Raw genomic sequence first — 49,493 nt, forward strand, 5'->3', positions numbered from 1 at the left:
CGCGCCACGCCCTTATGATTGGCGCCCGGAATTGCCGTGCAAGCAATATGCAGGCGACATCAAGGCAAGCTGCAGGCGGTGCAATCAGATGACACGAAAATCGCTGCCGCTGCGCCTTGTGCTATAAAGCGGTCGTTAACGAGAGGGGCCCAGGCCGCGCGCCGGACCCCGAAGCAGACCCGAACGGCATAGCCGCGGGCGCAAACCCGGATTCACCCACACACATCCAGTCATGTCCAAAGCTCTGATCATTGCCGAGAAGCCATCCGTCGCGAACGATATCGCGCGCGCGCTGGGCGGATTCACCAAGCATGACGAGTACTACGAAAGCGACGACTACGTGCTTTCGTCGGCGGTCGGCCACCTGCTGGAGATCGCCGCGCCCGAAGAGTACGAGGTCAAGCGAGGCAAGTGGAGCTTCGCGCATCTACCGGTCATCCCGCCGCACTTCGACCTGAACCCGATCGCCAAGAGCGAGTCGCGGCTCAAGGTGCTCAACAAGCTGATGAAGCGCAAGGACGTCGACCGTCTGATCAACGCCTGCGACGCGGGGCGCGAGGGCGAGCTGATTTTCCGCCTGATCGCGCAGCACGCGAAGGCGAAGCAGCCGGTCCAGCGCCTCTGGCTCCAGTCGATGACGCCCGCCGCCATTCGCGACGGCTTCACGCACCTGCGCAGCGACTCCGATATGCAGCCGCTCGCCGATGCCGCGCGCTGCCGCTCGGAAGCCGACTGGCTCGTCGGCATCAACGGCACGCGGGCCATGACCGCGTTCAACAGCAAGGGCGGCGGCTTCTTCCTGACCACCGTCGGTCGCGTTCAGACGCCAACGTTGTCGATCGTCGTCGAACGCGAAGAGAAAATCCGCCGTTTCGTCCCGCGCGACTACTGGGAAGTGCGCGCCGAATTCGTCTGCGCCGCCGGTTTCTACGAAGGCCGCTGGTTCGACCCGAAATTCAAGCGCGATGAATTCGACCCGGAAAAGCGCGACTCGCGCCTCTGGAGCCTGCCGGCCGCCGAAACGATCGTGGCCGCCTGCCACGGCCGCGAAGGCACCGTCACCGAAGAATCGAAGCCTTCCACGCAACTCTCGCCCGCGCTCTTCGACCTGACGAGCCTGCAGCGCGAAGCCAACAGCCGCTTCGGCTTTTCGGCCAAGAACACGCTCGGCCTCGCCCAGGCGCTGTATGAAAAGCACAAGGTGCTCACCTACCCGCGTACCGATGCGCGCGCGCTGCCCGAGGACTACCTCGATACCGTCAAGCAGACGCTCGACATGCTCAAGGAGAGCAACAACTACCTGCCGCATGCCAAGCAGGTGCTCGACAAGGGCTGGGTGAAGCCGAACAAGCGCATCTTCGACAATTCGAAGATCAGCGACCACTTCGCCATCATCCCGACGCTGCAAGCGCCGAAATCGCTGTCCGAGCCGGAGCAGAAGCTCTACGACCTCGTCGTGAAGCGCTTCCTCGCCGTGTTCTTCCCGGCTGCCGAATATCGCGTCACGACCCGCATCACCGAAGTCGCAGGGCATCACTTCAAGACCGAGGGCAAGGTGCTGGTCGAGGCAGGCTGGCTGCAGGTGTATGGCCGCGACACGGGCGGCGACGACGCCAACCTCGTGCCGGTGCAGAAGAACGAGAAGGTCAAGACCGACAAGGTCGCCGCGCATCAACTGGTCACGAAGCCGCCCGCACGCTACAACGAAGCGACGCTGCTCTCGGCCATGGAAGGCGCGGGCAAGCTCGTCGAGGACGACGAACTGCGCGAGGCGATGGCCGCGAAGGGCCTGGGTACGCCGGCCACGCGCGCGGCGATCATCGAAGGTCTGCTCGGCGAAAAGTATCTCGTGCGCGAAGGGCGCGACCTGATCCCGACCGCGAAGGCCTTCCAGCTGATGACGCTTTTGCGCGGCCTCGACGTCAAGGAACTCACGGCGCCGGAACTCACGGGCGAGTGGGAATACAAGCTCTCGCAAATGGAGCGCGGCAAGCTGCAGCGCGACGCGTTCATGCAGGAAATCGCCCGCATGACGCAGACCATCGTGAAGCGCGCGAAGGAATACGACTCCGACACGATCCCGGGCGACTACGCGACGCTCGAAACGCCGTGTCCGAATTGCGGCGCTCAGGTGAAGGAAAACTATCGCCGCTTCGCCTGCACGAAGTGCGAGTTCTCGATTTCCAAGATTCCGGGCGGCCGTCAGTTCGAGATCCCCGAGGTCGAGGAACTGCTGCAGAACAAGACGATCGGCCCGCTTTCCGGCTTCCGCAGCAAGATGGGCCGTCCGTTCTCGGCGATCCTCAAGCTCTCGTTCGACGACGAAACGAAGAACTACAAGCTCGAATTCGACTTCGGCCAGGATCAGGGCGGCGAAGACGGCGAAGCGCCCGATTTCTCGGCGCAGGAAGCCGTGGGCGCGTGCCCGAAGTGCGGCGGACGCGTGTTCGAACACGGCATGAGTTACGTCTGCGAGCATTCGGTCGCGAGTCCGAAGACCTGCGACTTCCGTTCGGGCAAGGTGATCCTTCAGCAGGAAATCACACGCGAGCAGATGGCGAAGCTGCTCGCGGAGGGCCGCACGGATCTGCTGACGAACTTCAAGTCGTCGCGTACGGGCCGCAACTTCAAGGCGTTCCTCGTGAAGCAGAGCGACGGCAAGATCGGCTTCGAGTTCGAGAAGAAGGAACCCAGCGCGAAGACGGCGGCAAAGGGCGCAGCGAAGAAATCGACAGCCGCCGCCGAGGCGGCACCCGAGACGCAGGCGGCCAACGACGAAGAGCAGGACGTTGCGAAGCCCGCGCGCAAGACCGCGGCAGCGAAGTCGACGACAACGGCACGCAAGACTGCCGCGCGCAAGACGCCCACCCGCAAGACGGGCTCCTGATCGCGCGGCATGCGGCATGCAACGCCGGGCGCGCCGCACTGCCAACACAAGACAAAAGGCGCAACCTCTCACGAGGTTGCGCCTTTTTTATCGCCCGATGAGCGGAGATACCGGCTTTAAAGCGACGAAAGCGCCGAAGTACGCGTTCGCGCTGAAGAACGCACGGTTTTCGGCTCGCGCTCGCCATCGAGCAGGTCTGGCAGCGGCTCCGAACCGTCGAATGCATCCGACGACGCCGGATACTGCGCGCCGTGACGCGCCGCGGCCGACGTTGCGGACGCTGCCGCAGGATGCGCCTGCCCGTCCGTCGCCGGTTGCTCGCTGGCCTGGCCGTTCGGCGTCTGGCTGAAATGCTCGACCAGGTGATCGATGAACGTGCGCACCTTGGCCGGCAAATGGCGGCGGCTCGGGTAGGCGATGTTGATCTCGATCTGCGGCAGCCGATATTCGCTCAGGAGCCGCACGAAACGGCCGCGCGCCATGTCGCTGCCGATCAGATAGCTCGGCAGGACGGCGATGCCCATGCCGAGCAGCGCGAACTGGCGCAGCATCTCGGTGTTGTTGGCAACGATCACGTTGGTCGGGCGCACGCGGATTTCTCCTTCCGGCCCCGTAAAGACACGTTCGTCGCCCCAATATTCCGACGGCAACGACAGCGACGGGTGATCCATCAACTGCTCGGGGCGCGTGGGCGTGCCGTGCTTTTCCAGATACGCGGGCGTCGCGCAGACGGTCATGCGGCCGGTCGTGAGACGCCGCGTGACGATGCTCGCGCTGCGCATCTGCCGCGCGGCGACGATGCCGAGGTCGAAGCCCTCTTCGACGAGATCGACCTGGCGGTCGACGAGCGACACGTCGGGCACGACCTGCGGAAAGCGCTGCGTGTAGGTTTGCAGCACCGGCGCGAGATTGTGCAGTCCGAACACGACCGGCGCGACGATGCGCAACGTCCCGACGGGTTCGTGATTGCGCGCGACCACCATCTGCTCGACGTCTTCGAGTTCGTCGAGAATCTGGCGCGTGCGCTCGAGATAGACCTGACCCGATTCGGTCAGCGAGAGGCTGCGGGTCGTACGGTTAAGCAGCCGCGTGCCGAGCCGGCTTTCGAGGTCGGCGACGTGGCGCGTGACGACTGCGTTCGAGATATCCATCGCGGCGGCGGCCCGGGCAAAACTGCCAAGGTCGGCCACTTTGACGAACACTCGCATCGACTGCAGATGATCCATAAGACGACTCCTGCCCAATTACTGCTCGCTCCATCCACCTGGGCGAGCTGCGAATTCTCCTACGACTCGTGAGTTCGTGCAGAAGTTGCTCGAAAGTACGCACATTTCTTGTGGATTTCTTCGACTGTAACTAAAAATGTGTAACCAAATGGTTCATTGTTTCTTCACGCACAACAATTCCTGCACCGCGGCGAATTAGCTCCGCAAGCGCCGAACAGCTCCTGCATGGCCTGCAACAGTGCCTCCCGGCATCCTGGCGCCCCAAATACAAAGGCCGCCCGAAGGCGGCCCGGCAGTGAGTGAATGCTCACATATCAGGCGTCGAAGCGCGCCTCCAGCTTTTCGCGCGTGTGTTGCAGCGCTTCGGGCAAACCGTGGGCGAGCTTATTGAACAGCTCCGAGTGAAGATCCAGCTCGGCGCGCCAGGCATCGGCTTCGACCGAAATCACCTGGTCGAACTGGGCGGGCGTAAAGTCGAGGCCGCGCCAGTTGATGTCCTCATAGCGCGGCGAAATGCCGAACGCGTGCGTGCCGCCGCCCGCGTCGCCCTCGATGCGGCGCACCATCCACTCCAGCACCCGCATGTTCTCGCCGAAGCCCGGCCACGTGAACTTGCCGTCCGGCCCCTTGCGGAACCAGTTCACACAGAAAATGCGCGGCAAGGTCGCGCCCAGTTGCGTGAGCTTCGCCCCGACCTTGAGCCAGTGGCCGAAGTAGTCCGCCATGTTGTAGCCGCAGAACGGCAGCATCGCAAACGGATCGCGCCGCACCACGCCCTGCTGGCCCGCAGCCGCAGCCGTCGTCTCCGAGCCCATCGTCGCCGCCATGTAGACGCCTTCGGTCCAGTCGCGCGCCTCGGTCACGAGCGGCACCGTGGTCGAGCGCCGCCCGCCGAACACGAACGCGTCGATCGCGACGCCCTTCGGGTTCTCCCACTCGGAGTCGATCGACGGACACTGCGACGCCGCCGCCGTGAAACGCGCATTCGGATGCGCGGCCTTGCGGCCCGTCTCCTTCCCGATGGCAGGCGTCCAGTCGTTGCCTTGCCAGTCGATGAGGTGCGCGGGCGGCGTGTCGGTCATGCCTTCCCACCAGACGTCGCCGTCGTCGGTCAACGCGACGTTCGTGAAGATCACGTTCTCCTTGAGCGTCGCCATGGCGTTGAAGTTGGTCTTTTCGCTCGTGCCCGGCGCCACGCCGAAATAGCCCGCTTCCGGGTTGATCGCGTAAAGCCGGCCATCGGGACCGGGCTTGATCCAGGCGATATCGTCGCCGATCGTCGTGATTTCCCAGCCGTTCAGCGCCGGCGGCGGAATCAGCATCGCGAAATTGGTCTTGCCGCACGCGGACGGAAACGCCGCCGCGACGTGGTACTTGCGGCCCTCGGGCGAACGCACGCCGAGGATCAGCATGTGCTCGGCGAGCCAGCCTTCGTCGCGGCCCATCGTCGATGCGATGCGCAGCGCGAAACACTTCTTGCCGAGCAGCGCGTTGCCGCCATAGCCCGAGCCGTAGCTCCAGATCTCGCGCGTTTCGGGGAAATGGACGATGTACTTCGTGTCGTTGCACGGCCACGGCACGTCCTTCTGACCCGCCGCACCTGCCACAAGGGGCGCGCCAACCGAGTGCACGCACGGCACGAACGCGCCCTCTTCGCCCAGCACGTCGTACACGGCGCGGCCCATGCGCGTCATGATCCGCATGTTCACGACCACGTACGGGCTATCCGACAACTCCACACCGATGTGCGCGATGGGCGAGCCGAGCGGCCCCATCGAAAACGGCACGACGTACATCGTGCGGCCGCGCATCGAACCCTCGAACAGACCGTCGAGCGTCGCGTGCATTTCGGCCGGGGCGATCCAGTTGTTGGTCGGGCCGACATCTTCCTTGCGCGCCGTGCAGATGAAGGTGCGATCCTCGACGCGCGCGACATCGGACGGACTCGAGCACGCGAGATACGAGTTGGGCCGTTTCGCCGGATTGAGCTTGCGCATCGTACCGGCATCGACCATCTGCTGGCACAGGCGGTCGTACTCCTCCTGCGAGCCGTCGCACCAGACGATGCGCGCGGGCTGCGTGTGTGCCGCGATCTTCTGAACCCATTCCACCAGTTTTCGGTGGCGGACCCAGGCAGGCACCTGCAGTGCTGCCTCGGCGCTGAAATCGGTTTGATTCATCGAGCTATCTCCGTTTTTAGGGCTGTAAAAATGGATTTGGCCCTTTCGACGCTGCAAGCGAGAGGCGTAACTGCGACGAACAAAATGGCGGCAATCGATGCACCGCCGATTCGCGCAGTCGGGCAGATCGTCAAGGCCTTTTTAACCCGGGGTTCGAAACCGTCTGTAAAGCGGCTTGCATCGAAACCCGACAAGCTGTTAAAAATTGAAAATTCGCGGCAACGCAAACACCGGACTGCATCGCACCACGACAGCAACTGTGGTGCCTGCAACGACCGGGGGTAAAAACCCCCGGGAAACAAAACCGGTTATTCGCAAGCCGTCCCCGCCGCGATGGCTTTCTATTTTTATATTCATACCAGCCTGCCGCGCGCTGCATAGTGGGATAACCACCAGATGAACACCCTGTCGCCCTCAAACGGTGCGACACACAAGAACCCCGTGCCATGAAAATTGCCATCCTTGACGACTACCAGGACGCTGTCCGCAAGCTCGACTGCTTTCAACTGCTCGCCGATCATGAGGTCAAGGTTTTCAACAATACCGTGCGCGGACTCGGCCAACTGGCCAGCCGCCTTTCCGAAGTCGACGCCCTCGTACTGATCCGCGAGCGCACGCGCATTAGCTCGCAATTGCTCGACAAGCTTCCGCACCTGCGCATGATCAGCCAGACGGGTCGCGCCGGCGCGCACATCGATCTCGCGGCGTGCACCGAGCGCGGCATTGCCGTACTCGAAGGCACCGGATCTCCCGTTGCGCCCGCGGAACTCACCTGGGCGCTCATCATGGCCGCGCAGCGCCGGATTCCGCAGTACGTCGCGAACCTCAAGCAAGGCGCGTGGCAGCAGTCGGGACTGAAGACGTCGGCGATGCCGCAGAACTTCGGGCTCGGCCAGGTGCTGCGCGGACAGACGCTCGGCATCTGGAGCTACGGCAAGATCGGCCGGATCGTGGCGGGCTACGGCAAGGCATTCGGCATGCGCGTGGTCGTATGGGGCCGCGAGCATTCGATCGAAGCCGCGCGCGCCGATGGCTTCGAGATCGCCGCGAGCCGCGAAGCGCTGTTCGAAGAGAGCGACATCCTTTCGCTGCATCTGCGCCTGCACGAAGACACGCGCGGCGTCGTGAAACAGGAAGATCTGCTGCGCATGAAGCCGACGGCGCTCCTCGTCAACACGAGCCGCGCAGAACTGCTCGAAGAGAATGCGCTCCTCGGTGCGCTCTCGCACAACCGGCCAGGCATGGTGGCGATCGACGTGTTCGAGAGCGAGCCGATCCTGCAGGGCTACAGCCTGCTGCGCATGGAGAACGTGATCTGCACGCCGCATATCGGCTACGTGGAACGCGAGAGCTACGAGCTTTACTTCAGCACGGCGTTCCGCAATATCCTCGCGTTCGATGCCGGCGATATGTCGAGCGTCGCCAATCCGCAAGCGCTGCAAGGCGGTCGACGCAAGTAAGCGGCGGGTGGACGGCGCACATGCCGTCCACGTTTCAATCCACGAGTGGGCCGATTCGGTGCGAAAGCGCTAATGCGTGAATGCAGGTGAATGCGCATGATTGCGCCGCTTACGTGCGCGCCGCGGCTCCGAGCACTTCGGGCAGACGCACGAGGAAACGTTCGCCGTCGAAGCGGCCGAGGTCGTAGGCGTGCTGCATCTGACGCGGGCTCGTATAGTCCCAGCTCGAAATCGGCACCTTGGCCGATGGTTGCACGTACACACGCTGCTGCACGCCGTGCGACACGACGAACATCTGCGGACGCGGATAGAGACGCGTCACCATCACAAGCACGGTGCCGGGCGCGGCATCGAGCGCATCGACCGGTACGTTGTCGACCATCCCGCCATCGAGCACGGGCCGCCCATTGCGCCGCAGAACCGGCGTGAACGGCGGCGTGCATGACGATTGCAGTATCAGATCGGCGAGATCCTCGACGCTTTCGCATGCCTGAGCCGTGACGAACTCGGGGTGAAAGCCGAGCTTGCGGCCGAGCGTGGGGTGCAGCGTCTTACGGACGTACTTCTCGATGTTGTAGGCGATCAGCCCTGCGGCGACCGCGCTGCGCGCGCCGAGCCAGCGCGGCATGTGCGACACGCCGATGCGAATCTCCGGCGCGTTCTTGAGGTTGCTGAAATGCTCGCCGTAGATGTCGAGCAGCGCCTGGCGGTAGATGCGGTAATGCGGAAACACCGATTCGCCGCGCAGCAGGTTGCCCCAATAGGCATTGCGCGTGTTGTGGCGCAGCGCGTGTTCGTAGTAGCGCATGACCCAGTCGGCTTCGCGCGTGTAGAGCATGCACGCGGTGGCCGCGCCCGCCGAAATGCCCGCGATCACACGCGGACGGATGTTCAGCTCGGGTTGCACGACATCCCAGAAACCGGCCTGCCACCAGCAGCGGTTGCCGCCTCCGGCGAAAACTACCTGATCGAACATGCGGACTGGCTCCTTCTGCCTTCTATCGCGTGGATGCACGATCTTAGTCGAGCAGCGTGGAGGTGGAGGTGGTGTGAGCGTGCATCCGGCCGTTTTTGTTTTAGAGTTCCACTTCGTTAAATGGCGGATTGGGGCTTGTGGGCAGTATGCGTGCGGTGACGGGTGGAGACGACCGCGGTTCGGCGGCTTCTTATCGGGAGGGAGGGCCGGCTGTGGCGCGGGATTGCACCGATAACGCCCGGCTGGAGCAGTGCCCGACACCCTTCACAGGCCCCGCCGTGTGATTTTTGAGGGATTTTGCGAAAAGAGCTTGGCAAGACGGCGAAACTACTGCATAATTCCGCTTCTGTTGGGGCGTTAGCTCAGTTGGTAGAGCAGCGGACTCTTAATCCGTAGGTCGAGTGTTCGAGCCACTCACGCCCCACCAACAAATTCGAAGGGTTGCACGCGAAAGCGTCGCAACCCTTTTTCGTTTTTCCGCGTCATGTAACCGCTGTGTAACCGGATTTCGGCTGTCACAACGGCGCTACTCTAGATCGGCACCCGTGCGGCATTGGCTGCCGCAGCGCCAAGCCCACGTCGAGGTTCGGCTCAGCCATTGCCATCTGTACCATTCCACGAAAACGGTTGCGCTTGCCGACCGATACAGAAACTTGCGAAGCGCCACAACCGCTTACAGGTCAATGGATCGACGGATTGGGATAAATTTTGTGCACCAAAAACGTCGCCCGTCGCGCTCTCAGACACCCGCTTAACAAGCTGGACCGAACTATTTGTTGAAGCCGGGAATTTGTTTCGGAAGCCCGACGCGCATGAAGTAGCGCCCGAAAGCTTGGGAGAAATGTTCCAGGTAGGGGGACAAGAGCCGCCAGCGCTCGCCTGCCAGCGTTGCGCGTTTGGACAGGTAAGGGGCAGGCAGACTAAAAATCTGGCCAAAATCCACAACCAAGCAACCCCTGTTATTGGCTGGATCGCTCGGGCACGCCAGAAGATAAAGGCCTTCCTTGCGGCCCTTTCGAACTTCTTCCCATCGACCCCGGGCCTTAAACGATTCGTCCGCCGACTCAAATTCGTCCAGTGAATACGTGGGGCACAGGGCGACAAGCTCTGCTCGGCCGTTCTCGAGGTCGCAACTCTGAGTGACGATGATCAGATTCGCCTCAATGACTGGAATCGTCTCATTTGATCCATCACCGCCAGAGCCAAAGTCTTCGCCGAGTTGTGGGACCAGGCAACCTTGAATAAGGTCGCCTTGCGCCAGATCCGCTCCGTTGACACTGTCCCAAAACGGCGTAGACATCCCACTCACTCGTCGAAATTGAATTTCCGCGGCTTGAGTTTGCCAGCGTGCTTAATTGTTGCCTTCACTGCAAACACAGGCTGAGCAATAGGCGGTATGTAGGAGTCGTCTCCGCTCTGGCTTATGACCTCAAGCCGATCGTCACTGATACGCACGAGTTGCACGGCATTAAGAGTGACCGAGGTTGACACAGCGCTGGTACCGCGTGGGGTCTGATGAGGACCAAAAAGGCGTTCGCGGACGTCCTCGAAGAGGCTGCGTGCCTCAGGACCCGACGCAGATCCCGTCATCCTGATTGCCGAGCGGCGCTGTCTATGCTGCAGACGTGACCCCTTCGGCTCCCGTAAGGCGTAAGCGGTCGTCATTTGAAGAGCTTCCTGGTCTCGTTAGTAATGCAAGCTTCGAATACTTTGTTCTTAGCGTTGCGCAGTTGCTCGAATTTTTCCCACAGCTGATCGTTCTCAAACGGCATCCCAACCAACTTGTAGACGTCGATATCGAGAACCACCGATACAACCCCTGGGCGCGGGGGCGGGATGATAGTCTGATTTATTACACTTTCCGCGTCGAACTCGGGCAACGGAACATTTAGCTGCATGAAGTACGCCGAAAGCCCGCTATTGATGTCTGGTGAGAGCTGGGGGGCCGTACGCAGGTACATGCCGAAATCCTTCACGGGAAGTGGCATATCGATGCGATTGATGTAACGCAGTGCAAGCCGCGTTATACGACTGGGCTGCGCAATCGCTCGATAGATATCCCAAAGCCGCCGCGCTTCATCACGGAACACGGCCCAGTGCGGATATGGCTCCATCCGACTGAAAGCGAAACCGATGGTCCGACTTTGATATACCTGCAAACCATCGGTTGCCCGTGCCAAGTGTCCAATAGGCGTGGATGAAGCTGATGCAATCGGCACATTATCTGGGCCGATCATCAACTGGCCAGTCGCGGCTTGCAAAGCTTCGTACCGCGGGTAGCGCTCACCTTCGGCAGCACGCATCGCATCGAACGCTACGGGAGTAGCAACGGTCTCGACCTGAATGTCGAGAACGGCTTCCGTAATCGGCGCCTTTGCGTAATGCCAGTCCGCCATTTGGCGATTTTCCTTAGTTTACAACGGGGTTAGCGGCGATTCTTCGCGCGATTGTACACCGACGATATCAGATATCCAGGTTCTTCGGCCTCGCACATGCACAATATATCGGCAGCCCGCGACCAGGCTCGAGAGCCGGGTCATCTTGGTTCGACCGGGCGACGACACTCATTATTCCCACTCGGCGACGCCGTGATGACGCGAACACGTGCCCGAGTGGTGCTGGCTGAAACTGAATGTCCCATCGCCACACCTTGCGGTGGCGCCCACTGGTACAGCGCCAGTTCGCGCGTGCGCAGGCGAATGCACGACGTGTCCGTCGTGGTTTACGTAATGGCCGTGCTCTTGCAGCTGTGACTCGTCGGGGGAGGGAGGCTGGTAAGCGTTCGCGGTGCCGGCGAGCGCCAACAGGGCCACGAGACTGCCGCGTCGAATCGACGCTAATACGTGCGCGGCAACACGACCGCGACTCAAGCTGATCCCTGCCATCCCCGTCCTCGTTTTGGTTTTGGTTCTGTAGTGCCCGTTACGGGGCGCACCCAGTATAGCGAGCGTCGTGTCATCCCGGGTGGCGCTGATGGATGCGCAGATCATCCGTCACGCATTGAATGTTGTCCAAGCGCTGACCGACCGTTACTATCGGCCTCCGTCGCCGACAGAAACGACTTCGACAATTCCATTATCCAAACTATGTGAGGTCTTTCCTTATGGCAATTTGTACGGTTTGTCTAACCTTGCTGGCAAGGGAACCCAATCAGAGCACGACGGCATCCACGTACGAGTGCCAGAGATGCGGCCGCTTTACCCTGATCGGAACGGCAGTGGGCAAGGTGGGGCAGCTATCGGACCACCAGCGTGCGGTCCTAAGTCATCGCCTTCGCTGTCAACAAACGCCGGAACACCGGGGCCCGCAGATATTCGAGAGCGATCTCAACGCACTCGCGTTGAATGATCTTCTCCCTAACCCAGCTGAACAGATTGATCGTCTGGTCACCTGGGTCGGAAACAATCAGCCTACTGTATCGGAATTCATCTATACGACTACCGATGCAATGGCAGCTTGGGTTGGTACTGCAATCACATATAAAAATCCAAACTCTGGTCTCGGATGGATCTTGGCTCAGCAAGTAACAATGGCTCTGCTTGAAATTCAGCAAGATGGCCGCGGAAGCTTGGGTCTACGCCTGAAGCTGGATGGCTGGAATCGATACACGGCGAACAAACGAGCACAAACCGAAACATCAACAGCCTTCATGGCTATGCAGTTCGATCCTGCGCTAATGCGTATAGTCGAAGACCACTTCAAACCGGCAGTCGCTCGTGCAGGTTTTGAACTGAAGTTACTGACCGACAATCAGCCAGCTGGGCTCATCGATGACCAATTGCGGGTCGCACTGCGTACCGCTCGCTTCGTCGTCGCAGATCTAACGCACGCCAACAATGGCGCATATTGGGAAGCCGGCTTTGCGGAAGGACTGGGCAAGCCAGTCATCTATACCTGTCGTAAGGCGGAATGGGATGAGGTCGATGAAAGAGGACGCAAGAAGGTCCATTTTGATACCAACCATTTGGTCACCATTATTTGGTCCCCTGACGCTCTTGAAGACGCGGCAAATCGCCTGACTGCGACCATTCGCGCGACGTTGCCTGGGGAAGCTCGTCTCTCCGACTAGGCCCGTCTCAACGGGTAGAGATGATCCACGCCATTGCTGCTCCCCGTCTGCTGTAGTCTCACCTTGGACGCAACTCTCGAACATTGGCATCGCGCCGCAGACGTGGTTCCCAGTTGTTACGTTGGTGGTCGGCGTCGGCGCTTAGCGGCAACACGCAATTCACCCAGTTACGTGGCGATTGCGCCGCACGGTAGGAACGTCATATCGGCGCCTGCTGGTCGGCATGATGCCCGTCAGCCACGAGGGAGCGCCGTACGCTTCAAAGATTCGATCTGATCGCTCAGATCCGCGAACGATTGAAGAGATTCCAACAAGTTCGAGTCCACCTCGCCGTTCGATGCCAATTGTTTCGCAGCATCCCCCATCGCGGGAATGTGCATGCTAAGTTGAGCTTCCAATTGAACCGCCAGCTTCACATGCCCTTCGGTCGGTAGCTCGTGCAACGGAAAGCTTGCTAGGTGATCACGCGAACGCGTCAAGATTCTCTCAGCGTTTGCGGACTCGGTAAGAGGAAACTTCTTTGCTCGAAGACGTTCCTGGACATGAGTGCTAATAACGAGTGCGTACTCATAAATCGCGAACAGGCTCGCCGCAGCAACTCGGTCTCTCTCTGCTCGTTGCTCGCGTGCAAGCTTGCGAGCCGCTCCCCCTTGGTAGCCGGCGATAGCCCCGGCCGCCAGAATTGCCAATACTGATCCAACCGCCTGAAAGAAACTGAACCAATCGCCGCGATGCCAAGAATCCATGTTTAACACCTCTCATTATCTGTGTACCTTTTAATTCCTGCGGATTATGGGGTTGCTGTCCCACTCATAGTTCCTAACGCCTCACTGGCGCGCGCCGCGAGCTCGTAGAGAACCTCGCAAGCTGAGCTCACACGCACGAAGTAGTTCGTTCCATCGGGATTTCGCGGGTATCCACGGGGCGACGTTGACTCTTCAAGCAACCCTATATTCCGAAGCTTCAGTGCAAACGGGCCTATGTCATTGAAAAGATTCAATGGGCTCTCATCGTTTATCGCCGGAACCCGCGGCTGATACGAGATCGTTGGAGCCCTCCCCGTCCGCGTAATGGAAAGAGAGGGTTGGTAGCCGCCCTTAACTAAGATAGAGATCGGTCCACGCTGACCGATGCCGAGCTTCTGGTTATCCAACGCCTTTCTGTATTCGGAGTCGCCGTGAACGAAACCACCGATCCACGCCTGCAACGACGAAAAGTCGCGATCGTTTAGCGCTTCGGCGCCTTCAAACACCATTTCCTCAGTCTCGTCCGCGCTCCAGTTCTCGAGCACGATGCGGGCAGTCAAGAGGCCAATCACCATGGGGCCAATATCCTTGCTTGCTGAGAGCGCAACTCTGCGGTAAGCATCGAAGATCGTGCTCGTCCGTTCGTCGTCGTCCGCGATCGATTGAAGCATATCGTTCAAGTCTGCTGACGTTGTCAGCACATCTTGCTCATTGCGAACCTCGTCGAGGAAGGCAGCAAAGAATTTCTGCGCTCGATGCTCGCTCCACCGTCCAATCACGCTGTCTTTGACCATGTCAAAGAGCTTCTCTTTGGCCTTCCCCAGGGCAAAATCTGCTGCACTCGTCACGATTGCGGTCGTTGTGATTACCATGCTCGCTCCTTGATGCCGCCGGACACTATTCGTCCTGCAGCGCGTCTTCGTCGCTGTCTTCCGTCGAGCCCTCCATCCCGAACTGCTGCCGCGCGAACCCCATCGCCAAATCGATCCCAGTGCAGGTCATCGTGAGGCACACCGCGTTGGTGTTTAGCGTGCCAGCCGTCGTGCGCTGAAACATGGCAATCGGTGCCAGCGCTTGCTCGCGCATCTTGAGCAGCGTCGTCACGTTCTGGCAGATCGCCTTCACCTGCTTATAGTTGTCGTTGAACGCCCGCGCTGACTTCACGCGGCGAGAAAGGCCCTTGCCAGGTACACGCACTGCCCGCCAGCCCGCTTTCGAATGCGAGCAGATCACGGGCGTCGGCATGCACCGCCCGTTTCGCTCCCACCACTCGATCCGGATCTTGCCGGTGTGCGGCGGCTGGAGCAGATTCAGCAGTTCATCGAGTGCCGTCAGTGCACTGTCTATCTGCGCCACCTCGGCCGCGATCTTTCCGGCGATGCAGCTCGCATCCTCGGACAACGTCGACAAGTGCTCGATAGTCGGAGGGGTCCGTGTCTCAATAGGCTTAAGCATGGATCAGAGAGGTCTGTAGCGTATGCCGTATTCTCCAGCCACGCGCACATCCGGGCAATGCTGGCGCGTGGTACGTTACGAGGGGATAGCGCTCTTGAAGGGAGACCGCACGCTATGAATGTCTATTTCGACAACAACGTCCTGCATAAACTCGTGGACGCCGGCATTGATCCCGTTGCAGCGCTAGCCTGCAGCGAGTTCACCATTGCGGTGACTCCCGATCTTGCTACCGAGTACCAGCAAGGCATCCAAGGGGGCAGCGCTACGGCGGCCGAAAAGGAGTTGTGTCAACGTCTGCTCACCGCAGCAACCGAGCGCGGGATCTTCGGCTTTGCCGCTGCGGATGGATCGAGTGGCGGCTACTCCGGGTTCGATTATGGCGTCTTTGCGGATGACCGCATGATTCAGGCACTGCAATCGGTGAAGATCACGGAACGACCCGGCAAGGAAATCCCGAAGAATCGCACCGACGCCTTTCTGGTCGCATTGGCGCAGGGTGCGGTGGTCATTACGAACAACTTTAACGACAGCCACTTCAAGCGCGCGAAAGCGGCCGGCGCCCATGTCTACTCGTGGACTGAGATTATCAGCGGTCAGGCAGCGCCGTCGGACATTGCGCGACGGCTCAGCGCGCTGCTGCTCGGATCGGTCACGCCGGCTAACGCATCTGGTGCACAAGCTCAACCGGCTCGCCTAGATTGAGGGCGTCGTTAGCCACGGCCAATCCTCGGGCCACGTCGGAGCGGTCGGCGTAACTGGCACGATGCCGGAGCATCATGGTCCGCTGCTGCAAGCAGTTGACGGATAGCGAATTGCAATCAGGCTGGATCAATCCTGATGCCGCGACGCCGACAGCCTGTTGCCACACCTCGACCAAAGCTAACGGTTTTTCAGGCTGTCACCACCATGTGAAGCCCCCACCAACAGGAACCTCACACATCCCTCAACCCAAAATCAATCCGTACCATATTTCGGCGAATGCGGCCCATACAGCAGCCCACTCGGCGGCCCGGCGTGCAGCAAGCGGTAACTCGTCACCCCGGCAATATCGTGGCTCCGGTCCGTGAGCGAGTTGGCGATCTGCTTGATCGCCGCCGTCACCAGCATCCCGATCAAACCACCTCCCGAATTGTTATTCCCCTCGTTGCTGTTCGCGCTCGCCATGCCCTGCCACAGCACGGCGCCCGTCTTCAGGTCCACCAGCTTCGCAGACGCCGTAACGATAGTGGCGCTGTCGAGCACGCGGTACACCGTACCGTACTGGCTGACATTCGAGTACAACGCCGCGTCAGCGCCGAAGATTTCACGCAGTTTCGCGGGCGAGGTCGCCTGAATGTCATTTGGCGTCGTCAAGCCGTTCTCTTTGAACGTCTCGTCCATCACCGCCACCGGCACGACGTAATAGCCAGCCTCGGCGAGCGGCATGGTCATCTGCGAAAGCATGCCGTTCGTCGCGTTGACGTCCGACGTTTCGTTGGTCGGCGGCAGCACCAGGATCGAACGCGGCCGGCTGTTCTTGAATGCGGTGTAGTTGGTGTGCTTCACAGGTTGCGCGCAGGCAGCCAGCAACGCCAGCGTCGATACGGCAATCCAGAGCTTGATTGAAATGAACTTTGACATGATGGCTCGCTCAGGGCTGTTTCGGTGTCTTCATCAGGAAATCCATGTAGGTCGAGGACTCCGGGAAAAGCTCCTTTTCGGCCTCGAACTGCTGCATCGCCTGCGTGCCGTTGCCAACGCTCGCGTACAGCATGCCAAGCTGCGCATGAAATCCTGGTGGTGGTGTGTTGCCCTTGCCGCGAATCTCCTGAAGCGCCTTTTCAAGCGCATCGATCTGCTGCTGCGGTGCCTTTTCTCCCTTGAGATAGTCATACACCGCTGGCTGGTAGCCGGTCCACTGGTAAAGCGGGCGCGGGCCGTTTGCGCATCCCGAGAGAAGCATGGCTGCAGCCGTTATCGGCAAGCAGAGTCCCCGTATCGTGCGTTTGTAGTGCATCGTGATAACCCCGAATTTATTTATATGCGTGTGCGATCGAATCGCCAACAGGCCGAAGTGTTTCGGCAAACCTACTGAGCCGCTTTCAGTGCGCCCGCATCGACCTGATCGACAAGGTGGTTTACCGCTTCCTGAATAGCGAGGTCGAGTACCTTGCCGTTCAGCGTAGAGTCGTAACTCGCCGTGCTGCCAAAGCCGATGACCTCGCGGTTCGACAGGCTGAATTCGCTCGCGCCCTGGCTCGACGCGATGACTTCCGACGTCGTGATATCAACCACGTTCAGGCTCACCTTCGCGTAGGCGACCTGTTGCTTTCCGCGACCGAGAATGCCGAAAAGCTGCTGATCGCCCACTTCCTTGCGGCCGAACTCCGTCACGTCGCCGGTGATGACGTAATGCGCGCCCTTGATGGCCTGCGCCTTCTTCAGGAAGCCGGCTTCCTGGCGAATTTCGTCGAGGTTGTCGCGATCGAGGACGTTGAAGCGTCCGCTTTGCTGAAGCGCAGTGATCAGAATGGTCTTGGCCTGGCCGCCGAGGCGATCGATGCCATCGGAGAAGATTCCGCGCATATAGGCCGACCGGTTGTCGAACTTGCCCACCGCAATCCCGACCGGCTTGCCGACCGCAGGCCGCTGCGCGCTGGCGACCGGCGCTACCGGCAGCGTGCGCGACGACTCCGTCGCACATCCGGCCAGGGCCACGACAATGGCAGCGAGCACAACCCCGTATGGTTTCAGTAGAGTCATTATTTCTCCTTATGGGTGAAACAGTATTAGCTAATCTTTTGGCCGGATATCGACGTCTCATACGTCGTCTGACGCGAAGCAAACTCGCTCATCGATGCGTTTTCGTGATTGCGTGGTGGCGCATGCGAGTCGTGCATTCGATTGCACGTCAATCGGCGAGTACGTATGCATCGATACGCCCGTGCGACGGCTTCGTGATGTTTATCCGGTGCAGGCCGTTGGCCGTGCTGATGACATTCGGCGCATGCGCGCCGGATGGCGCAATCCGGGCCGATGCTGCGCCCGCGAACGCGAGCGCGGACGATGCGCCGGTTTCTTCCTGATTGGACCTGCCGTGAGCCATGGCCGTCCCGGCGACGGCCACAAACATTCCCCGCGGCTTGCTGGGCACAAGCCGGTAACACCCGTTATTCATTTTCTTGTACACCTGTGATGCCGGAAGAAACCCTGCCTGGTGCAAAGGTATTTCCAGTTCTTTTTCACATTGACGTCATGTCCTGGTGAAACGGCTGAACGTCGCATCCGTTCAAGCCGTGTGCGCCGCGAGCGAGGCTAACAAAATGCATGGAGGACAGCAATCGTTTCGAGGCTCACTTGTGGCGTATTTGACGATCCCCGATTTAATTTCCATTTGCAGTGCATAGGGGAAACTGCATCAACCCGCCGAATATGCGGTATGAATCGTGCGCGCATAGTTAATGCGGTTGTATTCGTCATCCTTCAGCGCCCTGCGGCGATCGACGCATCCAGTCCTCAAACATCGGCGAACCGGATCTGCAGCTGAAGTTTCGTGAAGTTTTTTACCTCCGTCCGTTGAATTTATATTTGCATTCCTGAGTTATTTTTCAATTGGCGTGCCCCGGACATTGTGCATCGGTTTTTACGTCGACCACGTGCGGCGAAAGGCAACGACCCGCCATGTCCGATCGTCGCTGGCACGACTCTTTCCCCGTTTCCCCATCCGGCCGCTTTCGCCCGGCCCCCAAAGCCCCACAAAATGTTCATTCGAACTTCAGTAGAATAGTGTCCGCTTCTCCACGAGCCTCCCAACCACAACCATGACCCGAGACCCCCGCCTGACCCTCAATGCGCGCCAGCAGGAACTGCTTGAATGGGTGCAGCGCGACGGCTTCGTCACCGTCGAGGATCTCGCGTCGCACTTCAACGTCACGCCGCAGACGATGCGCCGCGACGTGAACATGCTGGCCGACCTGAATCTGCTGCGCCGCTATCACGGCGGCGCGAGCCTGCCGACGAGTTCGGAAAACGTCTCGTACACCGCGCGCCAGTCGATGTTCCATGACGAAAAGCGGCGCATCGCGGCGCTCGCGGCCACGCACATCCCGGACCAGGCGTCGCTCTTCATCAACCTCGGCACGACCACCGAGGAAGTCGCGCGCGCGCTCCACCGCCATCGCGGTCTGCACGTGATCACCAATAACCTGAACGTCGCGAGCATGATGAGCGGCTACCAGGAGTGCGAGGTGATGATCACGGGCGGCGTCGTGCGTCCGTGGGACAAGGGGATCGTCGGCGAACTCACGATCGATTTCATTCGTCAGTTCAAAGTCGATTACGCGATCATCGGCACGTCGTCGATCGAGACGGACGGCACGCTGCGCGACTTCGATACGCGCGAAGTCCGCGTCGCGCAGGCGATCATCCAGCACGCGCGCACGGTCTATCTGGTCGCCGATCATTCGAAGTTCGGCCGGCCGGCGCTCGCCCGCCAGGGGCATCTGAACCAGGTCCACGCGCTCTTCACCGACAAGACGCCGCCCGCCGAAATGACCGAAACCATCACGGCGGCCGCCACCCAGGTCTACGTCGCCGACCAGCCAGCCCGGTAATCCGCCTGGCGGGCACCTTCCCTGCCCGTCGGCACGTCCGCCCGTCCGCCCGTCCGCCCGTCCGCCCGTCTGCCCGTCTGCCCGTCTGCCCGTCTGCCCGTCTGCCCGTCTGCCCGTCTGCCCGTCTGCCCGTCTGCCCGTCTGCCCGTCTGCCCGTCTGCCCGTCTGCCATCGCCGCGGCGGCGGCGGCGGCGGCGGCGGCGGCAATATCCCACACGCCTCTTCTCCGGCCTGCGCGCCGGGCGCGCCTGTTTCGTCAAGAAACGAGCTTTACTTTTTCGATTTCGCTCGCTAAAGTTCGAATTCGAAAATTTAAGGTTCGTTTAACCATTTTCAGGAACTGCGGGTGACTCGACAGAACCGGTACGATCTGCTCGTCGTCGGCGGCGGCATTAACGGCGCGGGCATTGCGCGCGACGCGGCTGGGCGCGGGCTGTCCGTGCTCCTTTGCGAGCAGGACGACCTCGCGTCGCACACGTCGTCGGCCAGCACCAAGCTGATTCACGGCGGGCTGCGCTATCTCGAGTACCGCGAGTTCGGGCTCGTGCGCAAGGCGCTGCTGGAGCGCGAGACGCTGCTGCGCGCAGCGCCGCACATCATGCGGCCGCTGCGTTTCGTGATGCCGCATATGCCGAATCTGCGCCCGGCGTGGCTGATCCGCATCGGCCTGTTCCTCTACGACCATCTCGCGAAACGCGAACTGCTGCCGGGCTCGCACGCGATCGACATGCGCCGCCACCCGGCGGGCGCGCCGCTCGCCGACTCGATCCGGCACGGTTTTGTCTACTCGGACGGCTGGGTCGACGACGCACGACTCGTCGTGCTGAACGCGCTCGATGCGAAAGAAAACGGCGCGACGATCCTCACGCATACGAAGCTCGTGTCCGCGCAGCGCCACAACGGTGAATGGCAGGCGCAACTGCAGCGCGCGGACGGTTCGACCGTCACCGTGTGCGCCCGCGCGATTGCGAACGCTGCGGGCCCGTGGGTCGGCAGCGTGCTGCATGGCGCGCTCGGCGCCGACGCGAATCACAGCGTGCGTCTCGTGAAGGGCAGCCACATCGTCACGAAGCGTCTGTTCGAACACGATCACGCGTACATTTTCCAGAATCCGGACAAGCGGATCATCTTTGCGATTCCGTACGAGCACGATTACACGCTAATCGGCACGACCGACGTCGCGTACCACGCCGATCCCGCTCATGTCGCAATCGACGGCGACGAAACGCGCTATCTGTGCGATTCGATCAACCGCTATTTCAAGCGCAAGATAACGCCCGCCGACGTGTGCTGGACCTACTCCGGCGTGCGCCCGCTGCTCGAAGAGGAAGGCGCGGACAATCCGTCCGCCGTCACGCGCGACTACCGTCTCGAGATGGATAACACCGACGCTGCGCCGCTTCTGTCTGTGTTCGGCGGCAAGATCACGACGTTTCGCAAGCTCGCGGAAGAAGCGTCCGACCTGCTGTGCCGTGCGCTGGGCTCGTCCGCCGGGGCGTGGACGGCCGGCAAGCCGCTGCCGGGCGGAGACATCGCCAACGCGAATTTCGAGTCGTTCGCCAATGCATTCGCGGCGCGCCATCCGTGGTTGCCCGCCGCGCTCGCGCGACGCTACGCGCACGCATACGGCACGCGTGCGGAACAGATGATCGGCGATGCCCAATCGCTTGCCGGACTGGGCGCGGAAATCGTCCCCGGAATCTACGAAAGAGAGCTGCGCTATCTGCGCGACGCCGAATGGGCGACGTGCGCGGAAGATGTCCTGTGGCGCCGCTCGAAGCTCGGCTTGCATGTCACACCGGGCTCGCTTGACGCAGTCACAGCCGGTCTCGACCGATGGTTCGCTACAGCACCCGCCACACCAGCGGCATCTGTCGAACATTGAGCGATTTGCAGCGCGATTTACAGCCTTACTTACAGCCTTATTAGCAGCAAAAAGCGCGTCTTTCACCGCGCCAGTCACAACGACCAATAAACCAATAGATGGAGATAAGCGACATGCCGGACCAGTACATCCTCGCGCTTGACCAGGGAACCACCAGCTCCCGGGCGATGCTGTTCGACCGCCAGGGCAATATCGTGTCGAGCGCCCAGAAGGAGTTCGAGCAGATCTATCCGCATCCGGGCTGGGTCGAGCACGATCCGCAGGAAATCTGGTCGTCGCAGGCGGGCGTCGCGGCGGAAGCCGTCACGCGCGCGGGCCTGAACGGCGCGTCGATTGCGGCGATCGGCATTACGAACCAGCGCGAAACGACGATCGTCTGGGATCGCGAAACCGGCCATCCGATCTACAACGCCATCGTCTGGCAGGACCATCGCACCGCCGATTTCTGCGACCAGTTGAAAGCGCAGGGCCTGGAAGCCATGGTGCGCGCAAAGACCGGCCTGCCGATCGATTCTTACTTCTCCGCCACGAAGATCCGCTGGATCCTCGACAACGTCGAAGGCGCGCGCGAGAAGGCACGTCAGGGCAAGCTCGCGTTCGGCACGGTCGATAGCTGGCTCGTCTGGAATTTCACGCGGCACGAGCTGCACGTGACGGATGTGACGAACGCATCGCGCACGATGCTCTTCAACATCCACACGCTCCAGTGGGACAACGAACTGCTCGAAGCGCTCGACATTCCGCGCAGCATGCTGCCCGAGGTGAAGGCGTCGTCGGAAATCTACGGCCACACGAAAACCACGGTGTTTGCGTCGAAGATTCCGCTCGCGGGCATCGCGGGCGATCAGCAGGCGGCGCTGTTCGGCCAGATGTGCACGACGTCCGGCATGGTGAAAAACACCTACGGCACCGGCTGCTTCCTGATGATGAACACGGGCGCAAAGCCGATCGAATCGAAGAACAACCTCGTGACGACGGTCGCCTGGCAGATCGGCAACGAGGTGAACTACGCGCTCGAAGGCAGCATCTTCATCGCGGGCGCGGTCGTGCAGTGGCTGCGCGACGGTCTTGGCGTGATCCGCAGCGCGCAGGAAATCGAGGCGCTCGCGGCGAGCGTGCCGCACAGCGACGGCGTGTACCTCGTGCCCGCCTTCGCCGGCCTCGGCGCGCCGCACTGGAAGGCCCACGCACGCGGCTCGCTGTTCGGCGTCACGCGCGGCACGACCTCCGCGCATCTTTCGCGCGCTGCGCTCGACTCGATCGCGTATCAATCGTCCGATGTGCTGCGGGCGATGGAGGCCGACTCGGGCATTCGCATCGGCGAGCTGCGTGTCGACGGCGGCGCAAGCGCGAACAACCTTCTGATGCAGTTCCAGGCCGATTTGCTCGGCGTCGATGTGGTGCGTCCGCAGATCACCGAGACCACGGCGCTCGGCGCCGCGTATCTCGCGGGTCTTGCCATCGGCTACTGGAGCAGCATCGGCGATCTGCAAAGCCAGTGGCAGCTCGACCGGCGCTTCTCGCGCACGAAACCGGCCGCGGAAGTCGACCAATGCCAGGCCGGCTGGCAGCGCGCCGTGCGCGCCGCGATTGCGTGGGCCGACGACTCGCACTGAGCCGCACGCCTGCCGAAGTCCCCCCCTGGTACCCCCACAATAGAACCACATGTTCCACACGGCGGTTCGCGTGCAGTGCACGCGGCTGCCGTGCGGGGCGGAGAGACAACCATGTCACCCTACATAGCGGAATTCATCGGCACGGCAATCGTCGTGCTGCTCGGCAACGGCGCAGTCGCCAACGTGCTTCTCGCCAAAACCAAAGGACGCGGTGCGGACCTCATCGTCATCGTGATGGGCTGGGCGATGGCCGTGTTCGTCGCGGTCTACGTGACGGCGTCGTTCAGCGGCGCGCACCTGAACCCGATCGTCACGATCAGTCTCGCGCTCGCCGGTAAGTTCGCATGGTCGAAGGTCGGCGGCTACATCGTGGCGCAGATGCTCGGCGGGATGGCCGGCGCGTTCCTCGTATGGCTCGCGTATCGCCAGCACTTCGCGAGCGAAGCCGACCCCGATCTCAAGCTCGCAGTGTTCTGCACGGCGCCCGCGATCCGCAACGTCACGCACAACGTGATTACCGAAGCGATCTGCACCTTCGTGCTGATTCTCGGCGTGCTGTATCTGGCCGCGCCGCAAGTCGGCCTCGGCGCACTCGACGCGTTGCCGGTCGGCCTGCTCGTGCTCGGCATCGGCATTTCGCTCGGCGGCCCGACGGGCTACGCGATGAGCCCCGCACGCGACCTGTCGCCGCGCCTCATGCATGCGCTGCTGCCGATCCCCGGCAAACGCGACAGCGACTGGCGTTACGCGTGGGTTCCGGTGATCGGACCGCTGCTCGGCGGCACGGCGGCGGCGCGTCTCTATCTGTATCTGCACGCGATGAGTTGATCGCGCAACGTTACGGCGAAGTTGCAGTGAAATAAGAAAAGCCCACGAATGAACTGCACCCCAAAAGTTGGATCCGCGTCCAACTTTTGGGGTGCAGTTCAGAACGGTTTACGTTCGTGGGCTTTTTTGTGTCGGTATTTATTTAGCTATCCAGAACAACAAATAACGACAGCATGCGGCGCGCACCAATCACGCGCCGCCAGCCGCGCCCTCACAAAAACGGCTTGCCGTCCACCTGCTCATAGACGACGTTGCCTTCGTCGTCCTCGAACCGTTCGAGGTAATTGCGCGCGCCACAAAGCGGGCAGCGAAAGAGCGGCCCCTGGCCTTCGTTCTTGATGACCACTTCGCTCTGTTCCCACGGGGTGCCGCACGACTGGTTGCGGCAGACAAAAGTTTCGGACATGCAGATTCTCCTGACGGTTACGGCCGCAAGACTACAGCATGCGCGACCTTGGCGACGAATTTCTTCGCTCGACTGTTCGCTTTTTGAGCACTTTTGCGCCGGACTGTTCCACCACGGCGCAATCCCGCCTGAACCGCATATCCCCGGCGCGCCCGCCATTGCGCCCGCCGCAAACGCGGCCCATGCGCTGTCCCAGGCGCGGGCCAGGCACGCCCCAAATGCGGCCCAAGCACGGCCCAAATGCGGCCCAGGCACGGCCCAAAGCGCGCGCGCCGATGCCGATTGCGGGCTGGCACGGTTCTGGCGTAATCGCCTCCCGGCAGATCGGCAAACCGCGCCTGGTCATATCGATACAGAGAACGTAGAGGAGCACACCCATGAATCATGCAGAGATGCAGTTCCTGAACAGGGAATTCCCTTACAAGAAACAATACGGCAATTTCATCGGCGGCAAGTGGGTCGCGCCGCTCGGCGGCGAGTACTTCGACGACATTTCGCCGATCACCGGTCATCCGTTCACGTCGATCCCGCGCTCGCGCGAAGCCGACGTCGAACTCGCGCTCGACGCCGCGCACGGCGCGAAAGAAGCGTGGGCCAAAACCTCGGCCACCGACCGTGCGAACGTCCTGATCCGCATCGCCGAGCGCATCGAGCAAAACCTGCACAAGCTCGCCGTCGCCGAAACGATCGACAACGGCAAGCCGCTGCGCGAAACGCTCGCTGCCGACATCCCGCTCGCCGCCGATCACTTCCGCTATTTCGCGGGCTGCGTGCGCGCGCAGGAAGGCGGCATCTCCGAGATCGATCACGATACGGTCGGCTATCACTTTCACGAGCCGCTCGGCGTGATCGGCCAGATCATTCCGTGGAATTTCCCGATCCTGATGGCTGCGTGGAAGCTCGCGCCCGCGCTCGCGGCCGGCAACTGCGTCGTGCTCAAGCCCGCCGAGCAAACCCCGGCGTCGATGCTCGTGCTGGTCGAGCTGATCCAGGATCTGCTGCCGCCGGGCGTGCTGAACGTCGTGAACGGCTTCGGACTCGAAGCAGGCAAGCCGCTCGCGTCGAGCCGCCGCATCGCGAAGATCGCCTTTACCGGCGAAACCACGACGGGCCGACTGATCATGCAGTACGCGAGCCAGAACATCATTCCGGTCACGCTGGAGCTGGGCGGCAAGAGCCCGAACATCTTCTTCGCCGATGTCGTCGAACACGACGACAGCTACTTCGACAAGGCGCTCGAAGGCTTCGCGATGTTCGCGCTCAATCAGGGCGAAGTGTGCACCTGCCCGTCGCGCGTGCTGATCGACGAGAAAATCTACGACCGCTTCATGGCGCGCGCGCTCAAGCGCGTCGCTGCGATCCAGCAGGGCCATCCGCTCGACACGAGGACGATGATCGGCGCACAGGCCTCGCAGGAGCAGCTCGAAAAGATCCTTTCGTACATCGATCTCGGCAAGCAGGAGGGCGCGCAGTGCCTGTTCGGCGGCGAGCGCAGCAAGCTGCCCGGCGAACTCGGCGACGGCTACTACGTGAAGCCCACGGTGTTCCGCGGCCACAACAAGATGCGCATCTTCCAGGAAGAGATCTTCGGGCCGGTCGTGTCGGTGACGACCTTCAAGACCGAAGAGGAAGCGCTCGAAATCGCCAACGACACGCTCTACGGCCTCGGCGCAGGCGTCTGGACGCGCGACGGCGCGCGCGCGTACCGCTTCGGCCGTGCCATTCAGGCCGGGCGCGTGTGGACCAACTGCTATCACGCATATCCCGCGCACGCGGCGTTCGGCGGATACAAGCAGTCCGGCATCGGGCGTGAGAATCACAAGATGATGCTCGATCACTATCAGCAGACGAAGAACCTGCTCGTCAGCTATAGCGATCAGCCGCTCGGGTTTTTCTGAGTGGGTTGGCGGTTTGGCGTGCGGCGGTGCATCCCCGATTCTTACGTCGCACGCCCTTTTTTTATCGATCAACCCACGCAAGGAGCGACCGGAAAATGGTGCTACGCGTCACGGCTACACCCGAGGCACTCGCGCTGATCGAGCGCCTCGCGAACGAACACGGGCCGCTCCTTTTTCACCAGTCCGGAGGGTGCTGCGACGGCAGCGCGCCGATGTGCTTTCCGGCCGGTGAATTCATGGTCGGCACAGCGGACGTGCAACTCGGCGAAATCGGCCGCATGCCTTTCTACATGACTGAGGCGCAATTTACGTACTGGCGGCATACGCAGCTCGTCATCGACGCCGTGCCCGGCAACGGCGGCATGTTCTCGCTCGAACGGCCCACGGGGCTGCGCTTTATCACGCGCTCGCGGCTCTTCGACGATGCGGAAAGCGCCTGGCTCGACGCCCATCCCGTGGCGCGCGTGCAAGCATGAGCCACGTCAGCGGCTTCGCTCGGGCGGCGCGGACAAAGGTGCCGAAGCAGCGGCAGCCAAGGTTGCAGCGGCGTCGGCGTGGCCGGACGCGTCTTCGCTATCGTCTTTGAGACCGATGCCGGTCATGCCGAGCGCGCGCGAGCGCGTCAGCAGATAGCACAGCTTCGCGGCAGCCGCCTCGTAGCCCAGGCCTTCGGGACGAACGTTCGAGATGCAGTTGCGTTCGGCATCGGTGCGGCCAACGCGCGGCGCGGCGGTCAGATAGAGGCCGAGGCTGTCCGGCGAACTGAGGCCGGGCCGCTCGCCAATCAGCATCACCACGCACCGCGCCCGCAGGCGTTCGCCGATCTCGTCGCCGAGTGCGACGCGCGCCTGCCGCGCGACGACGACCGGCCCCACTTGCCAGCCATCGAGCCTCGGCAGCGCAGCGTCGAGCACGGGCAGCGCATGCGCGGCAGCGGCACGCGCGGAGAGCCCGTCCGCAATCACGAAAACGACATCGGCAGGCGCGGCGGGTTTGTCGCACACTGCGTCGCACACGACGTCGTACAAAACGTGAACGCTCGCTTCGTCCAGCCGTCGGCCGAGATCGGGACGGCGCAGGTAGTGATCGCGATCGGGTGCCGCGCTGTGGACGTCGATCGACATCAGGGCGCGCGTTTTCAGCGCCGCGTGCAGTGCATCCGCGTCGAGCGGCTGATGCACGGCATCGCGCGCCTGCGCATGCGCGCGCTCGAAGGCGAGTAATGGCGCGGTCGGCAGGCCGCTGCCCGCGCGGCCCAGCGCGATGCGCGCGCTCGTAAAGCGGCGCAGCGCGTCCCACGGGTTCGCTTCGACCGGTCCGCTCACGCGTCCTCCACCCAGTTTTTTGCCGAGGCGAGCAACGGCTGCCCCGGCGACGCCCTCAACAGCGTGCCGCGCGCGTCGGCGATCTGCATCTGCACGAGCCAAGCCTCGAATTCCGGCGCGCGGCGCAGGCCGAGCACATCGCGCAGATACAGCGCATCGTGAAACGACGTGCTCTGGTAGTTGAGCATCACATCGTCGGCGCCGGGCACGCCCATGATGAAGTTCACGCCCGCGACGCCGAGCAGCGTCAACAGCGTGTCCATGTCGTTCTGGTCGGCCTGCGCATGATTCGTGTAGCAGATATCGCAGCCCATCGGCACGCCGAGCAGCTTGCCGCAGAAATGATCCTCGAGCCCCGCGCGAACGATCTGCTTGCCGTCGTACAGATACTCCGGGCCGATAAAACCCACGACGGTATTGACGAGCAACGGCCGATAGCGGCGCGCCACGGCGTAGGCGCGCGCTTCGCACGTCTGCTGGTCGACGCCGTGATGCGCATTCGCGGAGAGCGCGCTGCCCTGCCCGGTTTCGAAGTACATGACGTTGTCGCCGACCGTGCCGCGCCCGAGCGACTGCGCGGCCTCATGGGCCTCGTCGAGCAGTGCGAGCGAGACGCCGAAGCTCGCGTTCGCCGCCTGCGTGCCTGCAATCGACTGAAACACGAGATCCACGCTCGCGCCGCGTTCGATGGCGGCCAGCGTGTTCGTCACATGCGTGAGCACGCACGATTGCGTCGGCACCGCATAGCGCTCGCGAAAGTCGTCGATCATGGCGAGCAGCCGGATGATCGCGGCGAGATTGTCCGAGGCGGGATTCACGCCGATCACGGCGTCGCCGCTTCCGTACATCAGGCCGTCGAGCATCGAAGCGGCAATGCCTTTGACGTCGTCGGCTGGATGATTGGGCTGCAGGCGCGCCGAAAGATGGCCGGGCAAGCCGATCGTATTGCGAAAGCGCGTCACCACCGGCCGCTTCTTCGCCACCGCGATCAGATCCTGATTGCGCATCAGCTTCGATACGGCGGCGACCATCTCCGGCGTCAGGCCGTCTGCGACGGCCGCAAGCTCGGCAGCGCCGGTCGTGTCCGCCAGCAGCCACTCGCGAAACGCGCCCACGGTCAGCGACGCGATGGGCGCGAAGGCCAGCGGCGAATGGCTGTCGATGATGAGCCGCGTCACCTCGTCCGTTTCGTACGGAATCAGGGCTTCGTCGAGGAACGCGCGCAGCGGCAGGTCCGCCAGCGCAAGCTTTGCCGCAACGCGTTCTTCCCCGGTTTCGGCGGCGAGCCCCGCAAGCTCATCGCCGGAGCGCAGCGGACTCGCCTTCGCCAGCAGCGTGCGCAGGCCGTCGAAGCGGTAAACACGGCTCCCCAGGGTCTGGAAATGCGTGGAGGCATGGCTCATCGGGGTCGCTCCCGTGCAGGCGGACGCGCCGCCATGTAGCAACACGATAGCGCCAACGGGAAGCAGCGTCACGGGCACGGGCACGGGCACCGGCACGGGCACCGGCACGGGCACCCCCGGCGCGACGGTGCTATCGTGAATCGATGTAGCCGGGCGTCTTTTGCCGCCCGCCATCACGGAGACGCATCATGCAACGCAGCGACGTCAAGATAGTCACCCTGCAGCCGATGAACCTGCTTGCAGTCGGGCACGTTGGCCCGTACACGAAGATCGGCGATGCGTTCTTCACGCTCGCGCAGTGGCTCGGCGCGCGCCGCGTGCCGACGTCGCGGGCGAAACTCGTGGGCATTTTCTACGACGATCCCAATCAGGTCGAGCCGTCGAAACTGCGCTCCAAGGCGGCAATTCATCTGCCGGATACGTCGAACCTCACGCCCGGGTCGCCGGTCGAGAAGATGCAACTGCGCGGCGGCGCGCACGCGATGCTCTTGCATAAGGGGCCGTATGATGGCCTCGGCGCGGTCTGGACCTGGTTTTACGCCGACTGGCTGCCCAAGTCGGGCCGAAAAGCCGATGTCGACGCACCTTCTTTCGAGTTGTATCTGAATACGCCCGAGGAAGTGGCGCCAGATGAACTGCTCACGGAGCTTTATCTGCCGCTGGTTTGATCGATCCGGGCCGGTGCGATGGCCGGGTCTTTAGGGTTTTCTTGTTTACTTGTATGTAAACGTAGTAATAGTTAACAAGCCCTGGCGTTTCCTGTGGACAAGCGGGGAAAACCCCAAACAAATCAAAACCCTGCCCGCTTTATAACCGCGCTTTGCGGGCGTGAATAACGTCGCACAGCGTCGGATAACTTTTTGGCCTGCGCGACGCCTCCGCACTTATCCCCAATTCGCACACAGACATTCCATGGGGTTTTCCGCGAGTTATCCGCACGAGGTTGTGGATAGCGCAACTTGAGGGCCGCGCCTGGCCTGAACCGGAATCGCGACGTGTGCTGCCGATGAATTTTTGAAGGTGTCGGGCTTAAAGGATGGGCTTAAAAAGGACGGTTTAAAAATTGGCCATCCTGAGGATTCGTCGCCGCACATCCGCTGCGGCGTACACTGCCGACCCGTTATCAGTCAAACAAAGCGTCGCAAAGTGTGACAAAGCGCCCCAATTTCAAGTACGACGTTGTAGCCTTTGTTGGGCGAATGTTAGACTCAAGTCGCATTTTCGTGGCCCATATCGTGACTAACCGATCCCGTACACATCTGACCGCATGGCTTGGCTTGATCGCCATGTGGCTCGTCGTGTTCGCGCCGATCGTGAGTCAGTTGATCGAACAGTCCCGCTCGCACCAGGACGCTGTCGTTGCGTGCACGGAAATGAACATGGGCGACATGCACATGTCCAGCATGCAGATGGGCAACATGCACATGTGCTCCGCGGCGAGCCATGCCGCCGATGCCGGGCATCACGCTTCAAGCGCGACGACGATGGCGGCATGCGGCTACTGCGACCTGCTCGCCACCCATGCGGCCATGCCCGCACTGGCGTCGGCCGCCGAGGCGGCATACGTGCTTCTCACGTTCTCCGCAGCACCGGTCCTTTCCACACGATTCACGCCGATTGGCGCGTTCCCGAGCGGACGCCCACGCGCGCCTCCCGTCGTTTCCTGATTTCATCTGTTTGAGACAACCGCGATAAACGTGCGTCGTTGATGCAAACGATGACGCATGCGATTTCGCTCGTCCATCGATTTCAGGAACTAATATGTCTTACTTCGCACTGCGAAGCGCATGCGCTCGTCCGCGTAAAACCGCGTGGTGCGCCACGCTCGGTATGCTTCCCTTTTCGCTGCTCGCGCCGTACGCGCACGCAGACAATTCTGCGAGCGAAATGACCCTGCCGGCCGTCACCGTGAACGCGAAGAGCGATTCGTCCAGCGCCGCCGGCGTCGCCCAGCCCGCCGTCGATCCCAACCTGCCCGCGTCCGTCGAAACCGTCACGCGCGAGCAGTTCAACAACTGGAGCGTCGTCAACAGCGAAGACACGCTGAAGTACCTGCCCAATCTCGCGGTACGCAAGCGCTTCACCGGCGACGTGAACTCCATCATCGCGGTGCGCGGCACGAGCAATACGCAAAGCGCGCGCGGCCTCGTGTATGCCGACGGCCTTTTGCTCAGCAACCTGCTCGGCAATAGCTATTCCTTTCCGCCGCGCTGGTCGATGGTTTATCCCGAGGAGATCCAGCGGGTCGATGTGATCTATGGGCCGTTCTCGGCGCTGTATCCGGGCAACTCGCTCGGCGCGACGGTCCTCATTTCGACGCGCATGCCGACGAAGTTCGAAGCCAGCGCGGACGTGAAAGCGTTCACGCAGCACTTCAGCCTTTACGGGGTGAATCAGAACTTCAACGGCGCTCAGGCCACCGCGACGATCGGCGACAAGATCGGCAAGTTCTCGTACCGGCTCGGCGTCAATCACCTCGATAACACCAGCCAGCCGCTGAACTTCGCGACGACGGCGAAATCGTCGACGCCCGCGCGCCCGGGCGACAAGGTGGTCCACGGCGCGTTCTTCGACAACAACCAGAACAATGCGCCGACCGCGGTGCTCGGCGTGAGCGGCGAAGGCATCGAGCACACGGTTCAGGACCAGTTCACCCTGAAAACGCAATACGATTTCACGCCGACCGTGCAGGGCGCCTTCACGCTCGGCTACTGGCACCAGACCTACAACAGCCAGACCTCGTCGTTTCTCACCGACGAGAACGGCAATCCCGTGTACAGCGGCACGGTCAATATCGGCGGCAATCGCTACACGATCAAGGACGCCACTTTCGCGCCGAGTCGCGGCTACAACGAGAACTGGCTCTATGGTCTGTCGTTGCGCACGCATCAAGCGACCGGCTGGAACGCGGAAGCGATCGCGTCCTACTACGACGTATCCAACAGCGTCGCACGCACGGCCAACGTGGGCGGCCCGGGCAACGGCGCGGGCGTCGTGACCTTCGGCGACGGCACCGGCTGGAAGACGCTCGACCTGAAGGCGACGTGGACGCCGCCGTCACCGGCAGCCGGGTTGCTGAACCACGCGCTGAGCTTCGGCTATCACTACGACAACTATTTCGTCGACAACCAGACCTACAACACGGCGAACTGGCGCGATGGCGCAGCCGGTTCGTTCGCCAACTCGTTCAGCGGCAAAACGCAGACCCAGGCGCTGTACGCGCAGGACGCCTGGCGCTTCCTGCCGCGCTGGAAGGTCGTCTATGGCCTGCGCTACGAGGACTGGAACGCGTATAACGGCCAGCAGTCGATTGGCGCGACGGGGCTGCCGTATCCCGAATCGAACCAGCAGCACGTGTCGCCGAAGGCATCGATCTCCTTCGACGTGACCCAGGACCTCACGTTGCGGGCATCGGTCGGGCGCGCGTACCGTTTCCCGACCGTGAGTGAGCTTTTCCAGGGGACGATCAACGGCTTCACGATCGTCAACAACAACCCGAACCTTCAGCCGGAAAACGATCTGTCGAAGGAGTTGAGTGCCGAATGGGCGCACTGGAACGGTCTGTGGCGCCTGTCGTTGTTCCAGGACGACGTGAAGAACGCGATCTTCAGCCAGACCGATACGACGGTGATCCCGAACGTCACCAGTTTCCAGAACATCGGCAAGGTGCGCTCGCGCGGCGTGGAGGTGAGCTATCAAGGCCAGGACGTCGGCGTTCACGGGCTCGACCTGATCGCGAGCGTCGCCTACACGCAATCGAAGATTCTCGCCAATGCGCAGAACCCGGCCAGCGTCGGCAAATACTTCTACCGGATTCCGCTCTTCCGCGCCGATCTCGCGGCGAGTTACCACATCGATGAGCGCTCGACGGTGATGCTCGGCGTGCGTTATTCGGGCCGCCAATACAACACGCTGACCAATACCGACTCGAATCCGAACGTGTTCGGTGGCACGAGCACCTATACGGTGGCCGACGTGAAGTACACGTTCAAGCCGACCAGATCGACTCAGCTCGCCGTCGGCATCGACAACCTCTTCGATGCGCGGTACTTCGTCTATCACCCGTATCCGGGACGCACGTACTACGTCCAGGCCAGGTTCGGGATCTGATCGTGAGCAAGCCACTCTCCCTCGCATCGCCCGGCTTGCCGGTGAATGTGCGACATGACGGGCAGAAGCAACACGCGCCGCTAAAGCAACGCCCGCCGCAAAAGCAGAAGAAGCGGCACATCGTGGGCGCTGCCGTGTTCGTCGGCGCGCTGCATGTTGCCTTGCTCGGCTTCGTCATGTCGGCGCGCGAGCCGCAACGAGAGGCGGTGCCGGTGCGGGTCGTCGCGGCGGAACTCATCACGTCCGCGCCCGCCGCATCCGCGATGCCCGCGCCGGCCGTTCCGTTGCACCCGCAACCGCCCGCGCCTGCGCGGCAGACAAGCGCGCCGCAGCCTGTCGTGCGCCCGGTCGTGCATGCCGCAGCGCCCGTGGTGCACCAGCGCGTTGCCGAACCGCAGCAGCAGCCCTCGCCCGCTGCAGCACCGGCCGCACCTGCCGTAGCGCCCGCGTCGCCGGTTTCGTCCGCGCAGCAATCCGATGCTTCGCCAGCGGCGCCGCAGGCGTCCCCGGCACAGCAAGCCGCTGCGGACGGCGATCAGACGCCGCGCGCCGTGGCGCAACTCGATTGCACGATTGCGAAGCCTGCTTATCCGATGCTGTCGCGCCGCGGTGGAGAGTCGGGCACGGCGCTCGTCCAGTTGCGCGTCGACGTGAAGGGTCATGTCGATGCGGCCCATGTCGTCGCTTCAAGCGGCTACCCGAGACTCGATGCCGCCGCGCTCGACGCCGTACTGGCCAGCGCGTGCGCACCTTATAGAGAGCACGGCAAGGCCGTGCCGGCGACCGCCAAAGTGCCGGTCGTCTTCAATCTTTCCGAATAAAGGAGTTCCAAAATGCAAACGTATGGCTTGCATCATGTGTGGCAACAGGGCGACCCCGTCACGCGCGCGACCGCGCTGCTGCTCGCGTTTATGTCGATCGCAACCTGGACGGTGATTCTGCTCAAATCGATTGAATTGCGTCAGATGGCGCGGCGTGCGGCGCGCGCCGAGCAGCAGATCTGGGACGCCGACCTGAGCGGGTCCGGCGTGCCGGTCCTCGGCGAACCGGGTTCGCCGTTTCACGACGTCGCGGAAGCCGGGCGGCTCGCGCTGGCCCGTCACGAGGCCAGCCGGCATCGCCGGGGCGATCGCGCCGACGTGAGCGACTGGCTGGCCCGCTGCCTGAAGGCCGCGACCGACGATGCATCCGCATCGCTGCAGCGCGGGCTTGCACTGCTTGCGTCGATTGGCGCGATTGCGCCGTTCGTCGGCCTGTTCGGCACGGTGTGGGGCATTTATCACGCGCTCATCGCCATCGGTGCGAGCGGCGATGCGAGCCTCGACCAGGTGGCCGGTCCGATCGGCGAAACGCTCGTCATGACCGCGTTCGGCCTGTTCGTCGCGATTCCCGCCGTGGTCGGCTACAACGCGCTCACGCGCATGATGCGCGGCATCGTCGGCAAGCTGAACCGTTTCGGACACAACGTGCATACGGTGCTGCTGACCGGCCCTTCGGCGTCGGTCACGCGTCTCGATACTTCATCGGCGGAGAAGCAGGCATGATTGGCGATCACTCGAATGGCGACATGGATGGCGGGCTCGCCGCGGAAATCAACATGACGCCGCTCATCGACGTCATGCTCGTCTTGCTCGTCGTGTTCATGGTGACGCTGCCGGTCGTGCATCACGCGGCGAAGATCGCGCTGCCGCAAGCGAGCAGCCAGCGCGAAAACCTGCGTGTGCCGCACGTGGACATCATGGTCGATGCGGGCGGGCAAGTTCGCTGGGATGGCCGGGTCACGACCGAGCCGTCGCTCGAAGCCGCGCTCGAAGCGGCGGCGAAACAGCGGCCGCAGCCCGAACTTCGCATCATCGCGGACCACATGGCGCGCTACGGCGAGGTCGCCAAGCTGCTCTCGCAGGCGAGCGCGGCAGGCGTTGCCAAAGTCGGTTTCGTCACCGATCCCGTTACCTCGCATTGAGACGACCGACCATGCCGAATTTTTCACTGCGCACCCTGCTTGCAGGACTTGCATTGACCCTCGGATGCGTCGCGGCATCGGCGCATGACGCCAGCACGATGCCGGCGATGCATCATCAGGACGCTTCATCAGAGCCGCAATGTGCGAACCACGCGCTGGCATGCGCGAGCGTCGCGACGCCGTTTGTCGACGCGCACGGCAAGCTCTGGGTTGTCTGGTCGGCCGACGGCGCAGTCTCCATCGCCGCCTCCGACGACGCGGGCAAGCACTTCGGCGCACCCGTCGTGATCGGCCGGCACGGCGCGCGGCTCGATGCCGGCGTCGAGTCGCATCCGCAGATCGCCATCGACCGCAAGGGCCGTATCGTCGTGGCCTACGGCGTGTTCAAGGACGACAACTGGAACGCCGAGGTGATGGTGTCGCACTCCGACGACGGCAAGACGTTCTCGCCGCCGCGCCCGATCTCGTCGAACCCGGCGAGCCAGCGATTCCCGGTCATCGGATTCGACGCGCACGATACGCTCTTCGCCGCGTGGCTCGACAAGCGCACGGTGGCTGCTGCGCGCGAGCACGGCACGCAGCAGCCAGGCGCGGCGCTCGCTTATGCGTGGTCCGACGACGCGGGCGCGACTTTCACGGGAGAAGCGATAGCCGACGATCATACGTGCGAATGCTGCCGGATCGATCTCGGGCTCGACCGGGAGCAGCACCCGGTCGTCCTGTTTCGCAAGATCTACGGAACGAACGAACGCGATCACGCGGTGATGTCGTTCGACGCCGCGCGCAAGCCCACGGTCGCGCACCGCGTTGCGTTCGATCACTGGGCGATAGACGGCTGTCCGCATCATGGACCCGCGTTGGCCGTATCGGCTGACGGAACCTGGCATGCCGCGTGGCTTACGGCGGGCGAAGCGCGCCAGGGCCTTTTCTACGCGCGCTCGACCGACGAAGGGCAGAGTTTTTCTGCACCGCAAAGCGTGGGCGACGCGGCGCACCAGCCCGGCCGGCCGTCGCTGCTCGCGCAGGACAAGTCGGTATGGCTTGCGTGGAAGGAGTTCGACGGCCAGCACATTCTGGCGAAGGTGCGTCATTCGAGCGACGGCGGCGTGACGTGGTCCGCCGACCGCACGGTCGAAACGGCGGATGGCCAGAGCGACCGGCCGGTACTCGTCGCCGATGCAAACGCTGATGGAAAGCACGTCTACCTGTCCTGGCTCACCCGCGAGCATGGCTATCAATTGATCGCACTGGATCCATCATGAAGTTCAAGCACTCTCTGCGCACGTTGTTCGGCACGACTGCCGCCGCGTTCATGCTGGCATGTTCGTCGCCTGGCGCATTCGCAGCGCCGCCGCGCCCGTTCACGGCTCAAAGCTTTGCCGATATTCGCGCGCATCATGCGGGCAAACCGCTCATCGTTCATATCTGGGGGATGACGTGCAGCCCCTGCGTAGGCGAGTTGCCGAAGTGGGGCGAGTTCGTGCACGCGCATCGCGGCGCCGATGTCGTACTCGTACGCTTCGATCAGGCGCCGTCCGACGCGACCGAAGCGCGGCTCGCCCAGGCGGGCCTGAGCGGCGTCGAAAGCTGGGGCGTCCTGTCCGAACCAGACGAGTATCTGCGCGCCAGCGTGCAATCGAACTGGTTCGGCGACATGCCGAGAACGTTGCTCATCGCGCCGGACGGCACGGTGACGACGATTCGCGGCGTCGCAGATTCGCAAAAAGTCGCGGCATGGCTTGAGTCTGTCCAGCCTGCGTCGCAGCATGCCGGGCGTTGAATGGAGCAACGTGCGCTGACGACTGTTCGGCGCTACGTTGCCGGGCCTGCGAGAATCACACATCCCGCGCTCGAAACATCTGCCCACGGGAGGGACTTTATTGGTATATCGATCGGTGATTAAATCACTCGCACTTGCAACGCTTTGTAATGTTTGGTACGCGCGTTTAAATCAGGATTCCTGTGCAACAAGAATTGCACGCGCGCCATTTCTATCGAACGCGTAGAGGAGATGGATCGTGCAAACGGAAACGCCGGATTCTGCGATGGGCAACCACGCGCACATTGACGAGCGCGATCACGATTCCCCAGCCTTACGAGCCGCTTCCGTGAGACGAACGAGATCGCAAGCGGGCGCGCTGCCGCATGGCGACGCGTCACAGAGCGGACCGATCGCCTTTGATGAACACGGTGGATCGCAGCTTGAGCGTCCATTCGACGGTATTTCAGCCTTTACCGGCTAGCGGGCGCGATCAAAAAGGTAACGCTGTACACCACAAGACATTTCTTAAGGCGAGGCAACCATCCGGCTTGATGGGCACCTTGCGATTCTGTGCGATTCCCCTAATAAATTCGCATTCCTCAGGTATGGAGAAAATGATGGAGACAATGGCAGTCGCAACAACACTAATAAAAAAGCTGCAAACCGATCCCTTTGCGCCAGTTCAGCCAGTTCAGCCAGTTCAATCAATTCCCCTCCGAGGCAGATCGAAGCCATAGCGATACCCATCGATATGGATCGACCGGTTGTTGGCCGGAACGTTAATTGTTGGCTCGATGCTGTTGGGGCTGTCGAAAATCCTGGACGACCCAACGGCCACTGGAGCAACTGTCATCGGAGAGCACGATGAGAAAGGTCATTCCTGTTGCAGTGCTGCTGGGGGCGATGGTCCCTTTCGCGTCGGCGCAAACGAGCGTGGCGCTCTACGGCCGCATCGACGCCGGTTTCGAGTACCTGAACAACACGACGCCTTCGCCGGGCGAGTCCCGCACGCGCTGGAGAGCACAGGGCGGCAACTGGGGCACGAGCATGTTCGGCATGCGTGGCACGGAGGATCTGGGGGGCGGACTCGCTACGGTGTTCACGCTGGAAACCGCGCTGCAGGTGATGAACGGCACGTCCGGCGGCGGGCGGCTCTTTTCACGCCGCGCCTACGTCGGCCTGAAGGACGACCGGTGGGGTCAGTTGCAGGCTGGCCGCAACCTGTTCATCGACAGTGATGGCGTGTGGGAATTCGATCCGTTCGTGCAGCAGGCAGTGTCGTCGGCATCGCTCGTGCGCGGGCGCAACTGGCAGCAGACGAGCAATAACGTCGAATATCACAGCCCAGTATGGCGCGGTTTCGACGTGCAGGCGCAATACGCATTCGGCAACCAGGCGAGCGGTTTCAACTATGGGGCGGCGGGCGATTTCGGCCGCTCGAATGGCGTCATGCTGACGTACCGCTCGCCGTATTTCGACCTGCGCGGCTTCTACGACGAACTGCGCGATTCGAATGGCCAGTTCAGCAACATCTTCACTAGCTCGCGCGAATATTTCGTCGGCGGCAATCTGCGTCTTTCGCCGTTCACAATCCAGACGGCGTGGACGCACTATTCGGCACCCGATACCCCGGTGGGTCTTGCCGACATCGCGGATCACTTCTGGCTCGGCGCAACCTGGCAGGCCACGCCGCGCTGGGCGGTGACGGGCGCGGGCTACTACGTTCGCGTGCGCGGCGGCGAGGGCAGCACAACGCACGATCCGGCCGGCCACGCCACGCTCTATGCGCTCGGCACAACCTACAACCTGAGCGCACGTACATTCCTGTATGGCACCGTGGGCTACGTGCGCAACGCGAGCCGCTCGGATTTCTCGGTGTTCGCCACGCCGCGTGGTGCGACGCCGACCACCAATCCGCTTATCGGCCAGTCACAGGTCACGACGTATGTTGGCGTGATGCACAAATTCTGAAGCGGAAGCGACGCGCGCGGATCATCCGCGCGTTATCGCATGCGTGGGTTATCCCAGGCGTTGTGCAGCCGCAGAGCAGTCGCCGGGCGGGCGCTAGATAAGCCGCACGACGAGCGGCGCCGCAAGCACCGTGAAGGCGCCACCGAGAACCATTGTCAAACTCGCCATCACGCCGTTTGGAACACCACGGTCGTGTGCGCGAACAGCGCCAGCCACCTGCGCGATGGCGCCCAGCGTAGCGCCGTGCGCCTGCGCCGATTTCACCCTGAAAAGCACGAGCAACGCGTCTCCCAGCACGATCCCCGCCGTGCCGCTCGCCACCACGAACAAGGTGGTCAGATCGCGTGTCCCGGAAAGCTCATCTGAAACGGCGAAGGCAAACGGCATCGAGATCGAACGCGCCACGAGGCTATGTTCGACGATGGCAGGCAAGTCGAACATTCTCGCGAGGACCACGGCGGACACCATCGCTGTCGTTCCGGACACGATGGTGCCCACGAGCAGCACAGGCCACCAGTGCCGAATGTAGTGGCGGTGCTGGTAGACCGGAACGGCGAGCGCCAAGGTCAGCGGGCCAATCATCCAGACGAGCACATGCGTCGACTGCAGATAGGCGTCGAACGGCACGTGCAGCAGCGAAAGACCGGCGATGAGGATGGCTGGCGCGAGAATCAGCGGCGAAGTCAAAACATTGCGCCAGGCCCGATGAATGCGGAGATTCAGCGCATAGACGGCCAATGTGACGGCGATGCCCGCAATGAGCGCGATCATGCCCGGCGCCTCTGAAGTGTGCGCGTGGCAAGTTCCACCGCAAACGACGTCGCGGCGGTGCAAATCACCGTGCCGCCGACGACGATCACAACGAGTGGCCACCAGTTCGCTTCGAGCATGTCACGCTGGCGCGCGACGGCAACCACGGGCGGAATGAGGAACAGCGCGCTTTGGGAGATGAGCAGACGTGCGCCGCTCTCGACGGCGGACACGGGAACAAGCCTCACGAACAGCGCCGCGAGAACGACGACAAAGCCGGTCAGCGCTGGATTCACGGGCACGCCGAGCCACTTGCCCGCGAACGTCAAGGCGACGAATGCGGCAATCAGCCCGCCCGCCTGAAACACACTCCTGATCCCGAACGCCGGAACGGTCGCTCGCGTCTGTGTCTGGGCTGTCATGGGTTGGCTCGGCTTCAGGTCTTGAAGCGTCTATGCTATCCCCAATAATTCGCGTATTTCATGCATCTTTCGCGTCGGATCGGTACCTCTGCGTTATTCTGTTTCGTACAACGTTAATCTGATGCGAAAAATATGTCTATCGATCAATTCGACCGGAAAATCCTTGCAACGCTTCAGGTTGATGCGGCGCTTTCCATGGGCGAGTTGGGCGAGCGCGTCGGCCTCTCTCAGTCGCAGGCATGGCGGCGCGTCGAGAAACTCGAAAGAGACGGTGTGATCGTTCGCAGAGTTGCGATCCTGGACCGGGCAAAGCTTGGACTCAGTGTGCAGACGTTCACCGAGGTAAAGCTGAACAAACACAGCGAGCGCGCCGGAGAGAAATTCAGGGCGGCCGTCGAGCAATATCCCGAAGTCCTCGAAATCCACACCGTGCTGGGCGAATATGACTTTCTCCTGCGGATCGTCACGATCGACCTCAATGCGTACAGCCGCCTCCTGGCGGACCGGCTGTCGCCCCTTCCGATGGTGCAGGAAGTGCGCACCCTGATCAGTCTTTCGGGCGATGCCGGCAGCCGTCCCTTGCCGGTATTCCTTGCGCCGTAGGCTGGCCGGCACCACCGCCGGCCGCGCGCCACGGCTTGCTTCGATCGGTCAGACGGAAAACTCTTCGAATGCATTCAGGGCATGGGTGGCGTACATCATGGACGGGCCGCCGCCCATGTAGACCGCCGTCGCCAGTACGTCTTCGAGTTCCGCTCTCGTCATGCCGAGCTTGACCAGCGCCTGGACATGAAAACCGATGCAGTCGTCGCACCGGCCGGCTATGGCAATGCCGAGCGCAACGAATTCGCGCGTTTTCTTGTCCAGCGCACTATCCTTCGTACCGGCAACCGCCAGCTGGCTAAATGCGTTCATCAGGTCCGGCTGCGTTTGACGCATGGCTCGCATCTGGCTGGAGACTGCGTGCGTGATGTCTTTAAAACTGGAAGTGCCGCTCATCGTTGTTTCCCCAATTATCAAAGGTGTAAAGCCCGCGCCGAAAACGAAAACAGAGTGAACCGTCGGGCGCGACGCGATCAATTCATGCGCTTATATTATATTAAAATACATATTGTTGCATGGTAGAGCGATTGCTCCAATCGCCGCACCCAGCGATCAGCCTTGCAGCGCCGTTATTCCGGCAGTCCCGCTTTGCGTAGACCGTCCGCCAGAGTGGCGAGATTCTCCGCCCGGTGGATCGGCAACCAATCTGTGATGTTCGAGAGACGCAACTCGGGGGACAGCAGGCGCAATTGGTCCATTGCGCGCTGCGCTTCGGTCATCCGTCCGGCAAGCGCATGGCTCGACACGAGGACGGCGGCGGCCAGCAAGAAACTCGGCAACTCCCGAAACGCCTTCTCCGCCCATGACGACGCCGTATCGAACTGCCCCATGAAAAGATGCGCGGTCGCCATCCCGGCCTGCATTCTGTACAACTCCGGGTCGAGCGGGCTCAAGCGCATCGCGTGCGTAAAGCGCTCGATTGCTACGTCGGTTTCGCCGTGCCAGAGCATGAGGAATGCGCCGAGAAACCACGCTGCCGCAAGGTTCGGGTTGAGCGCGAGTGCCTTGTCCAGCAAGGTGATGCCGCCCTGGAGGTCGGCGGCAAGGTGGGCGAGTGTATGGCCGCTTCTCGTGAGCGCGACGGCATCGCCCTTGCCCAATTCCGCCGCCCTGCGCGCCAGCCGTGTGCCCTCCGCCGCCTCTTGCGGGCAATCTGTCATCCAGCCATTGACCTTGCGCCAGCAATAACACCATGCCGCCATCGCATAGGCCGACGCAAAATCCCGATCGAATTCGATGGCTTTCTGAAACAGCTGTAGCGCCTGGTCGATGGTCTCCTGGGTTCCGTGATGCAACCTGGCCATGCCGCGCAGATAGTAGTCGTAGGCGTCGAGGCTTTCGGTCGGTTTGTCCCGCGCGCGTTGAATTTCCGCCTGTTCCAGTTGCGGAACGATTGCACCGACCACGCTCTCGGCAATGTGGTCCTGCAGTTCGAAGATGTCTCCGAGCACACCCTCGAAGCGGCCGGCCCAGTGGAGCGTCCCGGTTGTCGCATCGATCAGCTGTCCTGTGATGCGCACACGCTTGTTCACGTTGCGCCAACTACCTTCCAGCACGTAACGAACGCCCAATTCGCGACCAACCTGCTTCGCGTCCACCGTGCGTGTCTTGTAGGTGAAGCTTGAGTTGCGCGAGACGACGAACAGCCAGCGGTACTGCGACAACGCCGTAATGATGTCCTCGACCACGCCGTCGACCAGATAGTCCTGCTCCTGGTCCCCGCTCAAGTTCACGAACGGCAAGACGGCAACCGATGGTTTCGCGGGGAGGACCGGCACAAGTGCGGAAGTTTGCACCGGCGCGTCAGACCCGGCGCCGCAAAGGCTGTCGCCATCCCCCGATCCTGTTTCGCGCAGGTCGGCGACAAACCGGAAGCCCTTGCGCGCGACCGTTCGAATCAGACGTTGCTCCTCGCCACTATCGCCGACAGCCTTGCGCACGACGTTGATATGGCTGGCCAGTGTCGACTCCGAAACGATCCGGCCGCCCCACACCGCGTCGATCAGATCGTCCCGGCTGACGACACGCTCGCGGTTCTGCGCCAGGTAGACCAGCAGATCGAAGACCCGCGGCGCGGTTGCCACCAGTTGTGACGCTCGCATGAGTTCGCGTCGATCCAGGTCGAGCTCGCAGTCCTCGAACACCAATCGCATTCATTGCTCCTCGCTTCATGTCCGCGCGTTTCTGGACACGCATTTCTGGGCTTGCATTTGTGGACGCGCATTTCTGGACAAATAACCAGGCCAAATCCAAGGAAAACCCAAGGGCTTGGCAATGTCTCCGCATCGCCTGACCGGCACACTGCCTACATCGATCGCAGCAGTGACCATCAACCCGGCGTCAAGGAGCGGAACATGAAAATCGTTGTTATCGGCGGTAGTGGCCTTATCGGATCGAACATTGTAAAGCGGCTACGCGTGAACGGTCATGAGGTCGTGGCGGCATCGCCGGGCACGGGCGTGAACACCGTCACCGGGCAGGGGCTGGCCGAAGCACTGAATGGCGCGCAAGCGGTGGTCGACGTGGCGAATTCGCCGTCGTTCGAAGACCGCGCGGTACTGGAATTTTTCGAAACGTCCGGCCGGAATCTGCTTGCCGCCGAAGCGGCCGCGGGCGTGGAGCATCACCTCGCGCTTTCGATCGCCGGCAGCGACCGTCTGCCTGAAAGCGGCTATTTCCGGGCCAAAGTCGCCCAGGAAAAGTTGATCGAGGCATCGAAGATTCCATACACCATCTTGCACGCGACGCAGTTTTTCGAATTCATCGGCGGCATTATCGATGCGGGTGACGACAACGGCACGATCCACCTGTCGCCCGCGCTGATTCAGCCGGTTGCATCGGATGACGTCTCTGCCTTGCTGGCCGATCTCGCGGTTGGGATGCCGACTAATGGTTACGTCGAGATAGGCGGACCCGATCGCTTCCCGCTCGACGAACTGGCGCGCAAGTTTCTTGCCGCACATGGCGACAAGCGGCCGGTGGTTGCCGATGTGCACGCGCGCTACTTCGGCAGCGAACTGGATGATTCGTCGCTCGTTGCTCACGACAACGCCCGCATCGGGCCGACACGTTTCCTGAACTGGCTGAACGGGGCGCCGGCACGCGGGTGATCCCGTCGGCCCGTGAACTACGCCAATCCACTGCTCACGCTTTTTTCACACTGAGGATCTGTCATGACCCAACGCATCGATTACCAGAAGCAATCCCCCGAGCTGTTCAAGAAGTTCGTCGAATTCAGCCTTGCTCTCAAGCATTCCGCCATCGAGGAGTCGATTCGTCATCTCGTCGATATCCGCGCGTCGCAGATCAACGGCTGCGCTTTCTGTGTGGACATGCACGTCAAGGAAGCCACGATCCATGGCGAACGGCCGTTGCGTCTGCATCATGTCGCGATCTGGCGCGAGTCGACCCTGTTCAGCCCGCGCGAGCGCGCGGCGCTGGCGTGGACCGAGGCGCTGACGCGAATTCCTGAGCAGGGCGTGCCGGACGAGATCTACGATCGGGTGCGCACGCAACTGTCCGAGAAGGAATTGTCCGATCTGACTTTCCTGGTGATGTCGATTAACGCGTGGAATCGCGTCAACGTGGGTTTCCGGGTTGCGCCGGGCACCTATGACAAGGCGTTCGGCATCGACAAATCCGGCCTGGCCTGATCAGGCGGTGACGTAGCCGCGCAACGCGCTGCGTGCTGCGTCGCCGAAATTCATTCACGGCCGCCCTTCGCGGATCGACAACGAGGAACATGTCATGACCCTTTCCAGAGCCTTCGCCATGGTGCTGCTGTTGGGCGCCGGGACCGTGAGCGCGCAGCAGGCGCCGCCCTCGACACACGTGACACAGGTGAAATCGCTGATGACCAGAGCGCTCGCGGACTATCCGGGTAAGGAAGCGGTGGTTCTCACGGTGGAGTATCCGCCGGGCGGATCGGATCCCGTGCATCGGCACAATGCGCACGGATTCATCTATGTGCTGCAGGGATCGATTGTGATGGGCGTGCGCGGCGGCAAGCCCGTCACGCTGACGCCTGGCCAGACCTTCTACGAAGGCCCTGACGACGTACACACGGTTGGACGCAACGCCAGTCGTACCGAACCCGCCAAATTTCTGGTGTTTCTGTTGAAGGAACGCGGTGAGCCTGTTTTGACGCCAGTGCCTTGAGGTCGGTTATGCGAGTCGCTCGGTCGTACTAACTCCGGTGGCCTACGCCAATAGAAAAGACCCATAAATTTCTCAACTTATGGGTCCGTTTTTCTCGGGTTAAGCGTTTATCTACACCCACCCTCAAACATCAATATTCCCCGCCCGAAGCGCATTGTTCTCGATAAACGCCCTACGCGGCTCCACATCATCGCCCATGAGCGTGGTGAAAATACCATCCGCTGCAATCGCGTCTTCGATCTGCACGCGCAACAGGCGCCGCACGGCCGGATCCATCGTCGTTTCCCAAAGCTGCCCGGGATTCATCTCGCCGAGACCTTTGTAACGCTGCTTCGAGACATTGCGCTCGGCATCGGCAATCAGCCACTTCATCGCGCTCTTGAAGTCGCTCACGGCCATGTTGCGCTCGCCGCGGCGGATGAATGCGCCCTTGCCGATCAAGCCCTTGAACGTATTGGCCGTATTCACGAGCTGCTGATAATCGGCGGTGAGCTGGAACTCCTCGTCGATCACCGACACCTTCACGTTGCCGTGATGACGACGCTCGACGCGCAGCGAACGCACTTCGCGCACCGGGTCGTACATCGCGACGACGCTTACCTCGGGCTTTTGCGCATCGTCGCGCAGTGCCGATTCGAGTGCGGTAGCCGAGCTTTGCGTCGAGGCCTCGCTCGACAGGTCGATCGCAACGCCGTCCATGATCGCTTCGAGCGCGCGTTCGTCGTAGAGGCGGCTCAGTCGATCGACCACGCCACGCGCGAGCTGGTACGAGCGCGCGAGTTCGCCGAGCGCATCGCCTGCGATCGGCGTCGCGCCTTCGTTCGGCAGCAGTTCCGAGCCTTGCAGGGCGAGCCGCAGCATGTGCGCGTTGAGGTCTGCGTCGTCCTTGAGATAGCGCTCGTCCTTTCCCGCCTTCAACTTGTAGAGCGGCGGCTGCGCGATGTACACATAGCCGCGCTCGATCATCTCCGGCATCTGGCGATAGAAGAACGTGAGCAGCAGCGTGCGGATGTGCGCGCCGTCCACGTCCGCGTCGGTCATGATGATGATGCGGTGGTAGCACAGCTTCTCGAGGTTGTAGTCGTCCTTGCCGATGCCGCAGCCGAGCGCCGTGATCAGCGTGACGATCTGCTCCGACGACAGCAGCTTGTCGTAGCGCGCCTTCTCGACGTTGAGCACCTTGCCGCGCAGCGGCAGAATCGCCTGGAACTTGCGATCGCGGCCCTGCTTCGCCGAGCCGCCTGCCGAGTCGCCCTCGACGATATAGATTTCCGACTTCGCCGGATCCTTTTCCTGGCAGTCCGCGAGCTTGCCGGGCAGCCCCACGCCGTCCAGCACGCCTTTGCGGCGCGTCATTTCGCGCGCCTTGCGCGCAGCGTCGCGCGCACGTGCAGCGTCGACGATCTTGCCGCAGATGATCTTCGCGTCGTTCGGCGTTTCGAGCAGGAATTCTTCGAGCGCCTTTGCAACGACGTCTTCAACCGGTGCGCGCACTTCCGACGAAACGAGCTTGTCCTTCGTCTGCGAGCTGAACTTCGGCTCGGGCACCTTCACGGAAAGCACGCACGAGAGACCTTCGCGCATGTCGTCGCCGGACGTTTCGACCTTGGCTTTCCGGGCGATTTCGTTATCGGCGATGTACTTGTTGATCACGCGCGTCATCGCCGCGCGCAAGCCCGTGAGGTGCGTGCCGCCATCGCGCTGCGGAATGTTGTTCGTGAAGCACAGCACGCTTTCGTTGTAGCTGTCGTTCCACTGCATCGCCACTTCCACGCCCACGCCGTCTTTCTCGCCCTGCACGTAGAAGATGGTTGGGTGCAGCACGGTCTTTTGCTTGTTGATGTACTCGACGAAGCCCTTCACGCCGCCCGCGAATGCGAAATCGTCTTCCTTGCCGGTGCGCTGGTCGGTCAGACGGATGCGCACGCCGTTGTTCAGGAACGAGAGTTCGCGGATGCGCTTCGCGAGGATGTCGTAGTGGTACTCGACGCTGCCGAAGATCGTTTCGTCCGCCATGAAGTGAACTTCGGTGCCGCGGTTTTCGGTGTCGCCGATCAATTGCATCGGCGAGGTCGGCACGCCGTCCACGTCCTCGATCATGCGGTTCTGCGCGACGCCGCGGTGGAATTCCATGAAGCGCTTCTTGCCGTCGCGGCGCACCGTGAGGCGCAGCCAGCTGGAGAGCGCGTTCACGCACGACACGCCCACGCCGTGCAGCCCGCCCGAAACCTTGTAGCTGTTCTGGTCGAACTTGCCGCCCGCGTGCAGTTCGGTCATCACGATTTCAGCCGCGCTGCGCTTCGGGTCGTGCTTGTCGTCCATCTTGACGCCCGTGGGGATGCCGCGGCCGTTGTCGCTGATGGAAATCGAGTTGTCCGCGTGAATCACGACGCGGATGTCGTTGCAGTAGCCCGCGAGCGCTTCGTCGATGGAGTTGTCGAGCACTTCGAAGACGAGGTGATGCAGACCGGTGCCGTCCGATGTGTCGCCGATATACATCCCGGGCCGCTTGCGCACGGCCTCCAGACCCTCGAGGATCTGGATCGACGAGGCGCCGTAGCTGTTGTCGGGTTGCGAGTTGTTCGTATCAGTCATGGAATTTTTCCGGTTCTGCTGTACTGCCAGCGTTACTGCTCGGGGCTTTTCGAAAAGCCATAAAAACGCCAAAGGGGCGCAGCGCCCCCTGGAGTTCTTCTTCTGTCGCGCTTTTTAAATGCGCATCGGCATCACCACGTATTTGAATTCCTCGTTCTCGGGAATCGTGATGAGCGCACTGGAGCTGGAGTCGCCGAGGCTCACTTCCAGCATGTCGATCTTCAGGTTCGCCAGGACGTCGAGCAGATACGTGACGTTGAACCCGATGTCGATGGTGTCGCCCTGGTAGGCGATTTCCAGTTCTTCCTGGGCCTCTTCCTGATCCGCGTTGGTCGACATGATCTTGAGCTGGCCCGGCTCGATGATGCAGCGCACGCCCTTGAACTTGTCGGACGTGAGAATCGCCGCGCGCTGGAGCGAGCGCTGCAGCTCTTCGCGGCCGATCTGGAAGGTGTTCTTGTGCGCCTTCGGAATGACGCGCTGGAAGTCGGGGAACTTGCCTTCCACGAGCTTCGAGACGAGTTCGACCTGGCCGAAGGTGAACTTCACCTGGGTCGAGCCGATGTCGATCTTCAGCACGTCGTCGATGTCTTCGAGCAGGCGCTGGAGTTCGAGGATCGTCTTGCGCGGGATGATGACTTCCTGGCGCGCGAACGAGCCTTCGATCTTCATCGACGAAAACGCGAGGCGGTGGCCGTCGGTCGCGACCGCCATCAACTGGTCGCCGTCCACGACGAGCAGCATGCCGTTCAGGTAGTAGCGGATGTCCTGCTGCGCCATCGCGAAGTAGACCATGCCGAGCAGCTGCCGGAAGGTCTTTTGCGGCACCGCGAGGCTCGCGCCGAAATCGGTGGTCTGGGCGACGGTGGGAAATTCGTCGGCGGCGAGCGTCTGCAGCGCGAAGCGGCTCTTGCCCGACTGCACGGTCAGCCGCTTGTCGGCGAGCGTGAGCGTGACCTGCCCGTCGGGCATCGCGCGCAGGATGTCGAGCAGCTTGCGCGCGGCGACGGTCGTGGCAACCTGGTCGTTGCCCACGCCGAAATCGGCGTGCGTGGTGATCTGAAGCTCGAGATCCGTCGAAAGGAACGAGACGTCGGAACCGTTCTTGGTGATCAGCAGATTGGCGAGGATCGGCAACGTGTGGCGGCGTTCGACAATGCCGCTCACCGTTTGCAGCGGCCTGAGGAGGTTATCGCGTTCGGTCTTGACCAGTTGCATAAAGTTCCTTCGTTGATGTGACGGCCTGCGCACCCCGTCCAGCGCCCGATCCGCGATCCGGGCGCCGGTAGCCGCCATTGCTGGCATCTTGCTGGTAGCTGCTAGCAGCCGCGGCGTGAATTCCGCCCGATCCGGCGGGCGGTTAAACCCATATTGTGCCTGAAAACAGTTCAGTTCCCTAAATTGGGGCTGATCCGCGAAATAAACAGGCTTCCCCACGCGAAACGCGCCGCCCGTGCCGTTCAGCGCGGGCTTCAGCCCTTGAGCGTCTGCTCCAGCACGTGCAGTTCGTGGTTCAACTGCGCGTCCTTGCCGCGCTCATCGGCGATCTTGCGCACCGCGTGCAGCACCGTCGTGTGGTCGCGGCCGCCGAATAGCTCGCCGATCTCCGGCAGACTCTTCTGCGTCAGCTCCTTCGCGAGGTACATGGCGATCTGCCGTGGCCGCGCGATGTTCGCCGGACGCTTCTTCGAATACATGTCGGCGACCTTGATGCTGTAGAAATCGGCGACCGTCTTCTGAATGTTTTCGACCGAAATCTGCCGGTTCTGAACCGTCAGCAGGTCTTTGAGCGCTTCCTTGGTCAGTTCGATCGAGATCTCGCGGCCATGGAACTTCGAATACGCGAGGATCTTGCGCAGTGCGCCTTCGAGCTCGCGCACGTTCGAGCGCAGGTGCTTCGCGACGAAGAACGCGACGTCCTCGTTCAGGCTCACGAACTCCGATTGCGCCTTGCGCATCAGGATCGCGACGCGCATTTCGAGCTCGGGCGGCTCGATCGCCACCGTCAGACCGGAGTCGAAGCGCGAGATCAGGCGATCGTCGATACCCGAAATCTCCTTCGGATACGTGTCGCTCGTGATGATCACCTGCGCCTTGTTCGCGACCAATGCCTCGAACGCGTAGAAGAATTCCTCTTGTGTGCGCGACTTGCCCGAGAAGAACTGGATATCGTCGATCAGCAGCAGGTCGAGCGAGTGGTAGTAGCG

General features: G+C 62.0%; 47 protein-coding genes and 1 tRNA gene. 25 read left to right on the top strand and 23 right to left on the bottom strand.

Annotation, left to right across the window (positions count from 1 at the left end):
• Positions 1 to 232 precede the first annotated feature (232 nt).
• Positions 233 to 2,887, top strand: a complete 2,655-nt coding sequence (locus Q0L30_RS22430; protein ID WP_296661853.1) for a DNA topoisomerase III — start codon at positions 233 to 235, stop codon at positions 2,885 to 2,887.
• Positions 2,888 to 3,003: 116 nt separating this feature from the next.
• Here Q0L30_RS22430 and Q0L30_RS22435 read toward each other — a convergent pair whose 3' ends face one another.
• Together Q0L30_RS22435 and Q0L30_RS22440 are read right to left on the bottom strand one after the other, a co-directional pair.
• On the bottom strand, positions 3,004 to 4,113 hold the full coding sequence (locus Q0L30_RS22435; protein ID WP_296661854.1) for a LysR family transcriptional regulator: 1,110 nt from the start codon (positions 4,111 to 4,113) through the stop codon (positions 3,004 to 3,006).
• Between the two features lie 314 nt (positions 4,114 to 4,427).
• A complete protein-coding gene (locus tag Q0L30_RS22440; protein ID WP_296661855.1) occupies positions 4,428 to 6,293 on the bottom strand; it encodes a phosphoenolpyruvate carboxykinase (GTP) in 1,866 nt (621 codons plus the stop codon).
• 30 nt (positions 6,294 to 6,323) lie between these two features.
• On the opposite strand from Q0L30_RS22440, the gene Q0L30_RS22445 reads away from it, so the two are divergent.
• Positions 6,324 to 6,578 (top strand): hypothetical protein, encoded by a 255-nt coding sequence (locus Q0L30_RS22445; protein WP_296661856.1) that lies wholly within the window; start codon positions 6,324 to 6,326, stop codon positions 6,576 to 6,578.
• A 161-nt stretch (positions 6,579 to 6,739) separates the two neighbouring features.
• On the top strand, positions 6,740 to 7,753 hold the full coding sequence (locus Q0L30_RS22450) for a D-2-hydroxyacid dehydrogenase family protein (protein ID WP_296661857.1): 1,014 nt from the start codon (positions 6,740 to 6,742) through the stop codon (positions 7,751 to 7,753).
• A 109-nt stretch (positions 7,754 to 7,862) separates the two neighbouring features.
• Here the strand turns inward: Q0L30_RS22450 and Q0L30_RS22455 are convergent, their stop codons facing one another.
• A complete protein-coding gene (locus Q0L30_RS22455) occupies positions 7,863 to 8,729 on the bottom strand; it encodes a patatin-like phospholipase family protein (protein ID WP_296661858.1) in 867 nt (288 codons plus the stop codon).
• A gap of 351 nt (positions 8,730 to 9,080) precedes the next feature.
• On the opposite strand from Q0L30_RS22455, the gene Q0L30_RS22460 reads away from it, so the two are divergent.
• A tRNA-Lys gene (locus tag Q0L30_RS22460) sits at positions 9,081 to 9,156 on the top strand.
• A gap of 342 nt (positions 9,157 to 9,498) precedes the next feature.
• Here Q0L30_RS22460 and Q0L30_RS22465 read toward each other — a convergent pair.
• The 3 genes from Q0L30_RS22465 to Q0L30_RS22475 all read right to left on the bottom strand — a co-directional run bounded on the left by Q0L30_RS22465 (position 9,499) and on the right by Q0L30_RS22475 (position 11,614).
• Entirely contained in the window at positions 9,499 to 10,029 is a 531-nt protein-coding gene (locus Q0L30_RS22465; RefSeq protein WP_296661859.1) for a hypothetical protein, read from the bottom strand.
• Between the two features lie 361 nt (positions 10,030 to 10,390).
• On the bottom strand, positions 10,391 to 11,125 hold the full coding sequence (locus Q0L30_RS22470) for a TIGR04255 family protein (RefSeq protein ID WP_296661860.1): 735 nt from the start codon (positions 11,123 to 11,125) through the stop codon (positions 10,391 to 10,393).
• Positions 11,126 to 11,296: 171 nt separating this feature from the next.
• The gene (locus Q0L30_RS22475) at positions 11,297 to 11,614 is read right to left on the bottom strand and encodes a DUF3761 domain-containing protein (protein WP_296661861.1); all 318 of its coding nucleotides are present in this window, start codon (positions 11,612 to 11,614) and stop codon (positions 11,297 to 11,299) included.
• A gap of 455 nt (positions 11,615 to 12,069) precedes the next feature.
• Here Q0L30_RS22475 and Q0L30_RS22480 point away from each other — a divergent pair, with 455 nt between their 5' ends.
• Positions 12,070 to 12,798 carry a hypothetical protein gene (locus Q0L30_RS22480; protein WP_296661862.1) on the top strand — a complete coding sequence of 243 codons (729 nt, stop codon included), beginning with the start codon at positions 12,070 to 12,072 and terminating at the stop codon, positions 12,796 to 12,798.
• 233 nt (positions 12,799 to 13,031) lie between these two features.
• Here Q0L30_RS22480 and Q0L30_RS22485 read toward each other — a convergent pair whose 3' ends face one another.
• Genes Q0L30_RS22485 through Q0L30_RS22495 form a run of 3 tightly spaced genes read right to left on the bottom strand, consistent with a single transcriptional unit; the run spans position 13,032 to position 14,954 of the window.
• Positions 13,032 to 13,544, bottom strand: a complete 513-nt coding sequence (locus Q0L30_RS22485) for a hypothetical protein (RefSeq protein WP_296661863.1) — start codon at positions 13,542 to 13,544, stop codon at positions 13,032 to 13,034.
• A gap of 44 nt (positions 13,545 to 13,588) precedes the next feature.
• The gene (locus Q0L30_RS22490) at positions 13,589 to 14,416 is read right to left on the bottom strand and encodes a hypothetical protein (RefSeq protein ID WP_296661864.1); all 828 of its coding nucleotides are present in this window, start codon (positions 14,414 to 14,416) and stop codon (positions 13,589 to 13,591) included.
• 25 nt (positions 14,417 to 14,441) lie between these two features.
• Positions 14,442 to 14,954 (bottom strand): hypothetical protein, encoded by a 513-nt coding sequence (locus Q0L30_RS22495; RefSeq protein ID WP_296661865.1) that lies wholly within the window; start codon positions 14,952 to 14,954, stop codon positions 14,442 to 14,444.
• A gap of 159 nt (positions 14,955 to 15,113) precedes the next feature.
• Here Q0L30_RS22495 and Q0L30_RS22500 point away from each other — a divergent pair, with 159 nt between their 5' ends.
• Positions 15,114 to 15,701: a hypothetical protein gene (locus tag Q0L30_RS22500; RefSeq protein WP_296661866.1), complete on the top strand. Its 588-nt coding sequence runs from the start codon at positions 15,114 to 15,116 to the stop codon at positions 15,699 to 15,701.
• 252 nt (positions 15,702 to 15,953) lie between these two features.
• Here the strand turns inward: Q0L30_RS22500 and Q0L30_RS22505 are convergent, their stop codons facing one another.
• The 4 genes from Q0L30_RS22505 to Q0L30_RS22520 form a co-directional block, all read right to left on the bottom strand.
• Positions 15,954 to 16,619: a DUF799 domain-containing protein gene (locus tag Q0L30_RS22505; protein ID WP_296661867.1), complete on the bottom strand. Its 666-nt coding sequence runs from the start codon at positions 16,617 to 16,619 to the stop codon at positions 15,954 to 15,956.
• A 10-nt stretch (positions 16,620 to 16,629) separates the two neighbouring features.
• Positions 16,630 to 16,995, bottom strand: coding sequence for a DUF4810 domain-containing protein (locus Q0L30_RS22510; RefSeq protein ID WP_296661868.1), 366 nt, complete (start codon positions 16,993 to 16,995; stop codon positions 16,630 to 16,632).
• A gap of 71 nt (positions 16,996 to 17,066) precedes the next feature.
• A complete protein-coding gene (locus Q0L30_RS22515) occupies positions 17,067 to 17,741 on the bottom strand; it encodes a CsgG/HfaB family protein (protein WP_296661869.1) in 675 nt (224 codons plus the stop codon).
• A gap of 148 nt (positions 17,742 to 17,889) precedes the next feature.
• Positions 17,890 to 18,156 (bottom strand): ESPR-type extended signal peptide-containing protein, encoded by a 267-nt coding sequence (locus tag Q0L30_RS22520; RefSeq protein WP_296661870.1) that lies wholly within the window; start codon positions 18,154 to 18,156, stop codon positions 17,890 to 17,892.
• A 643-nt stretch (positions 18,157 to 18,799) separates the two neighbouring features.
• Here Q0L30_RS22520 and Q0L30_RS22525 point away from each other — a divergent pair.
• The 4 genes from Q0L30_RS22525 to Q0L30_RS22540 all read left to right on the top strand — a co-directional run bounded on the left by Q0L30_RS22525 (position 18,800) and on the right by Q0L30_RS22540 (position 23,920).
• Complete coding sequence (locus tag Q0L30_RS22525) at positions 18,800 to 19,591, top strand: DeoR/GlpR family DNA-binding transcription regulator (RefSeq protein WP_296661871.1); 792 nt, start codon at positions 18,800 to 18,802, stop codon at positions 19,589 to 19,591.
• Between the two features lie 346 nt (positions 19,592 to 19,937).
• Positions 19,938 to 21,476: a glycerol-3-phosphate dehydrogenase gene (gene glpD / locus Q0L30_RS22530; protein ID WP_296661872.1), complete on the top strand. Its 1,539-nt coding sequence runs from the start codon at positions 19,938 to 19,940 to the stop codon at positions 21,474 to 21,476.
• A 113-nt stretch (positions 21,477 to 21,589) separates the two neighbouring features.
• On the top strand, positions 21,590 to 23,092 hold the full coding sequence (gene glpK, locus Q0L30_RS22535; protein ID WP_296661873.1) for a glycerol kinase GlpK: 1,503 nt from the start codon (positions 21,590 to 21,592) through the stop codon (positions 23,090 to 23,092).
• A gap of 111 nt (positions 23,093 to 23,203) precedes the next feature.
• Positions 23,204 to 23,920: an MIP/aquaporin family protein gene (locus Q0L30_RS22540; RefSeq protein ID WP_296661874.1), complete on the top strand. Its 717-nt coding sequence runs from the start codon at positions 23,204 to 23,206 to the stop codon at positions 23,918 to 23,920.
• Between the two features lie 211 nt (positions 23,921 to 24,131).
• Here the strand turns inward: Q0L30_RS22540 and Q0L30_RS22545 are convergent, their stop codons facing one another.
• Positions 24,132 to 24,326, bottom strand: a complete 195-nt coding sequence (locus Q0L30_RS22545; RefSeq protein WP_293032878.1) for a hypothetical protein — start codon at positions 24,324 to 24,326, stop codon at positions 24,132 to 24,134.
• A gap of 377 nt (positions 24,327 to 24,703) precedes the next feature.
• On the opposite strand from Q0L30_RS22545, the gene adh reads away from it, so the two are divergent.
• Positions 24,704 to 26,224 (top strand): aldehyde dehydrogenase, encoded by a 1,521-nt coding sequence (gene adh / locus Q0L30_RS22550; RefSeq protein WP_296661875.1) that lies wholly within the window; start codon positions 24,704 to 24,706, stop codon positions 26,222 to 26,224.
• Between the two features lie 95 nt (positions 26,225 to 26,319).
• Positions 26,320 to 26,700: a DUF779 domain-containing protein gene (locus Q0L30_RS22555; protein WP_296661876.1), complete on the top strand. Its 381-nt coding sequence runs from the start codon at positions 26,320 to 26,322 to the stop codon at positions 26,698 to 26,700.
• A gap of 6 nt (positions 26,701 to 26,706) precedes the next feature.
• Here the strand turns inward: Q0L30_RS22555 and eutC are convergent, their stop codons facing one another.
• The gene (gene eutC, locus Q0L30_RS22560) at positions 26,707 to 27,549 is read right to left on the bottom strand and encodes an ethanolamine ammonia-lyase subunit EutC (protein WP_296661877.1); all 843 of its coding nucleotides are present in this window, start codon (positions 27,547 to 27,549) and stop codon (positions 26,707 to 26,709) included.
• Positions 27,546 to 28,952 (bottom strand): ethanolamine ammonia-lyase subunit EutB, encoded by a 1,407-nt coding sequence (locus tag Q0L30_RS22565; protein ID WP_296661878.1) that lies wholly within the window; start codon positions 28,950 to 28,952, stop codon positions 27,546 to 27,548. Before Q0L30_RS22565 ends, eutC begins: the two co-directional genes overlap by 4 nt.
• A 188-nt stretch (positions 28,953 to 29,140) precedes the next feature.
• Between Q0L30_RS22565 and Q0L30_RS22570 the strand changes: the two genes are divergently transcribed.
• The 9 genes from Q0L30_RS22570 to Q0L30_RS22610 all read left to right on the top strand — a co-directional run bounded on the left by Q0L30_RS22570 (position 29,141) and on the right by Q0L30_RS22610 (position 38,758).
• Positions 29,141 to 29,620 carry a GyrI-like domain-containing protein gene (locus Q0L30_RS22570; RefSeq protein ID WP_296661879.1) on the top strand — a complete coding sequence of 160 codons (480 nt, stop codon included), beginning with the start codon at positions 29,141 to 29,143 and terminating at the stop codon, positions 29,618 to 29,620.
• Positions 29,621 to 30,187: 567 nt separating this feature from the next.
• Positions 30,188 to 30,619, top strand: a complete 432-nt coding sequence (locus Q0L30_RS22575) for a DUF2946 domain-containing protein (protein ID WP_296661880.1) — start codon at positions 30,188 to 30,190, stop codon at positions 30,617 to 30,619.
• Between the two features lie 163 nt (positions 30,620 to 30,782).
• Entirely contained in the window at positions 30,783 to 33,062 is a 2,280-nt protein-coding gene (locus tag Q0L30_RS22580; RefSeq protein ID WP_296661896.1) for a TonB-dependent receptor, read from the top strand.
• A 2-nt stretch (positions 33,063 to 33,064) separates the two neighbouring features.
• Complete coding sequence (locus tag Q0L30_RS22585) at positions 33,065 to 33,883, top strand: TonB family protein (RefSeq protein WP_296661881.1); 819 nt, start codon at positions 33,065 to 33,067, stop codon at positions 33,881 to 33,883.
• Between the two features lie 12 nt (positions 33,884 to 33,895).
• On the top strand, positions 33,896 to 34,606 hold the full coding sequence (locus Q0L30_RS22590; protein WP_296661882.1) for a MotA/TolQ/ExbB proton channel family protein: 711 nt from the start codon (positions 33,896 to 33,898) through the stop codon (positions 34,604 to 34,606).
• The gene (locus Q0L30_RS22595; RefSeq protein ID WP_296661883.1) at positions 34,603 to 35,025 is read left to right on the top strand and encodes a biopolymer transporter ExbD; all 423 of its coding nucleotides are present in this window, start codon (positions 34,603 to 34,605) and stop codon (positions 35,023 to 35,025) included. The genes Q0L30_RS22590 and Q0L30_RS22595 overlap by 4 nt, the downstream gene beginning before the upstream one ends.
• A gap of 11 nt (positions 35,026 to 35,036) precedes the next feature.
• Positions 35,037 to 36,287: a sialidase family protein gene (locus Q0L30_RS22600; RefSeq protein ID WP_296661884.1), complete on the top strand. Its 1,251-nt coding sequence runs from the start codon at positions 35,037 to 35,039 to the stop codon at positions 36,285 to 36,287.
• On the top strand, positions 36,284 to 36,805 hold the full coding sequence (locus Q0L30_RS22605; protein ID WP_296661885.1) for a hypothetical protein: 522 nt from the start codon (positions 36,284 to 36,286) through the stop codon (positions 36,803 to 36,805). The genes Q0L30_RS22600 and Q0L30_RS22605 overlap by 4 nt, the downstream gene beginning before the upstream one ends.
• An 828-nt stretch (positions 36,806 to 37,633) precedes the next feature.
• A complete protein-coding gene (locus Q0L30_RS22610) occupies positions 37,634 to 38,758 on the top strand; it encodes a porin (protein ID WP_296661897.1) in 1,125 nt (374 codons plus the stop codon).
• 93 nt (positions 38,759 to 38,851) lie between these two features.
• Here the strand turns inward: Q0L30_RS22610 and Q0L30_RS22615 are convergent, their stop codons facing one another.
• The gene (locus Q0L30_RS22615; protein ID WP_296661886.1) at positions 38,852 to 39,529 is read right to left on the bottom strand and encodes an LrgB family protein; all 678 of its coding nucleotides are present in this window, start codon (positions 39,527 to 39,529) and stop codon (positions 38,852 to 38,854) included.
• Positions 39,526 to 39,930, bottom strand: coding sequence for a CidA/LrgA family protein (locus Q0L30_RS22620; protein ID WP_296661887.1), 405 nt, complete (start codon positions 39,928 to 39,930; stop codon positions 39,526 to 39,528). Before Q0L30_RS22620 ends, Q0L30_RS22615 begins: the two co-directional genes overlap by 4 nt.
• Before the next feature lie 132 nt (positions 39,931 to 40,062).
• On the opposite strand from Q0L30_RS22620, the gene Q0L30_RS22625 reads away from it, so the two are divergent.
• Positions 40,063 to 40,533: an Lrp/AsnC family transcriptional regulator gene (locus Q0L30_RS22625; RefSeq protein ID WP_296661888.1), complete on the top strand. Its 471-nt coding sequence runs from the start codon at positions 40,063 to 40,065 to the stop codon at positions 40,531 to 40,533.
• A gap of 48 nt (positions 40,534 to 40,581) precedes the next feature.
• On the opposite strand, the gene Q0L30_RS22630 is transcribed toward Q0L30_RS22625, so the two are convergent.
• A complete protein-coding gene (locus tag Q0L30_RS22630; protein WP_296661889.1) occupies positions 40,582 to 40,929 on the bottom strand; it encodes a carboxymuconolactone decarboxylase family protein in 348 nt (115 codons plus the stop codon).
• 173 nt (positions 40,930 to 41,102) lie between these two features.
• Positions 41,103 to 42,686, bottom strand: a complete 1,584-nt coding sequence (locus Q0L30_RS22635; RefSeq protein ID WP_296661890.1) for a winged helix-turn-helix domain-containing protein — start codon at positions 42,684 to 42,686, stop codon at positions 41,103 to 41,105.
• A 201-nt stretch (positions 42,687 to 42,887) separates the two neighbouring features.
• On the opposite strand from Q0L30_RS22635, the gene Q0L30_RS22640 reads away from it, so the two are divergent.
• The 3 genes from Q0L30_RS22640 (at position 42,888) to Q0L30_RS22650 (ending at position 44,691) form a co-directional block, all read left to right on the top strand.
• Positions 42,888 to 43,643, top strand: coding sequence for an SDR family oxidoreductase (locus tag Q0L30_RS22640; protein ID WP_296661898.1), 756 nt, complete (start codon positions 42,888 to 42,890; stop codon positions 43,641 to 43,643).
• Positions 43,644 to 43,706: 63 nt separating this feature from the next.
• A complete protein-coding gene (locus tag Q0L30_RS22645; RefSeq protein ID WP_296661891.1) occupies positions 43,707 to 44,186 on the top strand; it encodes a carboxymuconolactone decarboxylase family protein in 480 nt (159 codons plus the stop codon).
• 94 nt (positions 44,187 to 44,280) lie between these two features.
• Positions 44,281 to 44,691, top strand: coding sequence for a cupin domain-containing protein (locus Q0L30_RS22650; RefSeq protein ID WP_296661892.1), 411 nt, complete (start codon positions 44,281 to 44,283; stop codon positions 44,689 to 44,691).
• Positions 44,692 to 44,814: 123 nt separating this feature from the next.
• Here the strand turns inward: Q0L30_RS22650 and gyrB are convergent, their stop codons facing one another.
• From gyrB to dnaA, 3 genes are all read right to left on the bottom strand, one after another.
• Positions 44,815 to 47,286, bottom strand: coding sequence for a DNA topoisomerase (ATP-hydrolyzing) subunit B (gyrB, locus tag Q0L30_RS22655; RefSeq protein WP_296661893.1), 2,472 nt, complete (start codon positions 47,284 to 47,286; stop codon positions 44,815 to 44,817).
• Between the two features lie 114 nt (positions 47,287 to 47,400).
• Positions 47,401 to 48,504: a DNA polymerase III subunit beta gene (dnaN, locus tag Q0L30_RS22660; RefSeq protein ID WP_296661894.1), complete on the bottom strand. Its 1,104-nt coding sequence runs from the start codon at positions 48,502 to 48,504 to the stop codon at positions 47,401 to 47,403.
• Positions 48,505 to 48,758: 254 nt separating this feature from the next.
• The coding region (gene dnaA, locus Q0L30_RS22665) for a chromosomal replication initiator protein DnaA (RefSeq protein WP_296661895.1) at positions 48,759 to 49,493 on the bottom strand (735 nt) is incomplete at its 5' end.

The sequence above is a fragment of the Paraburkholderia sp. genome, from assembly GCF_024281035.1.
Taxonomy (GTDB): Bacteria; Pseudomonadota; Gammaproteobacteria; order Burkholderiales; family Burkholderiaceae; genus Paraburkholderia.

What these genes read in the sequence shown, in the direction of transcription:
- Q0L30_RS22590 (WP_296661882.1), top strand. Translation starts at nt 33,896, where the DNA reads ATGCAAACGTATGGCTTGCATCATGTGTGGCAACAGGGCGACCCCGTC.
- Q0L30_RS22510 (WP_296661868.1), bottom strand. Translation starts at nt 16,995, where the DNA reads ATGCACTACAAACGCACGATACGGGGACTCTGCTTGCCGATAACGGCT.
- Q0L30_RS22630 (WP_296661889.1), bottom strand. Translation starts at nt 40,929, where the DNA reads ATGAGCGGCACTTCCAGTTTTAAAGACATCACGCACGCAGTCTCCAGC.
- Q0L30_RS22555 (WP_296661876.1), top strand. Translation starts at nt 26,320, where the DNA reads ATGGTGCTACGCGTCACGGCTACACCCGAGGCACTCGCGCTGATCGAG.
- glpK (WP_296661873.1), top strand. Translation starts at nt 21,590, where the DNA reads ATGCCGGACCAGTACATCCTCGCGCTTGACCAGGGAACCACCAGCTCC.
- Q0L30_RS22635 (WP_296661890.1), bottom strand. Translation starts at nt 42,686, where the DNA reads ATGCGATTGGTGTTCGAGGACTGCGAGCTCGACCTGGATCGACGCGAA.
- Q0L30_RS22570 (WP_296661879.1), top strand. Translation starts at nt 29,141, where the DNA reads ATGCAACGCAGCGACGTCAAGATAGTCACCCTGCAGCCGATGAACCTG.
- Q0L30_RS22465 (WP_296661859.1), bottom strand. Translation starts at nt 10,029, where the DNA reads ATGTCTACGCCGTTTTGGGACAGTGTCAACGGAGCGGATCTGGCGCAA.
- Q0L30_RS22625 (WP_296661888.1), top strand. Translation starts at nt 40,063, where the DNA reads ATGTCTATCGATCAATTCGACCGGAAAATCCTTGCAACGCTTCAGGTT.
- Q0L30_RS22615 (WP_296661886.1), bottom strand. Translation starts at nt 39,529, where the DNA reads ATGATCGCGCTCATTGCGGGCATCGCCGTCACATTGGCCGTCTATGCG.
- Q0L30_RS22475 (WP_296661861.1), bottom strand. Translation starts at nt 11,614, where the DNA reads ATGGCAGGGATCAGCTTGAGTCGCGGTCGTGTTGCCGCGCACGTATTA.
- Q0L30_RS22540 (WP_296661874.1), top strand. Translation starts at nt 23,204, where the DNA reads ATGTCACCCTACATAGCGGAATTCATCGGCACGGCAATCGTCGTGCTG.
- Q0L30_RS22435 (WP_296661854.1), bottom strand. Translation starts at nt 4,113, where the DNA reads ATGGATCATCTGCAGTCGATGCGAGTGTTCGTCAAAGTGGCCGACCTT.
- Q0L30_RS22520 (WP_296661870.1), bottom strand. Translation starts at nt 18,156, where the DNA reads ATGAATAACGGGTGTTACCGGCTTGTGCCCAGCAAGCCGCGGGGAATG.
- Q0L30_RS22500 (WP_296661866.1), top strand. Translation starts at nt 15,114, where the DNA reads ATGAATGTCTATTTCGACAACAACGTCCTGCATAAACTCGTGGACGCC.
- Q0L30_RS22595 (WP_296661883.1), top strand. Translation starts at nt 34,603, where the DNA reads ATGATTGGCGATCACTCGAATGGCGACATGGATGGCGGGCTCGCCGCG.
- Q0L30_RS22430 (WP_296661853.1), top strand. Translation starts at nt 233, where the DNA reads ATGTCCAAAGCTCTGATCATTGCCGAGAAGCCATCCGTCGCGAACGAT.
- Q0L30_RS22580 (WP_296661896.1), top strand. Translation starts at nt 30,783, where the DNA reads ATGCTTCCCTTTTCGCTGCTCGCGCCGTACGCGCACGCAGACAATTCT.
- Q0L30_RS22455 (WP_296661858.1), bottom strand. Translation starts at nt 8,729, where the DNA reads ATGTTCGATCAGGTAGTTTTCGCCGGAGGCGGCAACCGCTGCTGGTGG.
- Q0L30_RS22545 (WP_293032878.1), bottom strand. Translation starts at nt 24,326, where the DNA reads ATGTCCGAAACTTTTGTCTGCCGCAACCAGTCGTGCGGCACCCCGTGG.
- Q0L30_RS22505 (WP_296661867.1), bottom strand. Translation starts at nt 16,619, where the DNA reads ATGTCAAAGTTCATTTCAATCAAGCTCTGGATTGCCGTATCGACGCTG.
- Q0L30_RS22650 (WP_296661892.1), top strand. Translation starts at nt 44,281, where the DNA reads ATGACCCTTTCCAGAGCCTTCGCCATGGTGCTGCTGTTGGGCGCCGGG.
- dnaN (WP_296661894.1), bottom strand. Translation starts at nt 48,504, where the DNA reads ATGCAACTGGTCAAGACCGAACGCGATAACCTCCTCAGGCCGCTGCAA.
- gyrB (WP_296661893.1), bottom strand. Translation starts at nt 47,286, where the DNA reads ATGACTGATACGAACAACTCGCAACCCGACAACAGCTACGGCGCCTCG.
- Q0L30_RS22490 (WP_296661864.1), bottom strand. Translation starts at nt 14,416, where the DNA reads ATGGTAATCACAACGACCGCAATCGTGACGAGTGCAGCAGATTTTGCC.
- Q0L30_RS22640 (WP_296661898.1), top strand. Translation starts at nt 42,888, where the DNA reads ATGAAAATCGTTGTTATCGGCGGTAGTGGCCTTATCGGATCGAACATT.
- Q0L30_RS22515 (WP_296661869.1), bottom strand. Translation starts at nt 17,741, where the DNA reads ATGACTCTACTGAAACCATACGGGGTTGTGCTCGCTGCCATTGTCGTG.
- Q0L30_RS22445 (WP_296661856.1), top strand. Translation starts at nt 6,324, where the DNA reads ATGGATTTGGCCCTTTCGACGCTGCAAGCGAGAGGCGTAACTGCGACG.
- Q0L30_RS22605 (WP_296661885.1), top strand. Translation starts at nt 36,284, where the DNA reads ATGAAGTTCAAGCACTCTCTGCGCACGTTGTTCGGCACGACTGCCGCC.
- adh (WP_296661875.1), top strand. Translation starts at nt 24,704, where the DNA reads ATGAATCATGCAGAGATGCAGTTCCTGAACAGGGAATTCCCTTACAAG.
- Q0L30_RS22440 (WP_296661855.1), bottom strand. Translation starts at nt 6,293, where the DNA reads ATGAATCAAACCGATTTCAGCGCCGAGGCAGCACTGCAGGTGCCTGCC.
- Q0L30_RS22565 (WP_296661878.1), bottom strand. Translation starts at nt 28,952, where the DNA reads ATGAGCCATGCCTCCACGCATTTCCAGACCCTGGGGAGCCGTGTTTAC.
- Q0L30_RS22450 (WP_296661857.1), top strand. Translation starts at nt 6,740, where the DNA reads ATGAAAATTGCCATCCTTGACGACTACCAGGACGCTGTCCGCAAGCTC.
- Q0L30_RS22525 (WP_296661871.1), top strand. Translation starts at nt 18,800, where the DNA reads ATGACCCGAGACCCCCGCCTGACCCTCAATGCGCGCCAGCAGGAACTG.
- Q0L30_RS22485 (WP_296661863.1), bottom strand. Translation starts at nt 13,544, where the DNA reads ATGGATTCTTGGCATCGCGGCGATTGGTTCAGTTTCTTTCAGGCGGTT.
- Q0L30_RS22600 (WP_296661884.1), top strand. Translation starts at nt 35,037, where the DNA reads ATGCCGAATTTTTCACTGCGCACCCTGCTTGCAGGACTTGCATTGACC.
- Q0L30_RS22620 (WP_296661887.1), bottom strand. Translation starts at nt 39,930, where the DNA reads ATGACAGCCCAGACACAGACGCGAGCGACCGTTCCGGCGTTCGGGATC.
- Q0L30_RS22645 (WP_296661891.1), top strand. Translation starts at nt 43,707, where the DNA reads ATGACCCAACGCATCGATTACCAGAAGCAATCCCCCGAGCTGTTCAAG.
- Q0L30_RS22470 (WP_296661860.1), bottom strand. Translation starts at nt 11,125, where the DNA reads ATGGCGGACTGGCATTACGCAAAGGCGCCGATTACGGAAGCCGTTCTC.